This is a genomic window from Bradyrhizobium sp. CCGB12, from assembly GCF_024199845.1.
GTDB lineage: Bacteria > Pseudomonadota > Alphaproteobacteria > Rhizobiales > Xanthobacteraceae > Bradyrhizobium.
Genome location: NZ_JANADO010000001.1, coordinates 55,896 through 111,884, shown reverse-complemented (window position 1 = coordinate 111,884; position 55,989 = coordinate 55,896). Strand labels below are relative to the sequence as shown.

58 protein-coding genes (2 of these 58 running past the window's edge) are annotated in these 55,989 nt (G+C 64.1%); 14 read left to right on the top strand and 44 right to left on the bottom strand.

The annotated features are described in order from the left end of the window. The 4 genes in view from NLM27_RS00570 to NLM27_RS00555 are tightly spaced (at most 16 nt apart) and all read right to left on the bottom strand, a layout consistent with a single transcriptional unit that may run on beyond the window. A protein-coding gene (locus tag NLM27_RS00570; protein ID WP_254141480.1) for a thiamine pyrophosphate-binding protein crosses the window boundary here: on the bottom strand, positions 1–478 show its start. It extends 1,184 nt beyond the left edge of the window; 478 of the gene's 1,662 nt are visible here — the first part of the coding sequence; the start codon lies at positions 476–478; the stop codon falls past the left edge of the window. After that, on the bottom strand, positions 475–1,701 hold the full coding sequence (locus NLM27_RS00565) for a pyridoxal phosphate-dependent aminotransferase (protein ID WP_254141479.1): 1,227 nt from the start codon (positions 1,699–1,701) through the stop codon (positions 475–477). The genes NLM27_RS00570 and NLM27_RS00565 overlap by 4 nt, the downstream gene beginning before the upstream one ends. A gap of 10 nt (positions 1,702–1,711) precedes the next feature. Continuing rightward, positions 1,712–2,065, bottom strand: a complete 354-nt coding sequence (locus NLM27_RS00560; RefSeq protein ID WP_254141478.1) for a RidA family protein — start codon at positions 2,063–2,065, stop codon at positions 1,712–1,714. Positions 2,066–2,081: 16 nt separating this feature from the next. After that, positions 2,082–2,999, bottom strand: coding sequence for an NAD(P)-dependent oxidoreductase (locus NLM27_RS00555; protein ID WP_254141477.1), 918 nt, complete (start codon positions 2,997–2,999; stop codon positions 2,082–2,084). A 237-nt stretch (positions 3,000–3,236) separates the two neighbouring features. Here NLM27_RS00555 and NLM27_RS00550 point away from each other — a divergent pair, with 237 nt between their 5' ends. From NLM27_RS00550 to NLM27_RS00530, 5 genes are all read left to right on the top strand, one after another. Further along, positions 3,237–4,076 (top strand): transporter substrate-binding domain-containing protein, encoded by an 840-nt coding sequence (locus tag NLM27_RS00550; protein WP_254141476.1) that lies wholly within the window; start codon positions 3,237–3,239, stop codon positions 4,074–4,076. 13 nt (positions 4,077–4,089) lie between these two features. Then, positions 4,090–4,752, top strand: a complete 663-nt coding sequence (locus NLM27_RS00545; RefSeq protein WP_254141475.1) for an amino acid ABC transporter permease — start codon at positions 4,090–4,092, stop codon at positions 4,750–4,752. Beyond that, a complete protein-coding gene (locus NLM27_RS00540) occupies positions 4,749–5,519 on the top strand; it encodes an amino acid ABC transporter ATP-binding protein (protein WP_254141474.1) in 771 nt (256 codons plus the stop codon). The genes NLM27_RS00545 and NLM27_RS00540 overlap by 4 nt, the downstream gene beginning before the upstream one ends. A gap of 168 nt (positions 5,520–5,687) precedes the next feature. After that, on the top strand, positions 5,688–6,116 hold the full coding sequence (locus NLM27_RS00535; protein WP_254141473.1) for a universal stress protein: 429 nt from the start codon (positions 5,688–5,690) through the stop codon (positions 6,114–6,116). A gap of 75 nt (positions 6,117–6,191) precedes the next feature. Beyond that, complete coding sequence (locus NLM27_RS00530; protein ID WP_254141472.1) at positions 6,192–6,644, top strand: universal stress protein; 453 nt, start codon at positions 6,192–6,194, stop codon at positions 6,642–6,644. A gap of 666 nt (positions 6,645–7,310) precedes the next feature. Here NLM27_RS00530 and NLM27_RS00525 read toward each other — a convergent pair. Next, positions 7,311–7,481, bottom strand: coding sequence for a hypothetical protein (locus NLM27_RS00525; RefSeq protein WP_254141471.1), 171 nt, complete (start codon positions 7,479–7,481; stop codon positions 7,311–7,313). A gap of 242 nt (positions 7,482–7,723) precedes the next feature. On the opposite strand from NLM27_RS00525, the gene NLM27_RS00520 reads away from it, so the two are divergent. Then, entirely contained in the window at positions 7,724–8,770 is a 1,047-nt protein-coding gene (locus tag NLM27_RS00520) for an AraC family transcriptional regulator (RefSeq protein ID WP_256569911.1), read from the top strand. Positions 8,771–9,153: 383 nt separating this feature from the next. Here NLM27_RS00520 and NLM27_RS00515 read toward each other — a convergent pair whose 3' ends face one another. The 4 genes from NLM27_RS00515 to NLM27_RS00500 form a co-directional block, all read right to left on the bottom strand. Beyond that, complete coding sequence (locus NLM27_RS00515; protein ID WP_254141469.1) at positions 9,154–9,654, bottom strand: GrpB family protein; 501 nt, start codon at positions 9,652–9,654, stop codon at positions 9,154–9,156. Between the two features lie 123 nt (positions 9,655–9,777). Further along, the gene (locus tag NLM27_RS00510; protein ID WP_254141468.1) at positions 9,778–11,457 is read right to left on the bottom strand and encodes a carboxylesterase/lipase family protein; all 1,680 of its coding nucleotides are present in this window, start codon (positions 11,455–11,457) and stop codon (positions 9,778–9,780) included. Next, positions 11,454–12,950, bottom strand: a complete 1,497-nt coding sequence (locus tag NLM27_RS00505; RefSeq protein ID WP_254141467.1) for a carboxylesterase/lipase family protein — start codon at positions 12,948–12,950, stop codon at positions 11,454–11,456. The genes NLM27_RS00510 and NLM27_RS00505 overlap by 4 nt, the downstream gene beginning before the upstream one ends. 19 nt (positions 12,951–12,969) lie before the next feature. Then, a complete protein-coding gene (locus NLM27_RS00500) occupies positions 12,970–14,310 on the bottom strand; it encodes an MFS transporter (protein WP_254141466.1) in 1,341 nt (446 codons plus the stop codon). Between the two features lie 206 nt (positions 14,311–14,516). Here NLM27_RS00500 and NLM27_RS00495 point away from each other — a divergent pair, with 206 nt between their 5' ends. Continuing rightward, on the top strand, positions 14,517–15,164 hold the full coding sequence (locus NLM27_RS00495) for a TetR/AcrR family transcriptional regulator (RefSeq protein ID WP_254141465.1): 648 nt from the start codon (positions 14,517–14,519) through the stop codon (positions 15,162–15,164). A gap of 84 nt (positions 15,165–15,248) precedes the next feature. Here NLM27_RS00495 and NLM27_RS00490 read toward each other — a convergent pair whose 3' ends face one another. From NLM27_RS00490 to NLM27_RS00465, 6 genes are all read right to left on the bottom strand, one after another. Beyond that, on the bottom strand, positions 15,249–16,031 hold the full coding sequence (locus NLM27_RS00490; RefSeq protein ID WP_254141464.1) for an ABC transporter permease: 783 nt from the start codon (positions 16,029–16,031) through the stop codon (positions 15,249–15,251). After that, positions 16,028–16,840: an ABC transporter permease gene (locus NLM27_RS00485; RefSeq protein WP_254148721.1), complete on the bottom strand. Its 813-nt coding sequence runs from the start codon at positions 16,838–16,840 to the stop codon at positions 16,028–16,030. Before NLM27_RS00485 ends, NLM27_RS00490 begins: the two co-directional genes overlap by 4 nt. Before the next feature lie 253 nt (positions 16,841–17,093). After that, positions 17,094–18,140: an ABC transporter substrate-binding protein gene (locus NLM27_RS00480; RefSeq protein ID WP_254141463.1), complete on the bottom strand. Its 1,047-nt coding sequence runs from the start codon at positions 18,138–18,140 to the stop codon at positions 17,094–17,096. Between the two features lie 22 nt (positions 18,141–18,162). After that, the gene (locus NLM27_RS00475) at positions 18,163–19,470 is read right to left on the bottom strand and encodes an FAD-binding oxidoreductase (RefSeq protein WP_254141462.1); all 1,308 of its coding nucleotides are present in this window, start codon (positions 19,468–19,470) and stop codon (positions 18,163–18,165) included. Positions 19,471–19,486: 16 nt separating this feature from the next. Continuing rightward, positions 19,487–20,203, bottom strand: a complete 717-nt coding sequence (locus NLM27_RS00470; protein ID WP_254141461.1) for an HAD family hydrolase — start codon at positions 20,201–20,203, stop codon at positions 19,487–19,489. A gap of 36 nt (positions 20,204–20,239) precedes the next feature. Continuing rightward, positions 20,240–21,319, bottom strand: coding sequence for an ABC transporter ATP-binding protein (locus NLM27_RS00465; RefSeq protein ID WP_254141460.1), 1,080 nt, complete (start codon positions 21,317–21,319; stop codon positions 20,240–20,242). Positions 21,320–21,530: 211 nt separating this feature from the next. On the opposite strand from NLM27_RS00465, the gene NLM27_RS00460 reads away from it, so the two are divergent. Continuing rightward, positions 21,531–22,469: a LysR family transcriptional regulator gene (locus NLM27_RS00460; protein ID WP_254141459.1), complete on the top strand. Its 939-nt coding sequence runs from the start codon at positions 21,531–21,533 to the stop codon at positions 22,467–22,469. A 120-nt stretch (positions 22,470–22,589) separates the two neighbouring features. Here NLM27_RS00460 and uxuA read toward each other — a convergent pair whose 3' ends face one another. The 6 genes from uxuA to NLM27_RS00430 form a co-directional block, all read right to left on the bottom strand. Then, positions 22,590–23,780, bottom strand: coding sequence for a mannonate dehydratase (gene uxuA, locus NLM27_RS00455; protein WP_254141458.1), 1,191 nt, complete (start codon positions 23,778–23,780; stop codon positions 22,590–22,592). Positions 23,781–23,852: 72 nt separating this feature from the next. Beyond that, a complete protein-coding gene (locus NLM27_RS00450) occupies positions 23,853–24,902 on the bottom strand; it encodes an L-idonate 5-dehydrogenase (protein WP_254141457.1) in 1,050 nt (349 codons plus the stop codon). Then, a complete protein-coding gene (locus tag NLM27_RS00445; RefSeq protein WP_254141456.1) occupies positions 24,899–26,305 on the bottom strand; it encodes a TRAP transporter large permease in 1,407 nt (468 codons plus the stop codon). Before NLM27_RS00445 ends, NLM27_RS00450 begins: the two co-directional genes overlap by 4 nt. A 4-nt stretch (positions 26,306–26,309) precedes the next feature. Next, complete coding sequence (locus tag NLM27_RS00440; protein ID WP_254141455.1) at positions 26,310–26,888, bottom strand: TRAP transporter small permease; 579 nt, start codon at positions 26,886–26,888, stop codon at positions 26,310–26,312. Positions 26,889–27,000: 112 nt separating this feature from the next. Continuing rightward, positions 27,001–27,960: a sialic acid TRAP transporter substrate-binding protein SiaP gene (locus NLM27_RS00435; RefSeq protein WP_254148720.1), complete on the bottom strand. Its 960-nt coding sequence runs from the start codon at positions 27,958–27,960 to the stop codon at positions 27,001–27,003. A gap of 89 nt (positions 27,961–28,049) precedes the next feature. Then, positions 28,050–28,862 carry a FadR/GntR family transcriptional regulator gene (locus NLM27_RS00430; RefSeq protein WP_254141454.1) on the bottom strand — a complete coding sequence of 271 codons (813 nt, stop codon included), beginning with the start codon at positions 28,860–28,862 and terminating at the stop codon, positions 28,050–28,052. Between the two features lie 144 nt (positions 28,863–29,006). Here NLM27_RS00430 and NLM27_RS00425 point away from each other — a divergent pair, with 144 nt between their 5' ends. Both NLM27_RS00425 and NLM27_RS00420 read left to right on the top strand, forming a co-directional pair. Then, a complete protein-coding gene (locus NLM27_RS00425) occupies positions 29,007–30,491 on the top strand; it encodes a mannitol dehydrogenase family protein (protein WP_254141453.1) in 1,485 nt (494 codons plus the stop codon). 94 nt (positions 30,492–30,585) lie between these two features. Next, on the top strand, positions 30,586–30,993 hold the full coding sequence (locus tag NLM27_RS00420) for a nuclear transport factor 2 family protein (protein ID WP_254148719.1): 408 nt from the start codon (positions 30,586–30,588) through the stop codon (positions 30,991–30,993). A gap of 66 nt (positions 30,994–31,059) precedes the next feature. On the opposite strand, the gene NLM27_RS00415 is transcribed toward NLM27_RS00420, so the two are convergent. After that, positions 31,060–31,788 carry an HAD family hydrolase gene (locus NLM27_RS00415; protein WP_254141452.1) on the bottom strand — a complete coding sequence of 243 codons (729 nt, stop codon included), beginning with the start codon at positions 31,786–31,788 and terminating at the stop codon, positions 31,060–31,062. Positions 31,789–31,943: 155 nt separating this feature from the next. Between NLM27_RS00415 and NLM27_RS00410 the strand changes: the two genes are divergently transcribed. Both NLM27_RS00410 and NLM27_RS00405 read left to right on the top strand, forming a co-directional pair. Continuing rightward, complete coding sequence (locus NLM27_RS00410) at positions 31,944–32,792, top strand: SDR family oxidoreductase (protein WP_254141451.1); 849 nt, start codon at positions 31,944–31,946, stop codon at positions 32,790–32,792. Positions 32,793–32,915: 123 nt separating this feature from the next. After that, entirely contained in the window at positions 32,916–34,184 is a 1,269-nt protein-coding gene (locus tag NLM27_RS00405) for a serine hydrolase (RefSeq protein WP_254141450.1), read from the top strand. A gap of 56 nt (positions 34,185–34,240) precedes the next feature. On the opposite strand, the gene NLM27_RS00400 is transcribed toward NLM27_RS00405, so the two are convergent. After that, the gene (locus NLM27_RS00400; protein ID WP_254148718.1) at positions 34,241–35,128 is read right to left on the bottom strand and encodes a dienelactone hydrolase family protein; all 888 of its coding nucleotides are present in this window, start codon (positions 35,126–35,128) and stop codon (positions 34,241–34,243) included. Between the two features lie 101 nt (positions 35,129–35,229). Further along, positions 35,230–36,456 carry an MFS transporter gene (locus NLM27_RS00395; protein ID WP_254148717.1) on the bottom strand — a complete coding sequence of 409 codons (1,227 nt, stop codon included), beginning with the start codon at positions 36,454–36,456 and terminating at the stop codon, positions 35,230–35,232. A gap of 548 nt (positions 36,457–37,004) precedes the next feature. On the opposite strand from NLM27_RS00395, the gene NLM27_RS00390 reads away from it, so the two are divergent. Beyond that, on the top strand, positions 37,005–37,583 hold the full coding sequence (locus tag NLM27_RS00390) for a MarR family winged helix-turn-helix transcriptional regulator (protein ID WP_254141449.1): 579 nt from the start codon (positions 37,005–37,007) through the stop codon (positions 37,581–37,583). Between the two features lie 13 nt (positions 37,584–37,596). Here NLM27_RS00390 and NLM27_RS00385 read toward each other — a convergent pair whose 3' ends face one another. Beyond that, a complete protein-coding gene (locus tag NLM27_RS00385; RefSeq protein ID WP_254141448.1) occupies positions 37,597–38,535 on the bottom strand; it encodes a hypothetical protein in 939 nt (312 codons plus the stop codon). Between the two features lie 818 nt (positions 38,536–39,353). Here NLM27_RS00385 and NLM27_RS00380 point away from each other — a divergent pair. After that, on the top strand, positions 39,354–40,124 hold the full coding sequence (locus NLM27_RS00380; protein ID WP_254141447.1) for a response regulator transcription factor: 771 nt from the start codon (positions 39,354–39,356) through the stop codon (positions 40,122–40,124). Between the two features lie 120 nt (positions 40,125–40,244). On the opposite strand, the gene NLM27_RS00375 is transcribed toward NLM27_RS00380, so the two are convergent. From NLM27_RS00375 to fliF, 19 genes are all read right to left on the bottom strand, one after another. After that, a complete protein-coding gene (locus NLM27_RS00375; RefSeq protein WP_254141446.1) occupies positions 40,245–40,703 on the bottom strand; it encodes a hypothetical protein in 459 nt (152 codons plus the stop codon). Then, positions 40,700–41,209 (bottom strand): flagellar biosynthesis protein FlgN, encoded by a 510-nt coding sequence (locus tag NLM27_RS00370; protein ID WP_254141445.1) that lies wholly within the window; start codon positions 41,207–41,209, stop codon positions 40,700–40,702. The genes NLM27_RS00375 and NLM27_RS00370 overlap by 4 nt, the downstream gene beginning before the upstream one ends. Before the next feature lie 42 nt (positions 41,210–41,251). Then, on the bottom strand, positions 41,252–41,731 hold the full coding sequence (locus NLM27_RS00365) for a rod-binding protein (RefSeq protein WP_254141444.1): 480 nt from the start codon (positions 41,729–41,731) through the stop codon (positions 41,252–41,254). Then, complete coding sequence (locus NLM27_RS00360; protein ID WP_254141443.1) at positions 41,728–42,147, bottom strand: hypothetical protein; 420 nt, start codon at positions 42,145–42,147, stop codon at positions 41,728–41,730. The genes NLM27_RS00365 and NLM27_RS00360 overlap by 4 nt, the downstream gene beginning before the upstream one ends. Before the next feature lie 6 nt (positions 42,148–42,153). Beyond that, positions 42,154–42,906 carry a flagellar biosynthesis protein FliR gene (gene fliR, locus NLM27_RS00355; RefSeq protein ID WP_128943755.1) on the bottom strand — a complete coding sequence of 251 codons (753 nt, stop codon included), beginning with the start codon at positions 42,904–42,906 and terminating at the stop codon, positions 42,154–42,156. Beyond that, entirely contained in the window at positions 42,903–44,984 is a 2,082-nt protein-coding gene (flhA, locus tag NLM27_RS00350) for a flagellar biosynthesis protein FlhA (protein WP_254141442.1), read from the bottom strand. Before flhA ends, fliR begins: the two co-directional genes overlap by 4 nt. Positions 44,985–45,053: 69 nt before the next feature. Further along, entirely contained in the window at positions 45,054–45,320 is a 267-nt protein-coding gene (fliQ, locus tag NLM27_RS00345; protein ID WP_027572776.1) for a flagellar biosynthesis protein FliQ, read from the bottom strand. After that, on the bottom strand, positions 45,317–45,736 hold the full coding sequence (gene flgD, locus NLM27_RS00340; protein ID WP_254141441.1) for a flagellar hook assembly protein FlgD: 420 nt from the start codon (positions 45,734–45,736) through the stop codon (positions 45,317–45,319). The genes fliQ and flgD overlap by 4 nt, the downstream gene beginning before the upstream one ends. Before the next feature lie 15 nt (positions 45,737–45,751). Next, positions 45,752–46,162: a flagellar biosynthesis repressor FlbT gene (flbT, locus tag NLM27_RS00335; RefSeq protein WP_254141440.1), complete on the bottom strand. Its 411-nt coding sequence runs from the start codon at positions 46,160–46,162 to the stop codon at positions 45,752–45,754. After that, positions 46,162–46,506 carry a flagellar biosynthesis regulator FlaF gene (gene flaF / locus NLM27_RS00330; RefSeq protein WP_128956043.1) on the bottom strand — a complete coding sequence of 115 codons (345 nt, stop codon included), beginning with the start codon at positions 46,504–46,506 and terminating at the stop codon, positions 46,162–46,164. The genes flbT and flaF overlap by 1 nt, the downstream gene beginning before the upstream one ends. Before the next feature lie 78 nt (positions 46,507–46,584). Continuing rightward, positions 46,585–47,631 carry a flagellar hook-associated family protein gene (locus NLM27_RS00325; protein WP_254141439.1) on the bottom strand — a complete coding sequence of 349 codons (1,047 nt, stop codon included), beginning with the start codon at positions 47,629–47,631 and terminating at the stop codon, positions 46,585–46,587. Positions 47,632–47,634: 3 nt separating this feature from the next. Further along, positions 47,635–49,113, bottom strand: coding sequence for a flagellar hook-associated protein FlgK (gene flgK / locus NLM27_RS00320; RefSeq protein ID WP_254141438.1), 1,479 nt, complete (start codon positions 49,111–49,113; stop codon positions 47,635–47,637). A 34-nt stretch (positions 49,114–49,147) separates the two neighbouring features. Continuing rightward, the gene (locus NLM27_RS00315; RefSeq protein ID WP_254141437.1) at positions 49,148–50,380 is read right to left on the bottom strand and encodes a flagellar hook protein FlgE; all 1,233 of its coding nucleotides are present in this window, start codon (positions 50,378–50,380) and stop codon (positions 49,148–49,150) included. 103 nt (positions 50,381–50,483) lie between these two features. Then, positions 50,484–51,065 carry a transglycosylase SLT domain-containing protein gene (locus NLM27_RS00310; RefSeq protein WP_254141436.1) on the bottom strand — a complete coding sequence of 194 codons (582 nt, stop codon included), beginning with the start codon at positions 51,063–51,065 and terminating at the stop codon, positions 50,484–50,486. Beyond that, entirely contained in the window at positions 51,016–52,347 is a 1,332-nt protein-coding gene (locus tag NLM27_RS00305) for a flagellar hook-length control protein FliK (protein ID WP_254141435.1), read from the bottom strand. Before NLM27_RS00305 ends, NLM27_RS00310 begins: the two co-directional genes overlap by 50 nt. Continuing rightward, the gene (locus tag NLM27_RS00300) at positions 52,344–53,528 is read right to left on the bottom strand and encodes a chemotaxis protein (RefSeq protein WP_254141434.1); all 1,185 of its coding nucleotides are present in this window, start codon (positions 53,526–53,528) and stop codon (positions 52,344–52,346) included. The genes NLM27_RS00305 and NLM27_RS00300 overlap by 4 nt, the downstream gene beginning before the upstream one ends. Next, complete coding sequence (locus NLM27_RS00295; protein ID WP_254141433.1) at positions 53,525–54,835, bottom strand: MotB family protein; 1,311 nt, start codon at positions 54,833–54,835, stop codon at positions 53,525–53,527. Before NLM27_RS00295 ends, NLM27_RS00300 begins: the two co-directional genes overlap by 4 nt. Before the next feature lie 6 nt (positions 54,836–54,841). Continuing rightward, a complete protein-coding gene (locus NLM27_RS00290; protein ID WP_254141432.1) occupies positions 54,842–55,522 on the bottom strand; it encodes a hypothetical protein in 681 nt (226 codons plus the stop codon). Continuing rightward, positions 55,519–55,989, bottom strand: the 3' portion of a protein-coding gene (fliF, locus tag NLM27_RS00285) for a flagellar basal-body MS-ring/collar protein FliF (RefSeq protein ID WP_254141431.1). The gene runs 1,155 nt beyond the window's last position; 471 of the gene's 1,626 nt are visible here — the last part of the coding sequence; its start codon lies off the right edge, out of view; the stop codon is at positions 55,519–55,521. Before fliF ends, NLM27_RS00290 begins: the two co-directional genes overlap by 4 nt.

The window sequence follows — 55,989 nt, the reverse complement described above, 5'->3', positions numbered from 1 at the left end:
CCACCGGACCGGGGCGGCCCTGCATCGCGACACGGAAGGCGCGCGCCACCAGCTCCGGAATGCGGTCGGGGCGATCGATCTCGACCGCCCATTTCGCCATGGTACCGAACACCGCCTTGTAGTCGAGCTCCTGAAAGGCCTCGCGCTCGCGCATGCCGGTGTCGACCTGGCCGACGAACAGGATCATCGGCGTCGAATCCTGCATCGCGATGTGGACGCCATGGCTGGCATTGGTCGCGCCCGGGCCGCGGGTGACGAAGCAGACGCCAGGCCGGCCGGTGAGCTTGCCATAGGCTTCGGCCATCATCGCAGCACCACCTTCGGCGCGGCAGATCACGACGTCGATCGGGCTGTCATGCAGCGCATCGAGCGCGGCCAGATAGCTCTCACCGGGCACGCAGGTGACGCGCTCGACGCCTTGCGCGACGAGCTGATCGATCAGGATCTGGCCCCCGGTGCGGGTGTTGCGAATGGTCATGACAGCTCCCTGCAGGCTTTGGCGATGCGCATCACGGCCTCGCGCAAGTTTTGTTCCGAGGTGGCGTAGGACAGGCGGAAATAAGGTGCAAGGCCGAAACAGCTGCCCGGCACCACGGCCACGTCATGTCTCTCCAGCAGAAAGCGGCAGAACGCAGCATCGCTGTCGATGGCGGCACCATCCGGCGTGCGGCGTCCGATCAGGCCGGCGCAGCTCGCATAGGTATAGAACGCGCCTTCCGGCCGTCGGCAGGTGACGCCGTCGATGGCATTGAGCGCATCGACCACGATGTTCCGGCGCCGCTGGAACGCGGCGCGGCGCTCGACCAGCACGTCCTGCGGTCCGGTCAGCGCAGCGATCGCCGCGGCCTGGCTCACGGATGACGGATTGGTCGTGCTCTGGCTCTGGACCACGGCCATCGCCGCGATCAGCTCGCGCGGACCGCCGCCATAGCCGACGCGCCAGCCGGTCATGGCATAGGCCTTGGAGACCCCGTTGACGGTCAGCGTGCGCGATTTCAGGCTCGGTTCGAGCGCTGCGGCCGTGACGAACGGCATTCCGTCATAGATCAGGTGCTCGTAGATATCGTCAGCCATCAGCCAGACATGCGGATGCCGCGTCAGCACGTCCAGGATCGGGCGAAGCTGTGCCGCCGAATAGGCCGCACCGGTCGGGTTGGACGGTGAGTTCAAAAGCAGCCAGCGCGTCTTCGGCGTGATCGCGCGTTCGAGATCGGCTGCATCCAAGCGAAAGCCGTTCTCCTCACGGCAGAGCACGTCGACGGGCGTGCCGTCGGCAATGCGCACCATGTCGGCATAGCTGGTCCAGTAGGGCGCGGCGAGGATGACCTCGTCGCCGGGGCTGAGCGTCGCCATGAAGGCGTTGTGGATCACCTGCTTGGCGCCGGCGCCGGCGGTGATCTCGTCCGCGGCATAGACGAGATCGTTCTCGCGGCGGAATTTCTCGGCGACTGCCGCCTTCAATTCCGGCGTGCCGTCCAAGATCGTGTATTTGGTCTGGCCGGCGCGGATGGCGCGCTCGGCCGCGTCCTTGGCATGGTCAGGCGTGTCGAAATCAGGCTCGCCGGCGCCCAGCACGATCACCGGCCGTCCCTCGCGCTTCAGCCGCTGCGCGACCGCGCCGATCTTGAGGATCTCGGAGACGCCGATCGCGCTGATACGCTGTGCGGGGCGGAAGGTCGATGCGGGAGCCTGGACGGTCACGGCCGAGCCCTTACTTGCGCGCGGCGATCGCGATCACTTCGATGCGGAAGGCGGGATCGGCGAGCTCGACCTTGCCGCAGGCGCGGGTCGGCGTGTTATCAGGCACGACCCAGGCATCATAGACCGCGTTCATGGCGTCGAAATCGTCCATGGTCTTGAGCCAGACCTGCACGCTGAGCAGGCGCGACTTGTCGGTGCCGGCGCGCGCCAGCATGTCATCGACCTTGGCCAGCGCCTCTTTCGTCTGCTGGGTGATGTCGGCGGTCTTGGTGTCCGCCACCTGTCCCGCGAGGAAGACGAGATCGCCGAACACGGAAGCGCGGCTGCGGCGGGCGTTCTGGTCGATGCGGGTGATATCCGACATGGGATGTCCTTATGCTTTACTTGCCGGTGGCGATGATGCGGCGGCAGTGGTCGAGCGCGGCACCGATGAGGTTGTCGCTTGCCTCCGGCGTGCGGAACGCCGAATGCGCCGACAGCGTCACGTTCGGCAGTTTTGTCAGGGCATGGCCAGCCGGCAGTGGCTCGACGGTGAAGACGTCGAGGCCTGCGTGCGCAATGTGACCGGAGCGGAGCGCATCGAGCATCGCGTCCTCGTCGACGACGGCTCCGCGCGCGGTGTTGATCAAGATGCTGCCGGGTCGCATCTGCGCGATGCGCTCTCGCGATAGGAAGCCTTTGGTCTCGTCGTTGAGGAGCAGATGCAGCGAGATGACGTGGCTCTCGGCAAGCAGCTTCTCCAGCGAAACGAACTCGACGCCGGGATGGGTCTTCGGTGTCCTGTTCCAGGCGATCACCTTCATGCCGCAACCCGCCGCCATGCGGGCGGCTTCCGCGGCGATGCCGCCGAAGCCGATCAGGCCTAGGGTCTTGCCGGTGAGCTGCATCGCGTCGCGGCGCAACCAATTGCCCTCGCGCATGCCGCGGTCCATCTCGCCAAAGTTTCGCGCGGAGGCCCACATCAGCGCGATCGCGCATTCGGCGACGGCCGTGTCGCCATAACCCTTGATGGTGTGAACGGCGATACCGCGCTCAGCGAGCTCTTCCGGATTCATGTAGCTGCGCGCGCCGGTGCCGAGGAAGACGATGTGCTTCAGCTTGGCGCACTTTGCGGCAATCGCGGTCGGCACCGCCGTGTGATCGACGATCATGATCTCGGAATCGCCGAGCAGGCCGGGCAGATCGTCGGGCTTGATCGAGGGATCGCGGTTGATGGCAACAGGCAGATTGTCGATGCCCAGCAGCTTGTCGGTCACCGCCGCCAGGGTCTCGTTCGCATCGACGAATAGAGCGCGCACAGGCCTCTCCTTCAGATCAAGAAATAATTGCGTTCAGTCTTGTATTCAGACTTGCATGCCATTGACAACCCCTGCTGCCACCGAATTTTGCGCAATCCTGCCAAGATATTGGGCTCATCTTTGCCTTGCCGCACAAATGGTCAGCAGCGTGAAATACCGTATTGCATTTTATCCTGAATACAGGAATAGTCCAGCGGCCGGAGACGATCCGACCCAAATGCCAGGGAGACAGAGACCATGAATCGCAGGGACGCTCTCACCACCGTCGCGCTGGCAGGCGCAGCAATTGCCGCCGCGAGCAGCTCGGCCAAGGCCGACACCGCACCGACCTCCACGCTCGACCGCATCAAGAAGAATGGCGTGCTGCGGATCGCCGTGATCGTCGGCCAGGAGCCCTACTTCCACAAGGATCTCGCCACCAACGAGTGGTCGGGCGCCTGCATCGAGATGGCCAAGGACATCGCCGGCAAGCTCGGCGCCAAGGTCGAGACTCTGGAATCGACCTGGGGCAACCAGATCCTCGACCTCCAGGCGGACAAGGTCGACCTCGCTTTCGCCGTGAACCCGACGCCGGAGCGCGCGCTCGTCATCGACTTCTCGACGCCGATCCTAGTGCACTCCTTCACCGTCATCACCAAGAAGGGCTTTGCCAAGCCGCAGACCTGGGCCGAGCTCAACAAGCCCGAGGTCAAGATCGCCGTCGACATCGGCTCGACGCACGAGACGATCGCGCGCCGCTACTGTCCGAAGGCGAACATCCTCGGCTTCAAGAACCGCGACGAGGCGATCCTCGCGGTCGCGACCGGCCGCGCGGACTGCAATGTCTCGCTGGCGGTGCTCTCGGTCTCGACGTTGAAGAAGAATCCGAACCTCGGCGATCTCGCGATCCCGCGCCCGCTGCTGACGCTGCCGACCAACATGGGCATCCGCGCCGAGAGCGACCGCCGCTACAGGGATTTCCTGAGCGCCTGGGCCGACTACAATCGTTCGATGGGCCAGACCCGCGAATGGATGCTCAAGGGCTTCGAGGCGGTCGGCCTCACCGCGGACGACCTTCCGGGCGAAGTGCAGTTCTGACGGCCGTTCGACGATGTATGTCTGGGAGTTCGCGGCGCTCAAGCCGTATTGGGGCCTGATCTGGCAAGGGCTCCTGGTCACATTGTTCTACACGGTGATCACGGTAGCCGCGGGCCTCGTGATCGGACTGATCGTCGGCATCCTGCGCACGACGGCACCGCGCTGGGTCTCGGTGCCGCTGCGTCTCTACATCGAGGTGTTCCGCTGCACGCCGCTCCTGGTGCAGCTGGTCTGGATGTACTACGCCCTGCCCGTCCTGATCGGCGTCGACATGTCGCCGGCGATGGCCTGCTTCATCGCGCTGTCGCTCTATGCCGGCTCGTTCTACGCCGAAATCTTTCGCGGCGGCATCGAGGCCGTCGACACTGGCCAGTGGGAGGCCGGGCGTGCCATCGGCATGCGCCGCGGCAAGATCTTCCGCCGCATCGTGCTGCCGCAGGCAACCCAGGTGATGATTCCCTCCTTCATCAACCAGACCATCATGCAGCTCAAGAACACCTCGCTGGTGTCGGTGGTCGCGGTCGGCGATCTCCTTTACCAGGGCTCGGTGATCACGGCGACGAGCTACAAGCCGCTCGAGGTCTACACCACGATCGCCGTGCTCTATTTCGTCGTGCTGTTCCCGCTGACGCTGGTCGCGGACCGCGTCGAGCTGAAGATGGGAGCGCATCGATGAACGCGAACGGCGCGACGCTGGCCGCTGATAACATCCACAAGGCATTCGGCGATCACGAGGTCCTCAAGGGCGTATCGCTCTCGGTCGCACGCGGCGAGGTCGTCACCCTGATCGGCGCCTCCGGCTCGGGCAAGTCCACCTTCCTGCGCTGCCTGAATTTGCTGGAAATGCCGCAGCAGGGCGAGCTCGCGATCGGCGCGCACAAATTCGCCTTCGGCAAAGGCGTGCGCGCCGCGGGCGATGCGCAGCTGGCGCTACTTCGCCGCAGCGTCGGCATGGTGTTTCAGCATTTCAATCTGTTCCCGCATATGTCGGTGCTCGGCAATATCACCGAGGGTCCGGTGCAGGTGAAGGGCATGACGCAGAGCGAAGCCAACGAACTCGGCCGCGACCTGCTCGCCAAGGTCGGCCTCGCCGACAAGGCCGACGCCTTTCCGAGCCGCCTGTCCGGCGGCCAGAAGCAGCGCGTCGCGATCGCCCGCGCACTCGCGATGAAGCCCGGCGTGATGCTGTTCGATGAGCCGACCTCGGCGCTCGATCCCGAGCTCGTCGGCGAGGTGCTGTCCGTCATCCGCAGCCTCGCCGCCGAAGGCATGACCATGGTGCTGGTCACGCACGAGATGGCATTCGCTGCCGACGTCTCCACCCGCGTCGGCTTCATGAACGATGGCGTCATGGCCGAGATCGGGACGCCCGAGGAGACCATCCGCCAGCCGCGCAGCGAGCGGCTGAAGGCGTTCCTGAGCAGGTTTCACGAGCCGCATTAGGGGCGCGCGACCCGCGTCAGCCAAACCCGCACGCAGATCAAGGCAGCGCCGATCAGGCCGATTGCTGCCATCTATAGGGCTTGATCTATCTCAAGACTACATCCGAAAGGCGAGCCGAGCTTACCTCCGCAAGACAGCGATACGTCCGGACAATTCGGGAGGTAAAGCATGTATCGTCATATTCTCATTCCGACGGATGGATCTGAGCTCGCGGAGCGCGGGGTGGCGCACGGATTGACGCTGGCGAAATCTCTTGGAGCCACCGTATCCGTCATCTTCGTCGTGGAACCATTTTCTGAAGTGTCGAGCCGGTTCCTGGAAGCCGTCGTCGCCTATGTCGAGTTCCGCAAGCAGCAGGCTGCGAGCGTGCTCGATGCCGTGGCAAATGAGGCCAAGACAGCCGGTGTCTCCTGCCAGACGATTCAGGTGGAGAGCGGACACCCCCATCAGGCCATCATCGCCGCAGCCGCGGATAAGGGATGTGATCTCATCGTCATGTCGTCGCACGGACGCAGCGGAGTTGCCGCGCTTCTCATCGGCAGCGTGACGAGCAAGGTGCTGTCGCACGCGAAGATACCCGTGCTGGTCTGCCCCTAAACATATAGGCCCGCATCGAGACCAGACCTGCGCGCCGTGAGATAGAGACATTGTCGCCGAGAAGGGAGCTTGCAAATGTACGCCCATATTCTCTTGAGCACGGATGGATCGGATGTCGCGCGAAACGGTCTCAAGCATGGAATTGCATTGGCCAAGGCCCTAGGGGCGAGGGTGACAGTCATTGCCGTCACGGAATCGCTGCCGATCGACTACGGCAGCGGACATGCCTCAGGCTGGATACCCTCGCAGCAGGAAATCGATGCCTTCGATGCTGCCTCCAGGGAGCGTGCGGACAAATTCCTCGGTGAGGCCCGCGCGATGGCGGAGCAGACTGGGATATCTGTCGAGCTCATGCATGTTCCAAATGCGCATCCGGCCAGCACGATTATCGCAACAGCAAAGTCCGCGGCTTGCGACTTGATCGTCATGGGCTCTCACGGGCGCCGGGGTCTCAAGAAGCTATTCCTTGGGAGCCAAACATCAGAAGTCCTGGCGGACGGAAGCGTACCCGTGCTGGTCGTGCACTGAGAAACATTGCACTTTGAAACGCGCGACAATCCGGATCTCACAACAAGCATGGCCGGCCGCTGGCAGCGGCGCATGCTGCCGCGAATGGATGTTGAAGGGGTTTGAGGCCGTCGGTCTCAGCGCGGACGACATTCCCGGCGAAGTGCAATTCTGACGGGGCTCGCACTCATGAACGGCGCGGTTTCTCGCCGAGCCGGCGCCAGCGAGAATAATCATGCCTACCGTCCCATTGATGGACCGGCCAAAAACACACGGTACAGCGGAAGATCCCCTTAGCCGGAACGAGAAGCTGCATCGCCTCGTAGACGGCCTTGCAGGCTTCACAGGTGAACGCCACGGTCTTGGGGTAAGCGGCTCTTTCAGGCCCCAACTCTGGGTGACTACACCTCTCGCGTGCAAGCGGGATCGGTTCGAGGGAGGCATCCGGTTTCGCCACGACGTCAACAGGTGCTTCTCTTGACGCATCTCGCGCTAACGCGCGGTCGATCTTCATCTTGACGCGGCGTGCCGCCAGCAGCCCAAGGATAGCCTGCACCTTGCCCGAGAAGTCGCGAGTGCCGACACGAAAACGGTATCCCAGATCCCGTACTCCCCGGTTTCGGTGACCAGGAAATGAATTGACCGATGAATGCCGCTCTGTCGACCAGGTTGCTTGCCAGCCATGACCTAGCCTGTCTGGTCCTTCGCCTCGGCGGCGATCACCCGCTCCGCCCCACCAGCCAATGACTTGAGGGGTTCAGCAGGACGCGAGTACAGCTCGCGTTTCACCTTGTCGGAATACCTGGTCAGCGCGCATTCGGCTGCGTCAGCCCAAAGCTTTTCTTGATGCGCGATCATGTCCTTTATCTGCATTCGCCCCCGTGCGCCCAGCTGGAGACATCCGCTGTCGGCCAATGCGGAAAAGCGGCCGGCGCAAAGCAATCGGCTAGATGATTGCGTCCGTCATGTCTTGTGATCCTGGGCCAATTGATTGCGAATTATGCTCACACCGGCTTGCCTCGGCGCTTCAGGCTTTGACATAGGTCAAGATGCGGCCCTCTCAGCTGCCGACGTTTGCCGAGACCATAACTCGGTGTCGAATGAGAACCGCCAACCCCCCGACAAGCGGCTTGCCATTGATCCCGAGCTGTACCGGGGGGATAGCTCGCCTCGCATGTGCCCAACTTCGGGATGCGAGGGTTGACCCTGCTCCGATTCTCTCGGCCGCGGGCTTGGCGATCGAGGACATTGAGAACCCCAAGCGCCGCATTGTTGCGAGCGCGCAAATAACGCTCCTCGAGCTCGCCGCGAAGGAATTGCAAGACGACTGCTTCGGATTTCATCTGGCTCAAGGCTTCGAGCCGGGGGAGATTGGACTTCTGTACTACGTGATGGCGTCATCGGAGCGGCTCGTCGACGCACTGCGCACTGGAGAACGCTACTGCGCGATCAACAACGAGGGAGTACGGCTGCGGACGTCCCTGGAGCAGGGATTTGCGATTGGATTAGAGTATATCAACCTCGATCGACGAGCGGATCGGCACCATATGGAATTCTGGCTGATGGCGCTTGTTCGCATCTGTCGCGCATTGACCGACGCCAGGCTGGCGCCAAGGCAGATCAAATTGAAGCACGACAGACGCGAGACGCCTCCGGATGTCCGATCCCAGCTGGGATGCGACATCGAATTTTCGGCCGACCGAGACGAGGTGCTGTTTCCCTCGCAGATCGGCGTGTTGCCACTCGTTGGAGCTGATCTTCACCTCAACAAGATGCTACTTCACTACGCCGATGAAGCTTTGACCAATCGGCCCTCGCGACGGGCCAGCATACGATCTCGCGTCGAAGATCAGATTGCCCAACTGCTTCCGCATGGCCAAGTCAACGCCGCAGAGATCGCGCACCGTCTCGGCATGAGCCGGAGAACGCTCGCTCGGGCGTTATCGTCCGAAGGCGTTGGATTCTTGAACGTCCTCGAAGCATTCCGAAATGCGCTTGCGCGCCGTTACCTCATGGAAGAGGAATTGCCGATTTCCGAGATCGCATGGTTGCTGGGCTACAGTGAGGTCAGCTCCTTCACTCACGCTTTCGTTCGCTGGGCCGGCGTCACGCCAAAGACGTACCGCAGTTCGAACCGAGTTCGCTGAAACGCTGGCACAAAGCCTCAAATCCCTGGCACAGACGAGCAAGACCTCGCGGATCATAGTCCGCTAGACCTATGCCATGCGTTCAAACAAGCTTTTGGCTGAACTTGCATCTCGCTGTTGCGAATCCTGGGAATCGGCTTTCGGCACCATGACCAGGGACGACTGGCTGTTCCTGGTTCTGGCTGCCTGGTTCGTCAGTCTCTTCGCATCGCTGGCCTGGATTCTGTTGGCGACTTGAGCCGGTCTACCAACATAGATATTCGCGTCGAGGCCATCCCAAGCGAAGTGCTATTCTAGGGCGCGTACTCATAAAGCATGCCCGCTTGGCTCCGATACGACTACATTGTGCTGGGACAGCAAATGACGCGATGGGCCAGGAGCAATCAGTCAAGGTTGGCTAGAATGCCTCGGATAAACGGCTCTTTGGCTAACAGGTACTGCTGAATACCCGAGGTATTTTCGCGCTCCAGCCTTAGCTTCAACTCCTGATATCTCGAGCGGTCCCCTGCATGCTTGCGCAAGTGGTCTCGAAATTTCAGCATCCGCGCAATCTGTCCGTGGCCATCTAAGCACACATGAAGCTTGTGAGTGCGAACGCCGTTCACGTCCCGCTTGAAGAAATAGTGGCCTGAGGAGAGGTCGCCCCCGCGACGATAACCTAGCGCTACCAATGATCCGCTCCAATCCTCCAGCCCACCGTCTGACTTCACCACGGCGAGCACGTCGATTTCTCCTTTGGCCGCCAATTCGGGTACAGCGGTGCTCCCAACGTGATGAATGCCGATCAACGCGGAACCGAAAATCGGTTTTAGTCGCGCCGCTTCTATCGAGTACTGCTCCGGCCAAGTCGGATCATAAGGCTTGATGGGGCTGGTGAGAGACATGTCTCAATAATATGCCGAAACGCGAACTCAGCCAAGATCGCTGCGAACTATCTTGCCTTCGTCCAGCTTGCGTCAATCAGGCTTTGGCTGCGCGTTAATGAGTCCACGTCCTAGACCGGCCGTCTAGTCCCGCGAGACCCGCGGCGTCGATGGCGTGACGTTCGCCGGCGTGTGGAAGTCGAGGCGCGCGCGGTTCTCCTCGCGCACGCCGCTGTCGTCGCCGAACTCGACATAGTGCTGCGTCCCCTCGACCCATTGCGGCCACGGCGTTGCCGGCGTGGCGGGATTTCCCGTGCGCGCGAAGGTGACCAGCGTATCCATCATGCGATCGGACAGTGCGCGGTCGAACTCGGTCCAGACCCGCGTGGTACGGAATTTGTTGAAGACATCCTGCGTGCCGAACCAATAGGGCACGTCGGAGGTGTGATAGGCGCCGATCTTCTGCGGGCTGTCGAAGAACTCGACACCGGATGCGAACGGATGCACACGCGAGAACATATACATGTAGAACGGCGCCTTGCCGGTCTTGCTCTGCGCGACCGCCCAGTTGCGCGTGCCGACCTCGACCAGCCCCTCGCGCGCGGCGAGCAGGCCCATGACCTTCGCCTCGTCGTCGGTCCTGACAGGATAGAGCGCGAGGAAACGCTCGGCTTGATCACCATAGAGTTTTCGCGCAGCGGCGACATAGGCGTCAACCGTTCCGGCGGTGCGCAGGTCATTGGAGCTCTCGTCGCGCGTGAAGCCCGCGACGGTAGCGACATCGTTCTGCTTGCCGGCCGCAAAGATGTTCGGGACGGTGTCGGGCAGCACGTGCCCGTCGATATCGGGCGTGACGGAGATCGAGCCGGCGCAGCCGAGCTGGCAATCCTTCTGGATGGCGAGGATCTTGTCAGCCTGGATCAGGCGCATCTCTGCGAGCGAGGACGCACCGAGCGCCGTCTGCACCTCGAGGCCGATCTTCTCCGCCGCCGGCAGCACAGGGAATTTGAAGCGGTTGTCGAACATGCTCAGACTCATCGCAAAACCGCGATGGAACAGGCCCTTCGCCAACGGGCTCGCTTCGAGCGCCGACACCGACATGGCGCCGGCCGACTGCCCGGTGATGGTAACGTTATCAGGGTCGCCGCCGAACTGCGCGATGTTGCGCTTCACCCATTGCAGCGCCGCGACCTGGTCCATCAGGCCGTAATTGCCGGAGGCATGGTGCGGCGATTCCGCGGTCAGCTCGGGATGGGCGAGATTGCCCAAAATGCCGACACGGTAGTTGAAGCTGACGAAGATCGTACCCTTCCTCGCGACGTTCTCGCCGTCATACATCGCCATGCCGCTGGAGCCGAGTGTGAAGCCGCCGCCATAGATCCAGACCACCACCGGCAGCTTTGCGTCCGGATTCGAAACGGGGCTCGCCCAGATGTTCAGATAGAGGCAGTTCTCGCTGGTCGCCTCTTCGCCGAAATAGTGATTTAGATTGTGCCGGCGCAGCACCTGAATGCATTCCGGTGCCAGCCGGTCGGCATGATAGACGCCCCTCCAGGCCTCAACCTTCTGCGGCGCGCGCCAGCGCAGGTCACCGACCGGCGGCGCGGCAAAGGGAATGCCGAAATAGGCTTTGACGCCCGACGGCAGCACCTTGCCGGAGACGGCACCACTATCGATGCCGACAGGATCTCCGGGGACAGGCGTCGCGACGATCTGCGCCGGCGCGGATGAGGTCGCAAGCATCGCGAATGCGCCAACCAGCGAGATGATCGGAATCGCAGACCGCCACTGAATGCGCGCGGCGTTTCCATCCAAGATGCTCATCCGGCCTCCCTCATTTTTTTGTCGTTATTGCTCGCGCTCAATTCCGTCCACAGGCGGGAGCGCACGCCTTCATTGAGCGGCACAATATGGAACGGCTGGCCGAAGATGGCGAGAGGCTCCCTGGCCAGATCGAACTGCGGCCAGGCTTCCGCGACATCCGGCCTGCCCGACGTAACGAATCGCAGCAAGCTTGTTTGAAACCGCGCGGCGACATCAATATCGGCAGGCGCCATCGGCCCGCCCTTTCGTTTCAGGATCGGGCGATCAATGAAATCTGGCAGATGCGCCCAGAAGCAGGCATTGTCGGCGCCGTGGGTCGGTCCCTGCGACAAAAAAGGCTCCAGCGTGGGTCGATGGTCGAACCGGCTCAACCACACCGCGCCGCCCGCGGCTGCGTGGCTTCGCGCGAGATCGGCCATCGGGCGATGCCAGAACGCATCCGATAGCAGAGCCTCGTACGGATCCTCGTCAGGACGCGCCGTGCCGCGATAGCAGGACAGTAGGCGCTCCCAGCCGGCATCGCCGAAAGTCGCGCGTACCTGCCGTTCGGTGGTGCGGATCATCGCGGCCGGTGGCGTGCTCTTCAGGAACATCACCATCTCGTCGCGGCAGGAGCCGAGCCAGAGCGGAATGTCGCGCAAGGACCCGTCGGCGAAGACATCGCGCGGCTCACGCGCGATCACGGTGCCGTCGAGCACCGGGCCGAACACGGTGCCGGTATCAGTCTCGTCCGCGATCATGCGGCCGACGCGCTCCACCGCCGCGAAGAGCTTTGGCAACGGGACGGTTGTGATTGCGGCTGGATCGCGCGCCAGCTCGAGCTCGTCGAGTACACGGCGCGCGACCTCGTCGGCATGATCGGCGCTCATGATATTCCGCCCCGGCGCGCTGAGCGCGTGGACGCGAATGAACTTGCCCTTGGCCTGCGGCAGCGTTGCGAGCGCAATGACCATGGAGGCGCCGGCCGACTGGCCGGAGAGCGTAATCGCATTCGGATCGCCGCCGAAGTTTGCGATGTTGGCATGCACCCAGTCGAGCGCCGCGAACGCGTCCGAGATCGCGAGGTTGTTCGCCTCGCCCAAGCCATGACGATGCAGTTGCAGGAAGCCGAGCGGGCCGAGCCGGTAGTTGATGGTGACGATCACCGCCGGGCCGTGCTTGGCGAGGAATCCGCCGTCATAATCGGCGCCGCCGCCGGTGACGAAGGCGCCGCCGTGAATGAAGAACAGCACCGGCAGCGGGCGATCGATCGCTGCCGGCGCCCAGATGTTGAGGTTGAGACAGGCTGGCTCGTCCGCATGATCGAGATGACCGGGCTGCGGCGCGTAAGCGCCGTAGTCCGTGCATTGGCGCGGCTCCGTCCACGCTTTCGGCGGCACCGCCTTCGCGAAGCGCCGCGCGGTGGCATAAGGCACGCCCTTGAAGGCGGATATGCCGTTCTGCCCAACGCCGGTCACCGGCCCGCTCGTGGTCGAAACTGCTTTCGTCAACATGCCCAACTTGCCTCTGCTCTCAGCCGCGCCGCTTGCCGAGATCGGCGATGTCGACGGTGTGGGTTTCACGCGCGGTGGCCGCCGATGCCGCCGAGATCACGCAGCAACAGGCGACGAAGATCGCGACGGGAAGCCAGCCGTTCGGCCCCTCGCCGACCAGGCTCGCGCTCACCAGCGGCGTGAAGCCGGCGGCGAGGAAGCCGAGCTGGGTGCCGATCGCGGTGCCGGAATAGCGCACGCGCGCCTCGAACATCTCGGCATAGAAGGACGGCCAGATCGCGTTCGGCGCGGCGTAGATGATGCCCGAGAGGATCATCGCGGCGGCGAAGATCGCGAGCGTATTCCCAGAGGTCACCAGCATGAAATAGGGGAATACCAGCGCGGCGCAGCCGAGCACGCCGCCGATGAACACCGGCTTACGTCCGATCTTATCGGCGAGCAGGGCCCACAGCGGCTGGGTGATCAGCGCGGTGACATTGCCGAGCACGCCGGCCCACAGCATGGTCGGGCGCGCCACGCCGAACTTGCTGGTGGCATAGCCGAGCGCGAACACGGCGGTCATCGTGCTCACGGTGGCGATCAGCGCGCAGACGATCACGCGCAGCACGTCGGGCCAGTAGTCGCGCAGCAGCGCGATCACCGGGAAGCGCGCGACCTGCGCCTTGTCCTTGATGTCCTCAAACACAGGGGTCTCACGCATGGTCCGCCGGACGAGATAGGCGACGATCAGCACGAAGAATGAGAGCAGGAATGGAATGCGCCAGCCCCAGCTCAGGAGCTGGTCTTCCGGCAGGCTCGACACAGGGATGAACACCAGCGTCGCCAGGATTGCGCCGGCCTGGGTGCCGCTGAGGGTCCAGCTCGTGAAGAAGGCGCGGTTGGAATTGGCGGAGTGCTCCAGCGTCAGGGAGTTTGCTCCGCTCTGCTCACCGGCCGCCGAGAGACCCTGCAACAGGCGCAGCAGCGTCAGGATAACAGGCGCGGCGTTGCCGATCGTCCTGGCATCCGGCAACAGGCCGATCGCGAGCGTCGAGCCGCCCATCAGCACCAGCGTGAACAGCAGCACCGACTTGCGGCCGATACGGTCACCGAAATGACCGAGGATGACCGCACCGACGGGGCGCGCGATATAGCCGATGCCGAAGCTCAAGAGCGCAAGCAGCGTCGCGGTCGAGGGATCGACATTGGCGAAGAACACTTTTGGGAAGATCAGCGCCGCCGCGGTGCCGTAGATGAAGAAGTCGTAGTATTCGAGCATGCTGCCGACAAAGCTGACCAGCGCGGCGCGCTTCGGCAGCTTGTTCGGCGTGGCCTCTGTGCTGGATGAAGCGCGCAGTGGTGCGGTTGACGTCAACGTCATGAAATTCCTCCCCATGTGTCCGGTGCGGTTCGCGTCTGGCTGTCCGCCTCACGCGCGTTTTTTCGTTTTTGTTGCCGCGGCCTTGGTCTCGGCGCATAATGTACGAACTAGTACGTTTATGCAATACGCGTTGGATCATTGCAGCAACGGCTGAAATTTGCCTTCACCTTCAAGGTGATCCGTGGAATCTGGCGGGAGAAACAGCGATGCTCGAGCGCATGCCGCCTCCATCAAAGCGCACCAACGACCCCGAGCGCACCAAGCGCGACATCCTCGAAGTGGCGATGGCCGAATTCGCCTCGGAAGGCTATTCCGGCGCGCGCGTCGATGCGATCGCCGCCCGGACCCGCACATCGAAGCGGATGATCTATTACTATTTCGGCGGCAAGGAGCAGCTCTACCTCGCGGTGCTGGAGGAGGCCTATCGCAGCATCCGCGCGCTGGAGGACCAGCTCGACATCGAAAGCTGCGACACCCGCGAAGGATTGCGCCGGCTGATCGAGGCGACCTTCGACCATGACGAGCGCAACCCGAACTTCATCCGCCTCGTCAGCATCGAGAACATCCACCACGGCAAGCATCTGAAGCAGAATCTGCAGCTGCGCCAGCTCAACGCCAGCGTGATCGCAACCCTCGACGGCATCCTCAAGCGCGGCCGCGCGGAAGGCGTCTTCCGCGACGACATCGACGCCATCGACCTGCACCTGGCCATCTCCTCCTACTGCTTCTTCCGCGTCGCCAACCGCCACACCTTCGGCGCGCTGTTCGACCGCGACCTCAGCGAACCGAAGGTGCTGGCCAAGAGCCGCGCGCAGATCGTGGAGATGATTTTGGCGTGGCTGGCGAAGGAGTGAAGGAGCGGCGATTGCGCGCCGCAATCGAAAACGGTCGCTACATATTCAGTGTCGTCCTCGCGAAGGCCAGGACGACGATAATCCTCACCTGCCCTTCTGCCGTGCACTCGCCAGCAGCACCAGCATGAAGGAGGCCACCGTCATCAGCGTCGAGATCGCGGCGATGGTCGGGTCGATCTCGTCGCGGAGCGCGGTGAACATGCGCTTGGTCAGCGGCTGGTATTGGCCGCCGGAGATGAACAGCGCGACGATGGTCTCGTCCATCGCCGAGATGAAGGCGAAGATGCCGCCCGCGACCACGCTCGACTTGATCTGCGGCAGCGTCACCGCGAAGAAGCTGCGCAGGCGGTTCATGCCGAGGCTGCGCGCCACCATCTCCTGCGCCGGATCGAAGCTCTGCAGGCCCGCCAGTACCGAGATGACGACGTAAGGCAGGCCCAGCATCACGTTCGCCAGCACGAGGCCGGGCATGGTCGCGACCAGGCCGACTTTGGCGTAGACGAAGAAGATACCGACCGCGGTGATGATGATCGGCACCACCAGCGGCAGCAGCAACGCCATGTGGATGACGCGCATGATGCGCAGCTTCGACTGGCTGATGGCATAGGCGGCGGCAACGCCGAACGGCGTTGCGATCAGGACGGTCAGGAACGCAACCGTCAGCGTCACCCGCGTCGCCTGCATCCAGGCCGGATTGGCGAAATATTGCTGGTACCAGCGCAGCGAGAACGACGGCGGCGGGAAGGTCAAAAAGCGCGCGCTGGAGAACGAGATCGGCGCGATGATCAGCACGGGCAGGATCAGATAGATCAGCACCAGCGCGCTGATCACGTACAGGGCAATCCGTGCGGGCGAGGCGCGCATCATTTCTGCCCCAGCACACGGTCGAGCGAGATGAAGCGGCTGACGACGAAGAAGATCGCGAGCACGCTGGCAAGCAGAACGACGGCGACGGCGCTCGCGGCGCCAAACTGGTTGTAGAGCTCGACATTGCGGCTCACCAGCATCGACACCATCACCGTGCGGCCGCCGCCGAGCAATTCCGGCGTGATGTAGAAGCCGAGGCAGAGCACGAACACCATGGTGCAGCCGGCGAGCACGCCCGGCAGCGACAGCGGCAGGAACACGCGGACGAAGGTGAGCGATGGGCTGGCGCCGAGACTGGCGCCGGCCTGCATCAAATCGCCGGGGATCTTCTGCATGGTGGCATAGAGCGGCAGCACCATGAACGGCAGCAGGATGTGCACCGTCGCGACCACCGTGCCGAACGTGTTGTGGACCAGCGCGAGCGGCTCCGAGATCACATCGAGATAACGCAGAAACTGGTTGATCACGCCGCTGCGTTGCAGCAGCGCCAGCCAGGCATAGGCGCGGACCAGCACGCTGGTCCAGAACGGCAGCACCACCAGCGCGAGGATGAGGATGCTCCAGCCTTTCGGCAACGAATTGGCGAGGTAGGCCACGGGATAGCCGAGCAGCAGCGCGATCAGCGTGACCGCGAGGCTGATCTCGAATGTCAGCGCAAAGCTGCGCCAGTAGATGTCTTCCGTGAAGACGCGGCGGTAGTTCTCCAGCGTGAAGCCGTCATGATAGATCGATTGCCAGGCCAGCCAGCCGACCGGCAGCACGATCAGGAGCAGAATGACGAGCAGCGCCGGCGACACCAGCGCCAGCATCAGGCCGTGCTCGCGGCGCTGATGCCTTTGCGATGGATCGGACACGGATGTCGTCAACGCCGCCTCGCCGGTCTCAGTTGCTGCACCTCTCCCGCTTGCGGGAGAGGTCGGATCGCGAAAGCGATCCGGGTGAGGGTTCTGTCCTCTTGGGGAGTCCTCGTTGTCGAGACACCCTCTCCCCAGCCCTCCCCCGCAAGCGGGGGAGGGAGCGCAGCGTCGGCCGTGGTACGATCTGAGTTCAACGCCGCCTCGCTCACTTCTGCATGAAGGACGCCCAGCGCTTCTCGGCGGCCTCGCCGGCCGGCGAGGACCACCAGGCATAGGACATCAGGGCCTGTTTGGCCGCATTGGACGGCTCGCTCGGCAATTGCGCGGCGCGCTCGGGCTTGATCACATTGGTCTCGAACGCCTTCGGATTGCCCGGGCCGTAGTCGATGTGCAGCGGCAGATTGGCCTGGTGCACGGGATCGACGGCCTCGTTGATGAATTTGACCGCCGTCGCGAGATTCGGCGCGCCCTTGAGGATGCAGAGCGAGGTGCTTTGCAGGATGCCTTGGTTGTAGGTGAAAGCGACCTTGGCGCCTTCCTTGGCCACCGCGCTGACGCGGCCGTTCCAGGCCATCTCCATGTCGACCTCGCCGTCGTTGAGCAGCTGCGCCGATTGCGCGCCCGAGGTCCACCACACCGTGATGTGCGGCTTGATCTCCTCCAGCTTCTTGAAGGCACGGTCGACGTCGAGCGGATAGAGCTTGTCGGGCGCAACGCCGTCCGCCATCAGCGCCGCCTCTAACGTTGCAAACGGATGGTTGCGCAGCGCGCGGCGGCCAGGGAATTTCTTGACGTCCCAGAAATCGGCCCAGCTGTTCGGCGCATCCTTCGGGAAGGTCTTCTGGCTGTAGGCCAGCACGCTGGAATAGAACTCATAGGAGACAGAATAGGGACTGCGATAGGACTCCGGCATCGCTGCTCCGTTTGGAATCTTCGAGAAGTCGAGCTTCTCGATCAGCCCCTGCTCGCCGCCGCGCAGGCAGTTGCCGGTCGGGGTGTCCACGACGTCCCAGATCGGCTTGCCGCTACCGACCTGGGTCTTGATCGCCGGCCAGGCATCTGGAATGGAGTCCTGGTTGATGGTGATGCCGAGCTTCTTGGCGGAGGGATCGAGGATCGCGACCGTCTGCGCCTGCTGATAGGCGCCGCCTTGCGAGACGAACGTGATCTGTTCTGCGGCGTTCGCCGCGGTGCTCAATCCGATTGCGCCCAGCAGCGCGCAGCCCAATCCAAAATTCTGCTTCATCGTCATCCTCACCTCCTCCAAATAGATCTCACTGACCGATCGCATCGAGAAACTGGTACCAGCCGGCGACCATGCGCACCGCGGGCTCGCGCAGCGGATAGAACGGAATCGTCTTCATGCGCTTAGCATCGAGCAGGCCGACATCAGGCGTCTCGCCGCGCACGAAGGCGGCGAGATAGCGGCCCATCAGGCTCGACATCGCAACGCCGGCGCCGTTGTAGCCCATCGAGAACAACGTGCGGTCGTCGAGCCGGCCAATATGCGGCACCGAATCCAAGGTCATCGCCACAAGGCCCGACCATTTGTAGGCGAGCGGCACATCGGCAAGATCGGGGAAGATGCCGACCATCGCCTTGCGCAAGGCATCGAAGGCGGCTTCGGAGTCCTGCTTGCCGAAGGCGCCGCGGCCGCCGAAGATGACGCGGTTGTCGACCATGCGGAACCAGCGCATCATGCGCTTGGTCTCGGTGTAGGTGCGCCCGGTTGGCATCAGCTTTCCCGCGAGATTGCGCGGCAATTGTTCGGTGGCAACCATGGCACTGCGGAACGGGATCAGCGTGCGCTGCATGTGGGCGGTCGCATCGGTCAGATCGGAATAGCTGTTGGTGGCGATGATCGCCTGCTTTGCGCGCACCGCACCTCGCGGCGTCTCCGCGACGATGCCGCCGTTCTCGCGCCGCAGCTTTATCACCGGCGATTCCTGGAAGATGGCAACACCGCGGCGCGCGACGCCATCGGCGAGGCCCCGCAGGTAGTTCAGCGGATGGATACCGCCCGAACCGGGATTGAGCACGCCGCCGACGAAGATGTCGGAGCCGGTCTCCTCCCGCACGCCGCGCTTGTCGAGGATGCGGACCTCGGCAGAGCCCATCTCGCGCGTCATCCAGTTGGCTTCGTCGATCGCAGCCTTAAGCGTCGTCTCGTTATGCGCGGCCTTGACCTGGCCGGTGCGCGTCAGATTCGCGCTGGTGATGCCGAACTCCGACACCAGTTCCTCGACCATGTTGGTCGATTCATGTGCGATCTCGTACATACGCTGCGCCATGGCGCGGCCATGCGCGGCGTCGATCTCGCGGAACGAGAGGCGGAACTTTGCGGTGATCACGCCGCCATTGCGCCCACTCGCGCCCCAACCGGGGCGGTTGGCTTCCAGCACGACCGGCGCGAGGCCACTCTTGGCAATGTGGTGCGCGGCGGACAGACCGGTGTAGCCCGCGCCGATGATCACCACATCCGCCTGGCGCTCGCCCGACAGCACGGGAAAGTCGCGCGCCGGCTCGGCCGTGGCAGCCCACAGCGAGTTGGCCGATGGCAGCGCGCTCCAGTCCCGTGTCATGCCCGCGCTCACGAAATTACGCCGCCGGCCCGATGGCTGCGTCGGCAAGCGCCTTCAGCGTCGGATAGTGGAAGTCCGGCTTGGTCAGCGTCTCCACCGCGGGCGTGCCGCCAAAGCCGGCGATGCCCTGGCGGCGCTCGATCCAGCACACCTTGTAGCCGAGTTTCCGCGCGATCCCGATGTCGTGATACTGGCTCTGCGCGACGTGCAGGATGTCGGATTGCTTGTAGCCGAATGCGGACTGGCGGCCCTTGTTGTAGGCGAAGAACTCCGGATTGGGTTTGGCGACACCGGTATCGTCGGCGCAGACTGTGTCGTCGAAGGGATTGCCGAGCGCGTGCGCGTAGCAGGACAACGCGACACGGTCGGCATTGGTCATCGCCACGAGCCGAAACTTCGTGCGCAGGCGCTTCAGCGCCTCGACCGAATCCGCGAACGGCCCCCAGCGCAGCACCGAAAGCTGGAACATTTCGCAGGCCGCATCATCGGCGGGCAGTCCCAGCTCCGTCGCGAGATGGCGATAGACGTGGAACATCACCTCGCTCGAGCGCTCGTAATGCTTGTCGCGGCCGCGCTTGTAGGGCTCGAAAATCTGCTCGTCACTGAGCTCGGCCGGCGTCTTGCCCGAGATCTTGCGCACCGCGGAGAGCACGCCGGTCTCGAAATCGATCAAGGTGCCGACGACGTCGAAGGTGAGAACCTTGAAATTGCTGAACGAGGCTGCTGACGACATTTTTGGCTTCTTCTCTCGGTTGAACAAGGCTTGAGTTCAGTCCACCCTGGGCACGACGATGGTGTCCTCGGGGTGAAGGGTGACGGTGAGGCTGCCGCCGAGCGGCGGGATGCGGCTGTAGGCCTGGTGGTAGCTCGGCTGCCGCAGGCTGAGCGAGACGCCGTCAGTGAGCGCCATAAAGATGCGCAGGCTCTCGCCCTGATAGACGATGTCGGTAACGGTGCCGGTCAGGCGGTTGCAAGCGGCATCCTGCGCGCCGTCGTCGATCAGAAGCTTCTCGCTGTGCACGGCGAGCATCAGCGCATCGCCAGTGGGAATGGCGCGGGCGCTGCGCAGCAACGCATTGCCGAGCGCGACGCTGGAGGCATCGACGCGGCGGACCGGCAGCATCGTCGCCTCGCCGATGAAGCTCGCCACGAAGGAATCGGCGGGATGATCGTGCAGCCGCTCGGGCGCGTCGATCTGGATCAGCCGGCCGTCCTTCATCACCGCGACGCGGTCGCTCATGGTCAGCGCCTCGCGCTGGTCGTGGGTGACGTAGATGATGGTGGCGCCGATGCGCCGGTGCAGTGCGCGCAGCTCGATCTGCATGGATTCGCGCAGCTGCTTGTCGAGCGCGGAGAGCGGCTCGTCCATCAGGATCAGGCGCGGCTCGAAGATCATGGCGCGCGCCAGCGCCACACGCTGGCGCTGGCCGCCGGAAAGCTGCGCGATGCCGCGCTCTTCATATCCGGCAAGGCCGACCATGCTGAGCGCCGCGCGCACCTTGTCGGGCCAGCTCGCTTTCGGCAGGCGCCGCGCGCGCAAGGGGAAGGCGACGTTCTCGCCGACGCTCATATGCGGGAACAGCGCGTAGTTCTGGAACACCACGCCGATGTCACGCTGGTGCGGCGGCATCCAGGTGACGTCGCGGCCGCCGAACAGGATCGTGCCCGACGATGGCAGGATGAAGCCGCCGAGGATGCCGAGCAGCGTGGTCTTGCCGGAGCCGGAGGGCCCGAGCAGCGAGACGAACTCACCGGCGCTGACATTGAGGGAGACGTCGTCAAGAGCACGAACGGCGCCATACGCCTTGCTCGCGGACCTGATCTCGACGCTTTCCGCTCGTTTATCCAACGATCGACCTCGCCTCTCCCTGGAATGGCGTGCCTCACTGCGCGCCATAAGCCTGCTTTATAGACAGGAAAGCTGACGCAATCGCGATCGAAGCGTGCACCGCACCATCTCTTCTCTCGCAAGCCCTGTCTTTAGGCTGTCATGCCAATGACAACAGACTTGGCAAAACTCGGCAATTGCCAAATTCTCACCGCACTCATAACATGGCGTTATGCCCGAGCTACGCCGGATGCTGCCTTCCAGTAACGCCCTGTTCGTCTTCGACGCAGCGGCGCGCAATGGCAGCTTCACCGCGGCAGCCGCTGAACTGAACGTCACGCAGCCGGCCGTGAGCCGCATGCTCGGCCAATTCGAGGAGCATCTCGGCGTCCGCCTGTTCGACCGCAAGGCCGGCCGCGCCGTGCTCACCGAGGAAGGCGAATTACTCTATCGCCGCGTGCTCGAAGGCTTTCGCAGCATCGAGAACGGTCTCATCGAGATCGAGCGGCGCCGCAAGGGCACCGAGACGGTAACGTTGTCGGTCTCCTCCGCCTTCACCACGCACTGGCTGATGCCGCGCATCGACAAGCTCCAGAAACAGTTTCCGCAGGTCGATCTGCGCTTCCAGCTCATCTCCGGCGCGCTGCGCGGGCCGGTGGAGAATGTCGACCTCGGCATGCGCTTCCGCGACCGCGACGAGCCGTCGTCCGGCGGCACGCTGGTGATGAAGGAAGTGATGCTGCCGATGTGCAGCCCCGGCTATCTCGGCGAGACCGATCCCGGCGAAGGCAACACCATCATCCGCCTTGCCGAAACGCCGGGCGACTGGGCCGCGGATTATGCATCGCTTCTCACCGGGCGCCGCGGCGCGGCCAAGGGGCTGAGCTTCACCGATTACGCCGTGGTGATGCAGGCCGCGCTGCTCGGCCAGGGCATCGCGCTCGGCTGGCTGACGGTCGCCTCGCACTGGCTCCTCACCGGCGCACTGGTCCCGGCCTCCGACAGGCTCACCACCACGCGCCGCATCTGCGAGTTCCTGCCGCCACGCAACCGGCCGATGCGCCCCATCGCGGCCGAGATCCGCGACTGGATCATCGCGCAGATGAAAAGCGAGATCGCCGCGATCGACCGGCTCTACCCGAAGCTCGGCGCGATGGCGGCATGCTATTGAGGGGGCGTTGCTCTCTCCACGTCATTGCGAGCGCAGCGAAGCAATCCAGGGTCTTTCCGCGGAAAGATTCTGGATTGCTTCGCTGCGCTCGCAATGACGGTGTGGAGAGACGAAACCACCCTACCCGTGCTCGATCGCCCTGATCGCGCCACGGAGCTCGGCGAGACCGCGCAGGCGGCCGATGGCGGTGTAGCCGGGATTGGTGCGCTTGGTCGCGGCGAGATCGTCGAGCATGCGATGGCCGTGATCGGGACGGAACACGATCCTCTTGTCGGGCGCACGCCGCGCGTTCTCCTTCAACAGCGCCTTGAGCACCGCGACCATGTCGACGTCGCCGTCGAGATGATCCGATTCGTAGAACGACAGTCCATCGGCCTCGCGCTTGGTGGCGCGCAGATGGGCAAAGGCGATACGGGGACCGAAGCGTTCAGCCATCGCCGGAAGATCGTTCTCCGCGCGCACGCCGAGCGAGCCCGTGCACAGGCAGATGCCGTTCGCTTTCGACGGCACCGCGTCGAACAGTGCCTGATAATCGTCCGCGCTGGAGGCAATCCGCGGCAGGCCGAATAGCGGCCGCGGCGGATCGTCCGGGTGCAGCGTCAGGGACACGCCTAACTGCTCTGCCACGGGCGCGACACGCGCGAGGAATTCAGCGAGATGCTGCCGCAGGATTTTTGGCGTGATGTCGCGATAGGTCTCGAGCCGGTCGCGGAACTGCGGGATGGTCATCGGCTCGGTGGTCGAACCGGGCAGCGCGCTGGCGATGACCATGACGAGATAGTCGATATCGGCCTGGCTCATCTGCTCGAACAGCACTTTCGCGCGCGCCTGCGTTTCCGGCGAATAGTCCTGCACGGCGGCCGGGCGTTTGAGGATATGCAGCTCGAACGCGGCAAAGCGGTCCTGGTCGAAGCGCATGGCGCGGGCGCCGTTCGGCAGCTCCCACTCGAGGTCCGTGCGGCACCAGTCCACGACAGGCATGAAATTGTAGCAGATGATCTTGATACCGGACGCGGCGACTGCTTCCAGGCTCGCGATCCACGCCTCGATGGATTTCGTCGCCTTGGCCCCGAGACGCTTGACGTCGTCGGGGATCGGAATCGATTCCACCACCGACCAGGTCAGTTGCGAGCGGCCCGGCTGGCCGTTCTCGATGAAATTCTTGCGTTCCTCGACGGCCTTGCGCGTCCAGGCCTCCCCGATCGGCACCTGATGCAGCGCCGAGACGATATCGCTCGCCCCGGCCTGCCTGACATCATCGAGCGAGACGGGATCATCCGGCCCGTACCAGCGCCATCCCTCGAGCATCATGCGCGTTCTCCTAAAGCGTTTTCGAGCGAAGTGGGTACCGGTTCGCGTAAAGAAAACGCGTCAAAACAAGAATCAGTTGGCAGTCAACACGACCTTGACGCTCTGCGAGCGGTCGAGCGCCAGCCGCAGCGCGTCCGGCGCGGTCGACAGCGGCCGCTCGGCGGTCACCAGCGACAGCACGTCGACGCTGCCGTCGGCAATCAGTTCCACCGCCGTCATGAACTCCAGGCCGAAGCGGAACGAGCCGCGCAGGTCGATCTCCTTGGCCATCACCGCATTCGACGGCGTCGGGATCTGCCCGCCCGGCAGATTGCCGATCTGCACCACGATGCCGCCGCGCCTGACGATGCCGATCGCGCTGGCAAGGCCCGCCGCCGTACCGGAGACCTCAAACGCGACGTCGTAGGGGCGCGACGCCGCCTGCGCCTTCAGCCCGTCTTCACCGGCCGAAACGTTCTCGACATGCGAGGCGCCGAGCCGGGTCGCAAAGGCGAGCGGCGCCGGAGCGATGTCGGCCACCGTAATGTTAGCCATACCGGCACGGTGCGCGGCCAGCATGGTCAGGAGCCCGATCGGGCCGGCGCCGAAAATGATGCCGCGCTTGCCCTCGATGTTGCCGGCGCGCGCGACCGCGTGCAGGCAGACCGCGAGCGGCTCGGCCAGCGCTGCGGCTTGATACGACACGTGGTCCGGGATCTTCACGCACTGCGCCGGGATCGCGTCAAAATAATTGGCGAAGCCGCCCTGCATGTGCGGGGTCTTCGAGGCCGAGCCCATGAAATAGATGTTCTCGCAGAGGTTCGGCCGGCCCTCGCGGCAGGCAACGCAATGACCACACCAGCGCGACGGGTTGACAGCGACGCGGTCGCCGACCTTCAGGTTCGCAGCGGACCCTGCGATCTCCACCACCTCGCCCGAGATCTCGTGACCGAGCACCAGCGGCGACTTCACCACGAAATCGCCGGTGCGGGCATGGCGGAAGTAGTGCATGTCCGAGCCGCAGATGCCGCCCGCGCCGAAGCGGACGCGCACCATGCCGTGTGCGAGCTTGTCGAGCGGATGCTCGATCATGCGCAGATCTTCAGGGCCGAACAGCGTTGCGGCCAGAGCTTTGGAGGTCATTTGGAAAGTCCCATGTATTTCGGCAGCCAGAGGGTCAGGTCGGGAATGTAGGTGATCGCGATCAGCGCGAGCAGCAGCGGTACCAGCCAGGGCAGGATCGCCACCGTCGTGCGCTCGACCGAGAGTTTTGCCACGCGCGCGAGCACGAACAACACCATGCCGAGCGGTGGATGCAACAGGCCGATCATCAGATTCAGCGTCATGATGAGGCCGAAATGAATGGGATCGATGCCGAGCTTGAGCACGATCGGCAGCAGGATCGGCACCAGGATGGTGATCGCGGCCGTAGTGTCGATGAAGCAGCCGACGAACAGGATCAGGATGTTGGCGAGTGCCAGGAACACCCATTTGTTGTGGGTGATGCTGAGCATCCAGTCCGACAACATCTGGGCCGCCTGCGACACAGTGAGCAGCCAGGCGAAGATCGAGGCTGCCGTGACGATGAACAGCACCGAAGCCGTGGTCTCGATGGTGTCGAAGGTCGCCTTCGCCACCGTCTTCAGCGTCATGGTGCGGTAACGGACGAGGCCGAGGAACAGCGACCAGATCACGGCGGCGACCGCGGCTTCCGTCGGCGTGAACCAGCCGAGCGTCATGCCGCCGATCAGGATCACCGGCGCCATCAGCGCCATCACCGCCGAGAAATCGAAGTACCAGTCGATGATCAGCAGCGTGCCGAGGCCGATGACGACGGCCATGTTGGTCGACATGCCGGCCATCACCATCAGCCAGATCGCGAGCGGGAACGCGAGCACGACGGCGATCTCGAGGCCGGCCGAACCGAGCTGCGGCCACGAGAACGGCGTGTCGCTGCCCCATTTGTTCTTGTGCGCGAAGTAGGTGACGGTGGCCATCATGAACAGTGTCAGGACGATGCCCGGAATGACGCCGCCGAGGAACAGCGCGCCGATCGAGACGTTCGCCATCATGCCGTAGATCACGAAGGGCAGCGACGGCGGGATGATCGGTCCGAGCGTAGCCGAGGCCGCGGTGACGCCGACCGAGAACTCGGTGGAGTAGCCGTGGTCCTTCATCGCCTTGATCTCGATGGTGCCGAGACCGGCAGCGTCTGCAATGGCGGTGCCGGACATGCCGGAGAAGATCACCGAGCCGATGATGTTGACGTGGCCGAGGCCGCCGCGCATCCAGCCGACCAGCGCGACGGCGAACTTGTAGATGCGGCCGGTCACGCCGGCGATGTTCATGAGATTGCCGGCCAGGATGAAAAAGGGAACGGCGAGCAGCGGAAAGCTCTCGACGCCGGCGATCATGCGCTGCGCCAGCGTGACGTCGGGCGTCACGCCGCTGACCAGGATGTAGAGCAGCGACGACGCGGCCATGGCAATCGCCACGGGAACGCCGAGCAGCATGAGAACGAGAAAGCCTCCGAGCAACAGCAGCATGGTCCTATCCTTCCGATCCGTCGTAGGCGCCGGGACGTTCGAGGACCGAGTAGCCTTGCCGCCAGTTCTGCACCGCCACCTGCACCGAGCGTGCGAACATCAGCACGAAGCCGAGCAGCACGGCGTAATAGACGTAGTCCTTGGGAAGATTGATCGTGGTCATGGATTCGTCGCCGATGATCTGGATGTAGACCCAGACCAGCTTGATGGCGTAGCCGAAGAAGGCGACCCGGATCAGGTCGATTGCAGTCGACAGCGTGCGGGCTACGATACGCGGCAGATAGCGATAGATCAGATCGACCTGGATGTGCCGCGACAGCCGCACGCACATCGAGGAGCCGATGAAGACCACGCCGATCAGGCAGTAAGTCGCGATCTCCTCGGTCCAGGCGTAGCTGTCGTTGAGCACGTAACGGGTGAAGAACTGGAGGAAGACGGCGAGCGCCATCACCCAGAAGATCACCAGCGCCAGCCAGTCTTCGAAAGCGTAGACGCCGAGATCGACCTTCGGTGCCGCCTCTTCCTCGAAAGTATGGGCGATCTCATCCGCGGTGATCTGCCGGTGTATTTCGGCGGTCGACATGGGTGTACCTCTCTCCAAATCGTCGTTCCGGGGCGACGCGTCAGCGTCGAACCCGGAACCTCGAGATCCCGGGTTCGGTCCTACGGACCGCCCCGGGATGACGACTACGTCGTCACTTCACCGCCTGGATCCGCTCCCAGTCGGCCTTGCGGTAACCGAACGTCTCGAACGCGACGTTCTTCAGCACGGTGTCGCGGAACTCGTTCTTGTCGACCTCGGTCACCGACAGGCCTTTCTCCCTAAAGAAGGCGACCAGCTTGGCCTCGTTCTGCTTGATCTCCCCGGTGGCCTTGGCGGCGGCCTCCTGGGCGACGTCGGTGAAGATCTTCTTGTCCTCGTCGCTGAGCTTCTTCCACAGCGCGCCGGCGATCACGGTGTTGAGGTGATCGACGATATGGCCGGTCAACACGATGTGCTTCTGCACCTCGTAGAACTTCTTGGCCTCGATCGTGGTCAGCGGGTTCTCCTGCGCCTCGACGGTGCCGTTCTGGAGCGCGAGGTAGACCTCGGCGAAGGCGATCGGCGCGGTGTTGGCGCCGCAGGCGCGCGGCATCGCGAGGTAAGCCGGCACGTCCGGCACGCGCATCTTCAGGCCCTTCATGTCGGCGCAGGTCTTGATCGGCTTGTTCGACGAGGTCTGGCGCACGCCGTAATAGGTCACCGCGACGATGTGGTGGCCGCTCTTGTCCTCATAGCCCTTGGCGAGCTCCTTGAAGATGTCGCTCTTGGTGTAGGCGAGCAGATGATCGGCGTCGCGGAAAGTGTACGGATAGTAGGTGACGCCGATCGGCGGGAAGCTCTTGGCCGCGAAGCTCGAGCCGGAGATGATGATGTCGACCGAGCCGAGCGCAAGGCCCTGGTTGATGTCGGCTTCCTTGCCGAGCTGGGAGGCCGGATAGACCTCGATCTGGTAGCGCCCGTTGGTACGCTTGCCGATCTCCTGCGCGGCCCAGACCGAGGCGGTGTGGAACGGCTCCGAGGTCTCGTAGACGTGGGCCCATTTGAGCTTGGTCTGCGCCATGCCGGGATTGGTCGCCGCGAACATTGCCGCGACCGAAGTCGCCAGCACCATGGTCATCTTCTTCAACACTGACTTATCCTCCACTGACTAAAGTCTGCTTCTTGTTCGCCCGTCCCAAAGCCGGGACAAGCCGTCCAATCTCATCGGCGCCGCGCGCTGCCATTCTTGGCCAGCGTCTTTGGTGCTCTCTTGGTTTTTGCCGGCTTGGCCGGAGATCGCGCGACCCGGCCCCGCCCGACTGGTGATGCAGTCGCGCCCTCGGCGCCAAAATTCTGCGCAAAGCGCTCCTGGGAGCGCGCCAGATGCTCGCGCATCGCATCGCGCGCGGCGTCCGGATCATGCGCCACGATCGCGTCGCGCACGGCGCGATGCTCGTCCAGCGCCGTGCGCCACGTGCCCGGGCTCTCGAAATAATGCGCAAGCTGCGCAAAATAGGGATTGAGACGCTGGTCGAATAGCTCGCCGACCACGCGCACCAGAACGGCGTTGCCGAGGCTTCCGGCGATCGCGACGTGGAACGCGCGGTCGTGGACCATCGAGGCTTCGCCGGGATGTTCAACATTCCCCATCGCGACAAGGGACGCATCGATGCGGGCGACATCGTTCCTGGTCGCCACGCGCGCGGCCTCTTCGGCGATGGCGCCTTCCAGGAATTCGCGGGCGCGCAGCAGCTCGAACGGCCCCTCGATGACGGACGCAGGCGCGGGCGCGGCAACGACGGCGGGCTCGATCACATAGATTCCGGAACCGACGCGGATGCGGAGGCGGCCCTCGACCTCGAGCGCGATCAGGGCTTCGCGCACCGTCGGCCGCGACACCTTGAGCTGCTCGGCGAGCTCGCGCTCGGTCGGCAGGCGGCTGCCGACCGCGTACTCGCCGCCGTCGATCAGGCCTCGCAATTGATCGGCGACCTGGCGATAAAGCCGTCTCGCCTCCACAGCTTCCAGCGGCACGCTGGTTCCTCCTGAAAGGGTCGTCCAGGCGCCTCGAGCACCCGCGACCGGCCAATTTTGGAAAATTGGTCTTACCAATTGACCGGAGCATTGACCTGATACGGGCGCCATGTCAAGCAGCGGCAAAGCAAAGGGGAGACGTCCATGCGCCCAGGTTCAGTGCGTCTTGCCAGCGCCAATCTCGACCGGTTGCCGCCGGCAATCCGCCGCCCGGCCTATGACCGTTCGCGCGTCACGCCCGGCGTCGTGCATCTGGGCCTGGGGGCGTTTCATCGCGCGCATCAGGCCGTGATCATCGACGATTGCCTTTCCGCCGGCAGCTCGTCCTGGGGCATCGTCGGCGCGAGCCTGCGCAGCCCGGATACGCGCGATGCCCTCGCCCCGCAGGACCATCTCTACACCGTTGCCATACGTTCGGCCGAAGGCACCGAGCACCGCGTCATCGGCGCGCTGCTCGACAGCGTCGTCGCGCGTGAGAAGCCGGCAGCGCTGGTCGAACGGATGGCCGATCCCGCCATTCGCATCGTCTCCCTGACCGTCACCGAGAAGGGCTATTGCCACACGCCGCAGACCGGCGACCTCGACGAGCGGCACCCTGATATCGTGCACGACCTCAACAATTTTGACGCGCCGCGCTCGGCGCCCGGCTTCATCGTGGCTGCGCTGGCACGCCGGCGTGCGCAGGGGCTTTCGCCCTTTACCGTGGTGTGCTGCGACAATCTCGCCGCCAACGGCCACACCGTGCAGCGGATCGTGACGCAATTCGCCGCGCTACGATCCAAGGATCTCGGCAAGTGGATTGCGGATACGGCCGCCTTCCCCTCGACCATGGTCGACCGCATCGTACCGGAGACCACGGATGCCGACCGGGATGCGGTGTCATCGGCGCTGGGCATGCGCGACGTATGGCCCGTGATGACCGAGCCCTTCACGCAATGGGTGGTCGAGGACCGCTTCACGGCGGACCGGCCCGATCTTGCCGCCGCAGGCGTCGAGCTCGTCAGCGACGTCAAGCCTTTCGAGCTGATGAAGCTGCGGCTGCTCAACGCCAGCCATTCCGCCCTCGCCTATCTCGGTTATCTCTCGGGCTATGAGACCATCGCCAACACCATGCAGGATCCGCATTTCGCGCGCCTCGCCGCGCAGGTGATGGAGGAGGCCGCGGTGACGCTGACAATGCCTGTTGGCACGGACCTCGCCGCTTACCGCGCCTCGCTGCTGACGCGCTTCGCCAATCCGGCGCTGCATCACCGCACCTGGCAGATCGCGATGGACGGCTCGCAAAAGCTTCCGCAGCGCCTGCTCGGTGCGATGCAGGATCGCCTGCGCAAGGATTTGCCGATCGCCACCCATGCACTCGCGGTGGCCGGCTGGATGCGCTACGTCACCGCAACAGATGAGCAGGGTCGCGCGATCGACGTGCGCGATCCGCTCGCCGCTGAATTCGCCACGCTGGCGCGCGAGGCGGGTCCCGTCGCCGAGCGGCTCGCGCCCGCACTGCTCGGAGTCGCGAAGGTGTTCGGGCCGCTTGGTGCCGAGCCGCGGCTGCGCGAAGCCGTCACCACAGCGCTCGGCCGTCTCTACAAGGATGGCGCGCGGCGGGCGGTGGCGACGCACGTCTCGGCGTGACCACAAAGCGGGCAGCATCTTGAATGCTGCATTGCGGTCAAAGTCGACGGAAGTCGCGCTTGATTTTTGCCTGTCATTGCCGCACCCGAGAGGCATGGCAAAGGACAGCAAGGTCATCGCCGCGAACGCGGCCTTCTACGCCGCCTTTTCGACCGGCAATTTCGACGAAATGGAACGGATGTGGGCGGATGACGACACCATTTCCTGCATCCATCCCGGCTGGCCAGCCATTATCGGGCGGGCCACGGTGATCGGAAGCTGGCGCGACATCCTGCAGAACCCGGAACGGCCGCAGATCGTGTGTGCCGAGCCGCAGGCGATCGTCGACGGCGACAGCGCGCGCGTGCTCTGCATCGAGATCGTCGACGGCACTGCTTTGGCCGCGGCGAACCATTTCCGTCGCGTCGGCGACGACTGGCGCCTGGTGCATCACCAGTCGAGTCCGATCGCGCAGATTGTCGAGCAATCAGAGGACGATAGAACAAGTCACCGCGTTCACTGAAGATGGCGGTCACGCCGGCGTGATCTACTGTGCATGGGGTTGTTTTTTCATTTTTTGTTGGGCACCTCACCCAAGCCCCGACAAATCCTCCAGCACGACCCGCGCATCGCTGAAATCATCATCCCGGAAGAACATGCTGCGCGTGATGAGAACCGGAATGTTCGCCCGCGAGGCCGCGATCAGCCCGTTGGCGGAATCCTCGATCGCAACGCAGTCGGACGCGTCAAGCCTCAGGCGCGCCAGCACTTCGAGATAGACGTCCGGCGCGGGCTTCTTGTGCCTGATATCGTCGCCGGCGACGATCGCATCGAAATCTTTAGCCCAGCGCGTCCCGAGCGTCTGCGAGAGCAGCGCATCGATATTGCCGTGCGAGGTGGTGGTTGCGATCGCAAGTCGCTGGCCGCGCGCCTTTGCGGCGGCCAGCAGTTCCGCCACGCCCGGCCGTAAGGAACAGCAGCCGGTCTCGATCAGCCCGGCATAATGCGCGGTCTTGATGCGGTGAAGCTCCGCGATGTCCTCGTCCGTCAATGGCCGGGCGATCAGCTGCCTTGCATGGTAGGCGCGCATGCGTTCCTTGCCCCCGGTCACCCGCAGCAGGTCCTTGTAGACGGCGCGGTCCCACTCCCAGCCGAGACCATGGCGCGAGAAGGCATGATTGAAGGCCAGCCGGTGCAGTTCCTCCGTCTCCGCAAGGGTGCCGTCGACGTCGAAGATGAGCGCGGCGGCCTGCCGGATCAGGTCGGCGGCCTCAGCCTCCAACGGCACGGCCGACGCGGTCGGTAACGACGTCTGCAATGGATGCTCCCGGCGGCATGGCTTTCTCGACGGGCAACCATCGCCCGAGGCCGCGGGCGAGACAAATCGCAATATCTTTTGCCGGACCCAAAAATCTCTTATGAGCGGGGACGCGCAGCCAGCGCGACGGGAACTCCGACCAGCACGGCAGAGGCATGCGGCTCTTCATTCTTGGCTTCGGCTATAGTGCCAGGCACTTCGTCCGCAGATTCGGCGGCGCTTTCTCGCACGTCGCCGGCACCGTGCGCGATCCCGCGCAGCGGGATGATCTTGCCGGCATCGAGGTGCATCCCTTTTCCGGGAGTGATCCGCATCGCACGACTGTCGAACGTGTCAGCGACGCCGATGTCCTTCTCATCTCGATCCCGCCCGGCAGCGCCGGCGACCCCGCGCTTGCGACGTTCGGCAACGTGCTCGCAGCAGGCCGACGCAAGGTCGTCTATCTCTCGACCATCGGCGTCTATGGCGACCACGGCGGCGGATGGGTGGACGAGAGCACGCCGCCGCAGGCTGCGCTCGCGCGCACGCAAATGCGGATCGCGGCGGAGCAAGCCTGGGCGGATGCGACAGGCGGCGATGCCGCGATCCTCAGGCTTGCGGGCATCTACGGACCCGGCCGCAACGCGCTGGCGACGCTGCGCGCTGGAACGGCCCGGCGCATCGTCAAGCCCGGACAGGTCTTCAATCGCATCCACGTCGACGACATCGCGAGCGCGATCATGGCCGCGGTTCGTCATCGAGGCGGCGGCACCTGGAACGTGTGCGACGACGAGCCCGCGCCGCCGCAGGACGTGATCGCCTATGCCGCGCAGCTGATGGGCGTTGCACCGCCGCCCGAAGAACCGTTCGCGACCGCCAAGATGTCGGCGATGGCCCGCAGCTTCTATGCCAGCAGCGCCCGCGTCTCCAACGCGAAACTGAGGCGCGAGCTCGGCGTCACGCTGTCCTGCCCGACCTATCGGCACGGTCTGGATGCGCTGTGGCGCGCGGGCGAAGGACGATAGGGCTCAGCCGCGCCCGGCACTTCCCAGACATGTCCTACCCGCGCTTGACTTCGCAGCGGTGCGATCGTGATCTAGGTGGTCAGCGAGCCACTGCACAACGAGCTCGCGCCTTGGGAGGACTTAATGAAGAAGACGATCACCATGATCGCTGCGGCGGTTGCCGTCATCGCATTTGGTGCGGCCAGCGCCGCGCCGCTGCCCGAAGCCAATCCCGACGACGCCGGATTCTCCAAGCAGGGGCTCGCGCGCCTCGACAATTTCTTTGCTCGCGAGATCGCCGCCAAGCGCGTGCCCGGCGCGGTCGTCGCGGTCGCGCGCGACGGCAAGCTCGTGCACTACAAGGCTTATGGCATGCTCGATCCGGACAAGGGCACGCCGATGCCAATCGACGCGATCTTCGCGCTGGCCTCAATGACCAAGCCGATGGCGGCGGTCGCTGGCCTGACGCTGATGGAGCAGGGCCGGCTGCCTCTGCAGGCCAAGCTGTCCGACTATTATCCCGCCTTTGCGAACATGAAGGTCGGCGTGCCCCAGGCAGACGGATCACTCAAGCTCGAACCGCAGGCCTCGCCGATCTTCATCCACGATCTCTATCGCCACACGTCCGGCCTGATGTATGGCGGCCGCCCCGACAGCTCTAGCCCGGTGGCGCGGCAATATCCTGACGGCATTGCACCGGCGATCGAAGGCGACACCGAGGCCTTCATCGATCGCATCACCAAACTGCCGCTGGCCCACCAGCCCTCGACCGAGTTCGAATACGGCTTTTCGATCGACGTGCTTGGTGCTGTGATCGAGAAGGTGAGCGAGCATAAGCTCGGCGACTATCTCGCCGCCAATGTGTGGCAGCCGCTCGGCATGAAGGATGCAACCTTTCACCCGACCGACGCGCAGCGCCCTCGCCTCGCCCGTCCCTTTGCCAATGATCCGCTGACCGGCAAGCCGCAGGCGATCAAGCTGCTGGACACGCCGACCAAGTTCGACTGCGGCGGCGCCTGCTCGTTCGCGACGATCGGCGACTACCTCCGCTTCGGACAGATGCTGCTCAATGGCGGCGAGCTCGACGGCCAGCGCATTCTCGGACCGAAGACCGTGCACCACATGACGACCAACCATCTCGGTCCCGAGATCAAGAACAACGTGGCCAATGTCGAGCCGCATCGCGGCGGCTTCGGCTTTGGCCTTGCGGTTGCGGTCCGCACCAGCGAGGGCCTGTCATCGGTCCCCGGCAATCCCGGCGAGTTCACCTGGAACGGCGCCTACGGCACGCAATTCTTCTGCGATCCCAAGGAGCGTCTCGTCGTGGTGGTGGGAACGGCGGCGCCGGGCGAACTCAGGAAATACTATCGCGAGCAGGTCCAGGACATCGTCTATGGCGCGATGGTGAGGTGAGTTCGTTGCGCCGACATCAAAAGGGCGGCCGATCGGGCCGCCCTTTGGAATTTGCGTCAGCTCAGGACGCCGTATTTCCTGAACCAGGCCTGCCCCTGCTTCCAGGCATCTTCCGCGGCGTCCTTGCGGTAGCTACCGCGATAGTCGGCATGGAAGCCATGCGGCGCTTCGGGATAGATCTTGAACTCGTCGGTCTTCTTGTTCTGCGCGAGTGCGGCCTTCATCTGCTCGACCTGCGCGACGGAGATGCCGGTATCGGCGCCGCCATAGAGGCCGAGCACCGGCGCCTTCATTTCGGGTGCGAGCTGCATCGGGCTCTTCGGCCACAGCGGATTGGCGGGATCGACCAGAGTACCGTAGAAGGCAACGCCCGCCTTGAGGGTGCCGCTATGGGCGGCATATTCCCAGACGGTGCGGCCGCCGCGGCAGAAGCCGATGATGCCGAGCCTCGTGGTATCGCCGCCTTGCGATCCAGCCCATGCCGCCGTCGCGTCGAGGTCGGAGAATAGCTCGGCGTCCGGCTTGGCATTGACGACCTGCAGCAGGTCCTTGATCTCGGTGACCTTGGTCAGATCGACGCCCTTGCGGAAGTAATAGTCGGGCGCGACGGCAAATGCACCAAGCTTGGCAAGGCGTCGCGTCACGTCCTTGATGTACTCGTGCAGGCCAAAAATCTCCATCGCCACGATGATCACCGGTGCCTTGGTGTTGCCGGCGGGGCGGGCAAAATAGGCAGGCATCTCTTCGGAGCCGACCTTGATCTTGGCGTCGCCGGCCTGGAGGCCGTTGGTGTCGGTCGTGATCACCTCGGCGCGCACGGGCCCGGCTGCAAGCGTGTAGCCGGCAGCCACGGCCGCGGTGGCGCTCATGAATCCGCGGCGCGAGACCGGCGCGACTTTCGTCAGCCCGACGACGTCGGATGTCATGGTGGTTTCGAAACTCATCATCTATCCCTTCCTGCTGCCTATGTCGTGCCCCCAGGGGCGCCGCATTCGCCAATAATTGCGGGCGAAACGCAAATCACCAGCCTGCGAGCACGCCGCCTTCAGGCCCGCCGCTGGCGCTGTTTCACCGGTGCCGTCTCGGGCATCAGGTTCATCGCGACAAGTCCGACGATTGCCGCCAGCAGGAGATACCAGGCCGGCGCCAGCGGATTGCCGGTGACGTGGAGGAGCCAGGTGACCACGAGCTGCGCCGTGCCGCCGAAGCTCGCGATCGCCACCGCATAGACGGTCGCAAACACGCCGCCGCGGATGTTCTGTGGCAGCGCCTCGGTGAAGGTCGCATAGAACGCCGTAAACGGCAGCGAACCGATGATCGATAGCACGCCGAAGCCGACCAGAAGCGACAGGGCACCCGGTGCGTGGACGATCCACAGGAAGGTTGGATAGGTGAGCAGGAGCGTTGCGAGCTGCGGCCAGATCATGATCGGGTTGCGACCCACGCGATCGGCGAGCCATCCGCCGACAAGTGCGCCGACGAACTGAATGCCGTTGCTGACCAGCGACACCGCAAAGGCAAGCGTCGACGACACATGCAGAGTGCTCTGCGCGTAGGTCGTCATGTATTGCGTGACATAAGTCGAGATCGTGCCGCTCGCCAGAATCATCAACGCCAGCGCGATGAGGCCGAGGTGACGCCTGGCCTGCGAGAGGTGGCCCCCGCTTTCCTTGGCCGCGGTGCCGGCTTTGGCGTGCGGGATCGTCTCCGGCAGCGTCCGCCGCATCCAGAGCCCGAACGGCAGGCAGACGGCCCCGATCAGGAACGCCACGCGCCAGCCATAGGAGTCCAGCATCTCCGGCGCCATGGCTTTACTCAGGATGACGCCGACCAGCGCGCCCGCGGTCGCCGCGATCTCCTGGCTCGCTGGCTGCCAGGCCACGACCAGCGCCCGATGCGCGGGCGGGGCGATCTCGATGAGATAGGCAGTCGTCGGCCCGACTTCCCCGCCGAGCGCGAAACCCTGCGCCATGCGCGCCGCGATCACGATGATGGGCGCGGCAAGGCCGATCGATCGATAGGATGGCGTGAGTGCGATCGTCAGAATCGATAGCCCCATCAGGGCAAAACTGAGCAGCATGGCGGGCCGCCGGCCGATCCGGTCGGAGTAGATGCCGAGCACGATCCCGCCAATCGGCCGCGTCACGAAGCCGGCGCCGAAAGTCGCCAGAGACAGCATCAGGCTGCCGTACTCGCTTCCAGTCGGAAAGAAAGTGTGGCCGATCTGGATGGCGAAGAAGCTGTAGGTGATGAAGTCGTAGAACTCGAGCATATTGCCGATGGTGGCTGCGAGCGCTGCGCGTTTGATGTTGAACGGCGCGGCTTGCTCGATTCCCAACGACACTCTGACATTCCCCGCAAGCGCTCGTGCGCCGGACTTAACCGTCTAGCTGCACTGCATCGCAACATCCATTAACCGAGAAAGACGGTTCTCTCCCGGCCGGTCATGCCCCTCGGCGTTGCCGGCGATGCGCCGGTTCGCGCTTTCGGACGCTTCGACCGCAACAAATGGGCACCGCAGTGGCGACAATGACACATCATGTTGCTCTGTCATCGCACATCATCGTCAATCCGCACGGAAGCCATCGGCATTTGATTGAACTTTTCAGAGAAGTTGAGCCGGGCGATTTACTCGAACTTTCTTCGTGACGCCCTAGTTCCACGGCCGGAAGTTCCATCTCCGGAAACCGAGACGCGTTCTTCCCGGCGCGATCTGCCGTCCGGCCAGGGCGAAGGGTTGCCCGAGTGCTTCATTCTCGTCCCTAGATTGCGCTTGCTCATGGCTCAATTGAATAAAGCTTTATCCGACCTGGAATTGAAATGAACTTGGCTCGCGAATCGATTGAACTGCTGGAGCAGGTCGCGCGCATCCTGTGGTTCGAAGGCACCAAGCACGGATTGCGCGACCGCGAGTGGATGGCGCTGCGATTCCTCTCCCGGGCCAACCCGTTCTCCCGGACACCTTCGGCGCTGGCGAGTTACGTTGGCACCACGCGCGGCACCGCCTCTTTCATCATCGGCGAACTCGAGCGGCACGGTTATCTCGAGCGAAAGCGCTCGACCAAGGACAAGCGCTCGGTGACGCTGAGCGTGACGCAGCAGGGCAAGAAGTTCCTGGTGCGCGACCCCGTCAACGTTCTCGTCGAGGCGATTGCCGTCCTCGACGACGACGTCAAGATCCGCTTTCGCGATACGTTCCGGCACGTGCTGAAGCAGTCTGACGCGGCCGAGCAGCGGCACCACACCGACGTTTGCAGGCGATGCATCTTCCTCCGGGAGGATCGCACCACCACGGACAGCAAGACAACGGTGGAGTTCAGCTGCCGCCTGTTTCGCGCACCGATCGCGGAGACGGAAGTCGATCTGCTATGCACCAGCTTCGAACATCACCGTCAATAGAAGGCCGTCTCGATCACGGCGCCGCCCTGCGCGACGAATAGACGACGCCTCCGCTCGACTCCACCACCAGACGCCCGTCTTCGTTCCTGATGTCCTCGATACGGCCGAGCCCGGGCACCTGCTGTCCCAGCACGGCTTCGATGACGCCGTTCGGGCTTTGCAGGATCGCAATTCCTTCATAGGCTTGGCGGACCGACCAACCCTTGATCACCTTGCGCGGCGCCGACGGAGGAACCGAGCCCGTGACCTCGGGTGCAGCGACCGAGGCCAGCATCGGCATTGCCTGCGACGACGACGGCTGCGATGCGACGCTTGCCGGCGCCGGAGCCTGCACCTGAGCCTGGGCGAGCTTGTCGAGCTTCACTGTGGAGGACGAACTCACCCGCTCGATGCGGTCCAGGTTCTCGGCAAACCTGCCGAAGCGGTCATTGGTCGCCTTGCTCGATTGATCGACCGCGGTGCGCAGGCCGTCGAGATTCTCGGACACGCCCGACACCTGCTTGCGGAGCTGCGCGACCGTCTCGCGCAGATTCCTGATCTCGGTGTTGGCCGCAACGTTGCTCTGGACGGGTTGCGTCGTGGTGAGATAGGCGATCACGCCGGTGCAGGCGCAGACCACCAGGATGACGGCGACCGCCAGTGTTGCGAGCGGCACGACCCAATTCGGGCGCGGCGGCGGCGGCTTGGCCACGATCACGGCCGGCTTGATCACGGCCGGCGCGGGCTTGGGTATTGCCATCTTGTCGAGGCGCGCCTTGGCGCGAATACGCTTCAGCCCCTCGAGCGCCTCTTTCGCCAGAGCCTCGTCACTCGCCGCAACACGCTTTGCGCTCGCAGCGGGCTTGGTCGCTCGTGCCGCATTGTCCCTTGTATCGCGCGCCTCCGGAGCCGGCTTCGCCGCCGCCGAAGCATCCGCGGTCGCGTTGGGACGAGCTTGTCCATCGGACAACATGTGGCAATGCTCCGTTCGGTTCGATCCGTCGAACGGCAACGTTATTCGTCGAAGCTTGCCTGAAACGTGCGCATCGAAAACTTTTCACCGCGCACGATGCGACGTCACACGAGTCGAACGCGTCACAGACGTGGCGAGAGTGCGACTCGAAAGACACACACTCGCCAAGATTTCACCACGCCGGAGACTCGCGGCCACACATGAGTCGAATTGTCGCACGTGGAGACAGCATGGCAGGAGTCAATCCCGGGTTGAAAATCCCTCGACTTGCATGACGAGCGGCACCACCCAAAATGGCTGTAATTGTACGGGGATGCGGAATTTTAGAATCGCTACGATGCAGAACTAGTTCAATTTCCAAATCAACTGATGCGATTGGATATACAAAGAAACAACTCGAAACAAACCAACAGCATCAAGCACACGTAGCAATCGCTTTGTGGCGCACGCTTGATCGGAAATCGGCAATCGTTACGGTCCTAATCAAGTGATTCTCGCCAGTTGGCGAGGAGATCGACAGAGCTTCAGTAGTGTTCGGACGCGATGAGCAACTTGGCGCAACTGTTCTAGGTCGTTTCTCAATCCGCTCCGCGAGGTGATCCGTAAGACACCCGCCGGGCCACGCAGTAAGCGTTCAGTATCGAGTCGAAGTAGCAGGCCTGCGAGACGCAGGCACTGAATGCGTAGGGCTGCCCGCGAATATCGAAACCATAACAACGGTTCGCGGGAAGGAATGTCGTCAAACAGCATCGTTGCCGAGCCGGGGCATCACAACAACCAACCGGCCGCAACAAGTGCGAAACAGGGGCGAAAGACTGATGTATATTATCGTTGATGATCGCGAGAGCGTCGCGAACAGCTACGTCGGAGGGCTCGTTCGCGAAGGCATATCGTCGATCGGCTTCTCCTCGGGAGAATTCTGGGACTGGCTGCAATCTGCGAGTGAATCGGATCTGGCGGCGGTGGACGCCTTCCTGCTCGGGGACTGCGATGCCCGCGGAAGCCTGCCGCGGGCGATGCGCAAGCGCTCCTCGGCTCCCATCATCGCCATGAGCGGCCAGAAGATGCTCAAGAACACGCTGGAGCTGTTCGAATCGGGCGTCGACGACGTCGTGCACGTGCCGATTCACCTGCGCGAAATTCTCGCCCGAACGGCCGCGATCGCGCGCCGCCGGGTCGGCGAACTGCCGAGGCCCTGCGAGACCAGGATCCAGGTCTTCTTCAACGGTCGTGACCCCGAGATTGCGGGCCACGCCCTCACCCTGCCCCGCCGTGAGCTGCGCATTCTCGAATATATGGTGAGCAACCACGGCAAGTGGATCACCAAGACGCAGATCTTCAACGCGGTCTACGGCATCTTCGAGTCGACCTTCGACGAGAGCGTGATCGAGAGCCACGTCAGCAAGCTGCGCAAGAAACTCCGCGACCGCCTCGGCTTCGACGCGATCGTGGCCCGGCGCTACGTCGGATATCGTCTCAACATCCCGGCCGGCGAGACCCTCGACGTTCCGATGCAGGAGCTCGACGAGGTCGGCATCCTCCTGAACAGGGCGCACGCCGCTCCGGCGGCGTATCCGGCAGGTAACTAGCGCGGCAACGATACGAGTCCGGCCTCTGCGGAGATACCCGCAGAGGCCGGCGTGTTTTTAAGGGTCACGGAAGCGGCAGGGATGGCGGCGAAGCGCCGCAACGCGGCGGCAAAGACCGAGCTATGGCTTCTGTAGGAATTCTTCCTTCGACACGTAGTTGAAGTCCTCGATCAGGACGTCCTGGACCACATCGGCCTGCATCCGCTCGTTGACGCGCTGCTTGATGGCCGTCGTGAGCACGGAGAGGTCGTAGCGGGCGAGCTTCCTGAAATCGAGCCGGTCGTCAGCGTAGATCCTGCGGAAGGCCTCGTCGACGACGAACGGCTCCGGCGGAACGTTGAGCTGGTGCATGGTCCGCGCCTCAACCGTATAGACGAAGCGCGCGACGATGTAGCCCTGCACGTTGCCGTTCTCGACCATGGGCACGCTCAGCGCCCGCGTCTTCTGATATTGTAGCCCGTCGAGATATTCGTCCTTCGCCGGCAGCAGGCTGCCGTTTTCCTTCCAATAGGCCACGGCATAGCTCGTGCCCGCGGTGAGAATGCATACCCAGAGCCCGGCCAGCACCAGCCTGATCATTTTCCATCCTGTGCTGCGCGGCCGGTATAGGTGCCGTCCGACTCGGCATCCCTGACCGCCTTGACGATGATGGCCGCGACCTCGCGCACCGCGTCATAGTGCATTTCGAGGACGGAGCGATTTCGCTCCAGCTTCTCGCGCAACCGCTGGATCTCCGCGGTGATCTCGATCTCGCCACCGAGATGCATCCGTGCCCGCATCAGGCGAACGAATTCGAGCATGCTCCGGCTCTTCCGGGCGCTGAAATCGTCGAAATCGATCTTCTTTCCGGTCGTAAGCGCAACCGTCTCCTCCTCGACGATGCTTTCGAGCCGGCGGATCGCCGCCAGCAGGCCGCGCATCTCGTCCGATCTCGCCGCGTCGGTGCCCTCGATCACCGCCTCGACGCCGGGATTCGGCAGGAGCGCGGGCAACAGCGCATTGCCTGCTGCTGCTTCCGTCATCGCCCCGATGTCCGCGACCGGCTGTTCCATCACCACGGCCGCTGCGCCTTCTTGTGCCTGCATAGGAGATTCACCCTTCAACGTCTGTCACCCATTCCCGGATCGTCATCCGGCTTTTCCCGTAGCGTCCGGTCCTGCCGGCTGCGCGGCGGCGAGCTGCCTGGCAATGCCAATGCCCTTGCCCTTGGCCAGCTGGCTACCGAGCTGCTCCGCCAGCATCGACTTCCAGACGCCGCCGGCGGTGCCTTTGCCAAAGACCTCCTCGGACTCCTTCGGCAGCATGGTCTCGACGAAGGTCTGGAGGATGAAGGCCTCGAACTTCCGGTACACCTCGCCGGAGGCCGGCGCCTTGATCACCTGCACCGGTGCGCCGTTCACCGCACCCGACTGCGCGTCGAAAACCTTCGCCGCGGATTGGTCGGCAGTCGACGCCTTGGCCTTGCCGACCTCCGCCTCCATCGTGGCGGCGAAATCGACGTCCGCCGATTTCAGCGCATCGAGCTTCGCGGTCGCCGCGCGCTGCGCCACGGGATCGGCGGCTTCGAGGACGTCGAGGACGAGGTCGGGTGTCGCGGTCACGATCATGTCTTGTTCCGGCTGGCTGACCGCGGCGTCCACTCGCGCACGGCTGGGCTTGTACCCGTCATTTCCTCGAGCGATCGCTTTTCAGCGTCACGAAGCTTGTCCGCAAGCGCCGCCTTGGCCACTTCCTCGAGCTGTTTCACACGGCGGGTCTCGACGCGAACCTGGTCGAGCTGCCGCGAGGCCTGCTCCTCCACGGCGCGGGCGCCGACGCTCGTCCTGTTGAGGCGTCGCGAGATCGATTCACTCGACGACCCCACTGGCGGCTTTCCTTCGTTCAGGGCCCCGATCAGCCATTGCTGCTCGTCCTGCAAGCTGCGCTCCTGCTGTCGCAGTTGCGCGAGCTGCCATTCGGACAGCCGGAGCTGGAGCTTCACCAGCGAGACCATCCGGCCGAGCTTGTCAGCGCGCGACGTCATGGCCGATCACTCCGCGAGCCACGACGAGACACCGAGCATGAACTGCGTCAGGAGCTCGTCGCTGGTGAGATAGAGCAGCAGGAAGCCGCCGAACAGCACGAAGGGCACCGAGATGAAATAGACCGGAATTGCCGGCGTCAGCTTGTTGATCAGGCCGACCGCAAGGTTGACGATAACCGAATAGACGATGAAGGGGCTCGTGATCCGCAGCGTCAGCACGAATGCCTCCGAGAGGCGGCCGACGAGCTGGTCGAGCGCCATGCTGCCGCCGAGCCTGTTGCCGGGGTGCCAAACGTCGTAGGAGTTCATCAGGCCGCGCAGGACCTGCCAGTGTTGGTCGGTCATGAAGAACAGCGTGGTGACGGCCGCCATGATCAGCGGCACCAGGGCCGGCGCCGGGTCGGTGTCGCCGACCGGAGTACCCGGGATGTTGCTCAGCCCGATCGCACTCGCCATCACCGTCGCCATGGTCTGGAGTGCGAGAAAGAACACGCGCCCGCCGAGCCCGATGACGCTGCCGACCACGAGCTCGGAGCAAATCAAGAGCGCCAGCGTCAGCGGCGCTGCGTTGTCCGTGAGCGGTTTCAGGACGGCGATCAGGATCGGCGTCAGCGCAAACGTCGTGACCAGCGCGACGAAGAGGCGGACCTGGGCCGGAACGTTGACGCTGGAGTAGCCGGGCACCAGCATCAGGCAGGCACCGATGCGGCAGAACACGATGAACGTCACCAGCACGCTGTCGGCGAGACCAGAGATCACGATACGGCTCCGAGCGCCCTGATCTCGGCGCTGCGCGCGACCTCGACATGCGACAGGATCGGCAAGGTCGGAAACACCCGCTCCAGGATCATCCGGACATAGGGACGAGCCTCGGGAGTCACCGCCAGCACCACGCTGGTGCCGTTCTCGGTGAACTTGCGGATTGCGGCGCTGGCCTCGGTCGCGAACTGCTCGATCAGGCGCGGATCGGCGTCGAACTCGACGACGTCGCCCTTGGCATCGCGCTTCAGGCTCTGATGGAAAGCGAGGTCCCAGCGATTACCGAGCCTGACGACGTTGAGCACGCCGTTGTCGGAGAGGTCGCCACAGATCTGCTGGGCAAGACGCGTCCGCACATGCTCTGCGACCTGCTCGGAGCGCCGCACATGCGGCGCGATCTCGGCGATCGCCTCCAGGATGAGGTGAAGGTTGCGAATGGAGACTCGTTCGGCCAGCAGGATCTTCAGGATCGCCAGCAGGCCCGAATAGGAGATCTGGGAGGGACAGAGATCCTCGACCAGGCGCTTGTATTCGGGATCGAGCCGGTCGAGCAGTCCGCGCATGTCCTTGTAGGACAACAGCTGGGCGAGGTTCGCCCGGATCACCTCGCTGAGATGCGTGAGCAGCACCGACAGATTGTCGACCGGCTTGCAGCCCTGACGCTTGACTTCGTCGGTGAAGGCTTCTGTCACCCATAGCGCCTTCATACCGAAGGCGGGCTCGATCACCTCTTCGCCGGGGACGTCGGGCTTGCCGTCCTTGTCGACCAGCACCAGTACCTCGCCGAGCCTGAGCTCGCCATGGGCGACGCGGGTATCGTGGATCCGGATCTGGTAGCCCTTGAGGCCGATCGACAGATTGTCGCTGAGCTTGATCTCAGGGATCACGAAGCCGTACTGCTTGGCGAACTTCTTGCGGATCTTGGCGACGCGGTGCGCAAGCTCGTTGCGCGAGCCCAGCAGATGGACCGAAAGATGGCCGCCGAGCGCCAGCTCGATTTCCGCAGTCTTGAGCTGTTCCTTGACCGATTCCTTGGCCTCGGCCTGGGCACGCTCGTCGGCCTTGCGCGCATCCTCCTTCTGCTTCAGCGCCGCCTGCCGCTTCGGCAGCGAGTAGCCGACGAAAGCCATGACGCCGCCGAGCAGCAGGAACGGCGCCATCGGCAATCCCGGCATCAAGGCGAGCACGAACATCATCAGCGCGGCGGCCGACACCGCGCGCGGATAGCCGCCGAGCTGTCGCAGCACCGCCTGCTCCGCCGAGCCCCTGGTGCCGCCCTTGGAGACCAGCAGGCCCGCCGACAGCGACACGATCAGCGCCGGCATCTGCGACACCAGACCGTCGCCGACGGAGAGCTTCGTGTAGACGTCGGCGGCACGCGACAAAGTCAGCCCGTGATGGGTGACGCCGATGATGATGCCGCCGAAAATGTTGATCGCGGTGATGAGCAGGCCGGCGATGGCATCGCCCCGAACGAATTTCGATGCACCGTCCATGGCACCGAAGAACGCGCTCTCCTCTTCGAGCTCGCGGCGACGGCGCTGGGCTTCCTTGTCGTCGATCAGGCCGGCGGACAGATCCGCGTCGATCGCCATCTGCTTGCCGGGGATGGCGTCGAGGGTGAAACGGGCGCCGACTTCCGCGATACGCGTCGCACCCTTGGTGATCACGACGAAATTCACCGTGACCAGGATCGCGAAGATGATCAGGCCGATGACGAAGTCGCCGCCCATGACGAATTTGGAGAAGCCGGCAACGACGTAGCCCGCGGCCTGTTCGCCCTCCCCGCCCCGCGACAGGATCAGGCGTGTTGTCGCAATGTTCAGCGCAAGGCGCAGGATGGTCGCGATCAGCAGCACGGTCGGGAAGGCCGAGAAGTCGAGCGGCCGCTGGATCCACAGCGCGACCATCAGGATCAGTGCCGACAGCGCGATGGAGAAGGCAAGGCCGAGGTCGATCAGGATCGGCGGTATCGGCAGGAACAGGATCGTGAGCATGGTCACGATACCGGCTGCAAAGAAGGCGTCCGCCCCGAGGCGGCGCGGGCTGGGCAGGCTAGCAGCTAACGTATCGGCCATGGGTCACCGGCAGAGGTCCGGGTCGCAATCTGCCGCGCAAAGCTTACGCGAGGGTGGTGGCCGCGGCGATCAGAAGCCGTGCTCGATCCGCGAATAGACCATCTCGGTGAAGGTGGAGAGATGGGCGCCGATGAACGAGCCTGAAACGGCGACGACCAGGAGAATGACGATGATCTTGGGAACGAAGGTCAGCGTCACCTCCTGAATCTGGGTCAGGGCCTGGATCAGCGCAATGACGGTGCCGACCAGCATCGCGGCCCCGACCGCGGGCCCGGAAGCGACGATGATGGTCCAGATCGCGGCCTGGACGATGTCGAGGGCGTCCCGCTCGTTCATGACTGGCTGATCGTGAGTCCGGGGCCGACCGCGACTTTCGTGCCGTTTTCGAGGGTCGCGATGGAGCCGTCGCTGTTGATGGAGACGGAGACGACCTTGCCGCTGAAGTTCGCGCCGGTCGAATCGGTGAAGCTGACGGTCTTCCCGATCAGCCCGTTGGCCTGCGACAGCGACTGCGAGGACAGCAGCGCGTCGAGCTTCGAATTGGTCTGCATGGCCTGCTCGACCGTCGAGAGCTGCGCGAACTGGCTCATGTATTGCGAGGTATCCATCGGATTGGTCGGATCCTGGTTCTTCATCTCGGCGACGAGGAGCTGAAGAAACGTGTTGTAATCGACACTGTTGCTCGACGTGGTCGTCGTGGAACTGGTCGAACTGGAATTGCCGGTCGTGTCGGTCGCGCTGGTGACGTTCATGTGGCCTCTCCGCTGTCAGGCAGCCTCGAATGGGGAAACGGTGGCGGCGCCGGCCAGGATGGCCTGCTCCACCGGGAACAGCGCCCGGATCCGCTTGAGCGCCTCGAAGTAGCGGGTCGTCTCGACCAGCTCGTCGATCGCGGCAAGCCCGTCGATCATCTCGCGGTTCTCGCACACCACCAGCAGGGCGGCGTGATGCTGGGCGTAGAGCACTGATGCGTCCTTGACGTCGGTCGGGTTCATCAGCATCAGCTGCACGATGAAATAGAGCTGCCGCATCGCCGTGGTGGCGTCAGGTGCCTGCATGACCTGCCCTTCGAGCAGGAACATCACGTCGTTGACGAGCTCGACGGAGACTTTGCGGTCCACGCGCAGCACCGCACCGTTGATGTAGATCCGTTCACCCGCCCGCAAGGAGATTTTCATCAAAGAGCGTCTCGGATCAAACGGTTGATTTCGATGAGCTGCATCACGTCGTTCGATTTCTCTTCGCGAAGGCGGTCGGCTTCCTTGACGACCCACAAGCCGATCGAGATGATGTCGGCTCGCAGCTTGTCCGGAAGTCCGTTCTCCGGGTGCGAGAGATCTTCGATAAAGATCGTCCACAGCCGCCGCACATAGAGCAGGCTCTCGACCAGATCCTCGAGGCGGAATCCACCTCGCTGAATCCGCTCGAGCCGGTCGATGCCGAGGCTGAGCGCCTGCCGCTCGCGGCCCCGCGCCTCATGACCGCTCTCGTCGACGACCGCTTCATAGGCTTCAAACGTCATCTGAATCACTCACAGGAGACCGAATAACAAGACGAAGGTTGCGAGCCTTGCCAGCGAGCCTTGCCGGCGAGCTTTGGCTCAGAGATAGTTGATGAGGCTGATCTTCTGGAGCTGCGAGGTGAGCGCGAGCGCCGTCTGGATCTGGGTCTGCAAGGTGTTGACCCGGACCGAGGCCTCGGTCGGGTCGACCGCTTCCATCTTGACGATCTGGTCGTTGAGGATGTCCTTCTGGATCTTCAGCTTCTCGGTTGCGCCGGTGACCCGTTGCTGGATCGATCCGACGGTGCCTCCGAGCACGGCGAGATCGTTGATCGCACCGCTGACGAGGCTGATGGCCTTGTCGACGACGACCTGGAACGTATCCTTGCTCAGGCTCGTGTTGCCGAGATCGGTCAGCATGGTGTAGGCCTCGGCCAGCTTGCGGAAGCCGGGCTGGTTGGCGCTGACGGAGCTGTCGACGACCTCGGTCGTGGAGATGCGGCTCGACAGCGTCTGGTCGGTGGCCGACGACCAGTTGGTGTTCCAGGCCGGGCTCGCGAACTCGCTATCGAGGGTGTTGTCGAGGAAATTCTGCATTTGCGCCGGCGTGATTGTGCTCACGCTGGCCGACGACTGCGAGAAGCCGAAGCTCGCCAGGAAGTCGGCATCGACCTGGTTCTTGCTGGCCGAGCCGGCCGTGTAGTTCGTGACCGGCACGGTCTGCGTATTGATGCCGCCGAACAGGTACGCCCCATTGTAGGAGACGTTGAGCGCACCGATCAGATCCTGAAGGTTCGCTGAAGCGCTCGGCAGGATGATCTTTGCACCGCTGTCGGCATCGCGGGCCGCGATCAGGTTCTTGAGGAATTCCGACGCGGTCGTGCCGAGCTGGGTGATCCGGTTCTGCGTCACGTCGAGCCGGCCCGCGACGAGCTCGTTGGTATCGACGAGCTGGTCGGCGAAGTTGAATTCGGCGCGCAGGCTCACGTCGCGGCCCGTGCCCGTGCCGAGCTCGAGGCCGACATCGGCGAAACGGCCGGTGGTCGCCTCCTTCGAGGCCTTGCTCAGGGCGGCCTGGTTGTTCGTGATCGAGGACCTCAAGGCCGAGGACAGCATCAGGGTCGAGATGTAGTTCGCGCTCATCATGACTTAGTTCCCCACGGCAGCCAGCAGGCTCTGCAACATCTCGTCGACGGTGGAAATGATCTTCGACGATGCCGAATAGGTGCGCTCGACCTGGAGCATCAACGACATCTCGTCGTCCATGTTGACGCCGTTGACGTTGGACAGCGCCGCGGTGCTGCGGTCGAGCAGCGTGTTCTGGTACTGGACGCTGTCGTCCGCGGTCTTGCGCTGGCTTTCGATCCAACTCGCCGAGGAGGAGGCAAACTCGATCACGCTGCCGCTCGGCTTGGCCTGCGCCGCGACGGCGAATGGCTGCGGCGCGTCCATCTCGATGATGAGCTGCTGGAGCCGCGCGGAGAAGCCGGCATTGCCGGTGGTGTTGTAGTTGAAGGCAGCGTTGCCGCTGATTGCGCCATCACGCAGCAGGTTCGGGTTGCCGCCCGCCGCAGGATCGACCGAGGCTGCGATGCTGATCGTTCCGGCGAGACCCACCGAAATGGTGGCGCTCGCGGGCATCGCCGGCGCACCGGGATAGGTGAAGAGGCCCGGCCTGTCGGCCAGCGTGGGGGTAGCTGACTGATCGCTCTCCTTGAAGGCGTCGATCAGGCCGCGCGCAATTTCGTCGAGCTGGCTCTGGTATGTAACCGTGGCGTTGTCGCGCAATTCGGCGAGACCCGCGAGCTTGCCCGTCTTGATCGGCATCACCGAATTTGCGCCAGTCACCGGGACACCGTCGATATAGACTGCATTGCCGGTGGTGCCGGGCGTATAGACGTTGGTCGCCGCGAAGCTCACCGTCCGCGCCGTCTTGTCGAACAGCACGACACCGCTGTCGGTGTAGAGCGCCGCATCGCCGTTGGCGCGGAGCGACATCGAAACGCCGACCTCCTGCGACAGCTTCGAGACGATCGTGTCGCGCTGGTCGAGATAGTCGGTGACGTCGTCACCGGAGATCGTCCCCTTCACGATCGCGGTGTTGACCTTGTCGAACTGGGCGAGCAGCTGATTGATGTTGGCGACAGACGTCGCCATGTCGGCGTCCGCGCCCTCGCGGACGGACTGCACGGTCTTGGTCGCCTGGTTGAGGTTCGCCACCATGTCCTTGGCGGACGTCACCGCGGCCTGCGCCAGGGTCGCGTTGTCGGTGGAGTTCGCATATTGCTGGAGCGCCTGCTTCAGCTTGGTGAGCTGGGCGGTCGGCGACTGCTCGAGCTCGGGATCGTCCACCGTCGAGGCCGCGATCTTCTGGAGGCCGTCATAGATCACGCCCTGCTTGGCGGACGCCGACGTCGCGGTGAGAACGTTCGTGAAAAGGCCTCCGCTCGCGGCGCGCTGGATCGCCGCGACATAGACGCCGGTGCCGGGGAGATTGTCCAGCACGGCGATCTTGCGCGAATAGCCGGTCGCGTTGGCACCGGCGATGTTGCGCGAGATCGTCGAGGACTGGATGCCCGACGCCATGAGCGAGGCGCGAGCGGAGTCGAGAGCGGCGGTAAGGGACATGATCTGCTCTTGCCCGGGATGAGCGCTCGAGGATTCAGCGCTTCAGGTTGACGACGACGTCGAGCAGGTCGGCACCCGTCTGGAACGATTTCGAGTTCGCGGTGAAGCCGCGCTGCGCTTCGATCATTCCGGTGAGCTCGTCGGCAAGATCGACATTGGAGTCTTCCAAGGCGCCGGACTGGATCGTGCCGAGCCCGCCGGCGCCGGCGTTCCCGGCCTGCGCATTGCCGGAGTTCATGTTGGTCGAATAGACGTTACCCGGCTCGGGCGTCAGATTGTCGGGGCTCGCGACGTCGGCAAGCATGATCGTGTAGAGCGTCAACTGCTGCCCGTTCTTGAGAATGGCCGTCACGTGGCCGGCCTCGTTGACATCGACCTTGTCGATGGCCGCGGGGACGCTGCCATTGACGGTGGCCTTGAAGCTGAAGTCGGTTCCGACCTGCGTCATGTTCGACAGGTCCATGGTCAGCGCCGCACCGCCCGGGACGGTCACGGTGAGGCCCGTCGGACTCGCCGCCGCCAGCGCGCCCTTGCCGGCCGCCGTGGTGTCGAAGGTGAACGTGGTGGCAGCGCCGAGCGACGTACCTGTCGCGGAGTCATAGACCTGGACCTGCCAGGTGTCCGAGCCGGCGGCCGTCGCGGTGTGGGACATATAGACGTCAAGCGTCACGGCCTGGCCGATATTGTTGTAGGCCACGATCGAGCTCTTCGACGAATAGGACGCCGGGCCGGGTGGACCGGCAATGACGGCCGCCGTCGGATCCAGATTGCCGGTGGTGAGCGTCCCCGCCGTCGACGGCACGGGCACCTGCGAGACCTGCGCGATGTTGACGATCTGCATTCCCGCCAGGCTGTTCTGCGAAAAGTTGGTCACGAGGCCTGGCTGGCCGAGGAGATAGTAGCCGGCAGCGTTGACGAGGTTGCCCTGGCTGTCAGGCACGAAGGAGCCGGCGCGCGTCAGATATTGCTGCGTGTTGTCGGCGTTCGACACCACGAAGAAGCCGTTGCCTTGAACGGCAAGGTCCGTCGTTGACGTGGTGAACTGGGTATGTCCGGCGTCGCTGATGGCGTAACGAACGGTCGTCTCGACGGCACCGGAGTCATAATTGCCCGAGCCACTCTTCAGGATCAGCGAGGAGAATTCGGTGGAAGCCCGCTTGTAACCGGTGGTGTTGACGTTCGCGATGTTGTCAGAGACCGTCGACAGCTTGTTGGACTGCGCAGACATCCCGGAAACGCCGGTGCGCATAATGCCGTAGAGGCTCATGGATTGGGCTCCTGTGGTAGGTTGCAATTACAATGAGGGTTGTTGCTTGCGCGGGGCTGATGGTAAGGAACCGTGCACAACTTCACGTGGTCGCATCGCCCCGTCAGGTCGTTTTCGGCTGACAGAGCGACCGCGCCTTGTCGGTCCACGCGCCGAAGCCGCTCGACACGAGATGGGCAACGATGTGACAGACGTAGCGCTTCTGCGCCGGCTGGTTGTTGGGCCCTGCATTGTAGCGGGCGACCGCCATGGTCCAGCTGCCCTCGCGCTGCTTCAGCTCCTTCAGGAAGCGCGCGGCGTATTCGACGTTCCGGGCCGGATCGAACATCGCGCGCACCGAGCCGAACTTGTCGCCGTGATAATAGTGGTTGATCTGCATGCAGCCGAGGTCGATCAGCTTGATGCCCTTAGCTCGCATCGCTTCGAAGTTCGCGATCGCATCGTTGATGTCCTTGGCGAACACGGTCTGGCCGTCGGCGCCGAGCGCGAAAGGATGGAGCGCGCCGCGACGTCCGGTCTCGGTGAGGCCGACCGCATAGAGAATGCCGAGCGGAATCCCGTGCTGCTGGGCCGCACGCGCCATCTCGCGTTCGCAGGGGCGCGCGCCGTCGGCAGCCGCCTCCGCCGCGCCCGCGTTACAGATAAACAGGGCCGCGACGATTCTGCGGCGCCACGTCCTGGTCATGACGCGTCTCCTGATTGGACTGGCGCTCCTGCCGGGCCTGCTTCGCGCCGCCGTCCGACTGCCCCGACGACATGGCGCCGCCGGACGAGCCTTGCGACTGCGATGGTGGCTGGTGCTGGCTCGAAAGCTGCGGCTGCGACTGGCCGGAGCCGCTCTGGAATCCGTCCAGCGAGCCGTGCTGAACCGGCGCAACGTCGGCGACATAGCCGGCCGACTGCATGAGATCGCGAATCGAGTCGCGCTGCTGGTCCAGCATCTGGCTGGTATCCTTGCGTTCGGCCGCGAGGTGGACGGACACTTCGGTGCCGACGAGACGCAGGCGCACTGTGACGTTGCCCAGCGCCGGCGGCTCGAGATTGATGGTCAGGATCTTGAGCGGCTGATCCGGCGCGTTGGCCTGGGACGCCGCGGGATCGGGGACCGCAGCGGACGTCGGAGATTCCTTCAGCTCGGCAACGACCGCATTGGCGACCTGTTGCGGCGCGTTGAACTGTGCCGGCGGCAGATGGGTCTCCTGCTGTACCACGGTGACCTTGGTCGCCTCGGGCAATGCATCCCGCGCCGAGGCTTTGACGGCGCGCTCCACATTGGCCGTGACAGCCTCGAAGCCGGATGCCGCCGGCATTGCCTTCGGCGTAGTCTCGCTACCTTGCTGTGCGGTCGCGGCCACTTGCGCAGCCGCAGTCTGTGGCCGCGTGCCTGTCGAAGCGGCAGCGGGCGGCGCTGAATCGACTGCGTCGATTTTAGCCATGCTCGCAGCCTGAGCTTCACGCCTGGTCGTGGATGCGCGCTCGTCGCGCGCGACCGCGTCCTTCCTGTCGCCCACCGACGATTGCATCTGCGATTTCACCGCTGGTGCGACAGCGAATTCCTGTCCGACCATCGCAACAACGATCGGCCGATCCGAGACGTTCGTCTTCGCGCCGTGGTCGACCGGGCTGTCCGACGATTTATCGGCCTTCTCGTCGGAAGACTTCCGAGTGGACTTGGCCTCGTCGGCTGCCGCGGGGCGTTCATGGACCGTCTCGCCCTTCGTCTTGTCCTCTTCGCCCGGCTGCGTCAGACGCGTCCGCAACGATGCCGCCTTCACGCTGGCGTCGCCGCCCTCATCGTTGAGCGCCTTCTTCGCAAGATTCGAGACATTGCGGAGCAGATCGTTGAACGACGAGTCCGCCGACGATTTCGCCCCTGCGTTCTTGCCGGAGCGCGACGTCCCGCGCATGTTGAGGCTTTCGGCGAGGCCCGAGAACGGCTGTCCGGAGGTTCCGCTGAGTTTGGTCATGGACGGCGATCCCTGGTGAGAAGCTCGAGTTCGCCGAGCTGCTTCTGTGCGCGCGCGATGGTCGCGGTCGATGACGCCAGATCGAGACGCGCCGGCGTTGCGGGAGACTTGTCGGCGGATCCGCCCATGAACGGCTTGCGGATGTCGAGCGCGAGCTGCATCGCCACATTCAGGAGGGGAACGTCGCGCTCGGGCAGCTTCGATCGGTCGAGTGCCTTCAGCTCGGCGAGACCGCCGTCATACTCGTCGGTGAGCGCCCGCGAGGCGCCACGGAAGAGATGGGCACGCTCGCGGTCCGCCGACGCATCAGCACTGAGCGTCAACGCGCGCTCGCTGGCGAGCCGCGTCACGGTCAGCCGTCCGCGCAGCATCGCGGCGCGTGCGATCACGAGATGGAGCTTGAGGCGGCTCGCGCGGTCGATCTGCTCCAGCAGCGCCGTGATCCGCGCAAATCGGCTCTCGTCGAGCGCGAGGCTCGATTGCGTCAGGCCCGTGGAGAAGCGCTGCCAGAAATCGCCGGCATAGATCGAATTGCGATAATGGCGGATATAGGCCAGCGTCAGGAACTCGAACTTGTCGAAATCCTCGGCCTGCCCAACCAGCAGGATCTCGCGCCGCAGCGCCGCCTCCTCCACCAGCGTGCCGGGCAGGAGCAGGCGCGCGTCGTCGAGGCGCTCGATCGCGAATGAGGCCTCGGAGCGTGCGAACAGCGCGCCCTGGACCAGCGCGACCTGCCCGCCGAGGCCCGAGGGAATCGCGCGCGGCTTGACGTCCTTGAGCAACTCGCGAGCCTCGTCCTGGCGACCCTCGACATAAGCGAGCGCACCATTGAACAGCCGCTCATCGATGTTCATCTTGTCGCGCGGCAGCTTGCGGACGATTTGCGGCGCGCCGCCGCTGAGGAGATAGATGACGACGGCCTGGCCGTTCTGCGGATTGCTCCACACGCCCGCATCGGCGGCGAGAAATTTCTCGCCGACCTGCCGGATCAGCGCGAGGTGGTTGCCATGGGCCGCAGTGTCACCGTTGGCGATGCCGTCCTGCACGGCCTGCAACGCGCGCACGAGCTCGTACGGCTCGCCCGATGTCGATGCCGGGATCGGTGCCGGCTCGGCCAATGCAGCCGGCGCCGTGAACGGCAGCAGCATCAGGAGCGCGACGCATAGGAGTGGCCTGGTCAAGGGCGCTTCTCCCGGATCAGGATCTCGATCCGGCGATTCTGCGCGGCCGCCGGGTCGTTCGGAAGTTTCGGCCGCCGGTCGGCGTAGCCTTCGACATGCTCGATCCGCTGCGCATCGACGCCGGCGCGGACCAGCATGTAATAGGCCATCTGCGCGCGGGCGGTCGACAGCCGCCAATTGTCGTAGGTGTCCGACTTGTAGGGCCGATTGTCGGTGTGACCGCGGACGATGATCATGCCGGACTGCTTCGTCAGCAGCGGGCCGATCTTGTCGATCACGCGAATGAGTTCGGGCCGCGGTTCGGCCGAGCCGACCGCGAACATGCCGAAGCTCGCATCGTCGGTAAGGCTGACCAGAAGGCCTTCCTCGACCTGACGAACCTCGGCCACAGGTCCCGCGCCGGCCTTGACGTCCGACAGCGCGTCCGCGATCGCGGACTGAAGCTGCTTGACCGTCGGCTGCTGGGCTTGCGCGGCATCGCGCGGTTCGGAATCCTTCATCGTGGTGTTGGGGCGTGCCTGCGCAGCGGCATTGCTTTGAACGGGGGCTTGAGCACTCCCCTCGCGCGATGCTTGCGAGGGCGCAGGCCCCGGCGGCAGCAGCGGCGACAGGCTCGCGGACGGGCTATCTGCGTTCGGCGCCACGCTTCCGCCGGCGTCCTCCACCTTGGCACGGCGAGCCTGCGGCTCGCCCTGCCCCGCGCCGGACACCTCGCGCGCGGAGGCATTCGGCTTCGGCTCGCTCTCGATGATGCGATCCGCGTCCTTGGCGGCCTGCGGCGCCAGCCTCCAATAGCCGGGATCGAAGGGATCACGGTAGGCATCGCCGCCCTTGAGTCCGTCCTCTTCGGCAGAGGCCAGTGCGCCGGCGCGCCGCTGGCCGGTGGCCTGGTTCGCACTATTGGCGATCTCGGCAAGCGTCGCATAGGGATCGCGGAACAGGACCTTCTCTTCGTAGGAGGCGGGTTTCTCGGCGGTCGGAGAATCGCCGCGACGCTCTTCATTGGGCCCGGCCGGCTGACGCTTGCCGTCCTGGCCTTCGAACGACGACGGCTCCTTCTTCGAGAGATCCTTCAGACCCTTCGGAGCAGGTGCGTTCTCCGCGAGCTTGATCGGATTGAAATAGCTCGCAACCACCTGCTTCTGGTCCTGGTTGAGGGCGTTGAGCAGCCACATGACCAGGAAGAACGCCATCATCGCGGTCATGAAATCCGCATAGGCGATCTTCCAAACGCCACCATGATGCGGCTCTTCGGCGAAGGCGCTCCGCCGACGGATGATCACGAGCTCTGGCTTGACCTCGTTCATGGCGAACTACCGGCGCGCCTCTTTCAGGCGTTCACTCCATGCCGAGATCTGTGTCTCGATCACGGTCTGGTCGGCCACGGCGCGGACCTCGAAGGTGTCGGCGGTTTCGTACGCGATGCCCGTCCGCCGGGTCTTCTCGAGCTGCACCTTCACGAGGTCGAGCAGTTCGCTCGGGCCGGTGACCTTGAACACCGGCATCGGTGAATTGCCGGTCAGCGCCGCGATCTGCTCGACCAGCGACCCGATCGCCTTGTCGCGGACCGCCTCGTTGAGGAACGGCAGCAATATCCGCGCCACTGAGCTTGCGATATTGGTCTCGATCTCGCGGCAAGCCGCCTCGAAACCGTTGACGATGGTGGCCGCCTGCTGGTCGGACCATTTGGCCCGCTCCTCGCCGAGCCGGATCGCGCTGCGGACGCGTTCCTCCGCAAGCCTGGCGTCGCCTTCAGAAACGCCGGCTGCATGGCCGCGCCGATAGGCATCGTCCAGAAGATTGGCCGGCGTGGCTTCCGGTGCCGGAGGCGGCGGCTGAAGCTGCGGCTGCGAATGGGTCTGCGGCTGAGGCTCGCGCCGGACCTCCTTCGGCCTTGTCAGCACGTCCTGGATTTTGGGCGGCGGAGGCGCTGGCAATTTTGCCCGGCCGTTCGCGTCGAACTGCGTCAGGAGCTTTCCGATTGCCGCGTTCATGCCGCCTCCTCGCGTCGCATCCAGTCTTTAAGGATCGCGGCCGCCTGCATCTGGTCGAGCCGGACGATCTGCTCCAGCCGCTTTTGTGGCGTTCGCTGCATCTTGCCTTCGAGGTCTTCGACGAGGTTGAGCTCGGGGTCCTGACTCTCGGCCAACGCAAGGGCCGTGGCAGCTTCAAGCTCAGCGGCCTCCGCCGCCTCGGTCTGCTCCTGCTGCGCGCGATGGGTCAGAATGCCGTTGACCGCGGGCCGGAGACCGAACCAGACCAGCATCGACGCCACGGCGAGGATGGTCACCGCGTTGATGACGCTGCCGAGCTGCTTGTTGAGCATCTCGACGAAACTGATCGGCGGCACCGGGGCCAGTTCGCGCGAGCCCTCGATGAAGTCGACAGCGGTCACCTGGATCTGGTCGCCGCGCGCCTTGTCCAGCCCACCGGCCGTGGCCGCGAGCTGGCTGATCTCGGC

Coding starts and splice junctions, on each gene's coding strand:
- NLM27_RS00560 (WP_254141478.1), bottom strand. CDS start 2,065: ATGTCGGATATCACCCGCATCGACCAGAACGCCCGCCGCAGCCGCGCT.
- NLM27_RS00550 (WP_254141476.1), top strand. CDS start 3,237: ATGAATCGCAGGGACGCTCTCACCACCGTCGCGCTGGCAGGCGCAGCA.
- NLM27_RS00545 (WP_254141475.1), top strand. CDS start 4,090: ATGTATGTCTGGGAGTTCGCGGCGCTCAAGCCGTATTGGGGCCTGATC.
- NLM27_RS00540 (WP_254141474.1), top strand. CDS start 4,749: ATGAACGCGAACGGCGCGACGCTGGCCGCTGATAACATCCACAAGGCA.
- NLM27_RS00535 (WP_254141473.1), top strand. CDS start 5,688: ATGTATCGTCATATTCTCATTCCGACGGATGGATCTGAGCTCGCGGAG.
- NLM27_RS00530 (WP_254141472.1), top strand. CDS start 6,192: ATGTACGCCCATATTCTCTTGAGCACGGATGGATCGGATGTCGCGCGA.
- NLM27_RS00525 (WP_254141471.1), bottom strand. CDS start 7,481: ATGATCGCGCATCAAGAAAAGCTTTGGGCTGACGCAGCCGAATGCGCG.
- NLM27_RS00520 (WP_256569911.1), top strand. CDS start 7,724: ATGAGAACCGCCAACCCCCCGACAAGCGGCTTGCCATTGATCCCGAGC.
- NLM27_RS00515 (WP_254141469.1), bottom strand. CDS start 9,654: ATGTCTCTCACCAGCCCCATCAAGCCTTATGATCCGACTTGGCCGGAG.
- NLM27_RS00510 (WP_254141468.1), bottom strand. CDS start 11,457: ATGAGCATCTTGGATGGAAACGCCGCGCGCATTCAGTGGCGGTCTGCG.
- NLM27_RS00505 (WP_254141467.1), bottom strand. CDS start 12,950: ATGTTGACGAAAGCAGTTTCGACCACGAGCGGGCCGGTGACCGGCGTT.
- NLM27_RS00500 (WP_254141466.1), bottom strand. CDS start 14,310: ATGACGTTGACGTCAACCGCACCACTGCGCGCTTCATCCAGCACAGAG.
- NLM27_RS00495 (WP_254141465.1), top strand. CDS start 14,517: ATGCTCGAGCGCATGCCGCCTCCATCAAAGCGCACCAACGACCCCGAG.
- NLM27_RS00490 (WP_254141464.1), bottom strand. CDS start 16,031: ATGATGCGCGCCTCGCCCGCACGGATTGCCCTGTACGTGATCAGCGCG.
- NLM27_RS00485 (WP_254148721.1), bottom strand. CDS start 16,840: ATGCTGGCGCTGGTGTCGCCGGCGCTGCTCGTCATTCTGCTCCTGATC.
- NLM27_RS00480 (WP_254141463.1), bottom strand. CDS start 18,140: ATGACGATGAAGCAGAATTTTGGATTGGGCTGCGCGCTGCTGGGCGCA.
- NLM27_RS00475 (WP_254141462.1), bottom strand. CDS start 19,470: ATGACACGGGACTGGAGCGCGCTGCCATCGGCCAACTCGCTGTGGGCT.
- NLM27_RS00470 (WP_254141461.1), bottom strand. CDS start 20,203: ATGTCGTCAGCAGCCTCGTTCAGCAATTTCAAGGTTCTCACCTTCGAC.
- NLM27_RS00460 (WP_254141459.1), top strand. CDS start 21,531: ATGCCCGAGCTACGCCGGATGCTGCCTTCCAGTAACGCCCTGTTCGTC.
- uxuA (WP_254141458.1), bottom strand. CDS start 23,780: ATGATGCTCGAGGGATGGCGCTGGTACGGGCCGGATGATCCCGTCTCG.
- NLM27_RS00450 (WP_254141457.1), bottom strand. CDS start 24,902: ATGACCTCCAAAGCTCTGGCCGCAACGCTGTTCGGCCCTGAAGATCTG.
- NLM27_RS00445 (WP_254141456.1), bottom strand. CDS start 26,305: ATGCTGCTGTTGCTCGGAGGCTTTCTCGTTCTCATGCTGCTCGGCGTT.
- NLM27_RS00440 (WP_254141455.1), bottom strand. CDS start 26,888: ATGTCGACCGCCGAAATACACCGGCAGATCACCGCGGATGAGATCGCC.
- NLM27_RS00435 (WP_254148720.1), bottom strand. CDS start 27,960: ATGGTGCTGGCGACTTCGGTCGCGGCAATGTTCGCGGCGACCAATCCC.
- NLM27_RS00425 (WP_254141453.1), top strand. CDS start 29,007: ATGCGCCCAGGTTCAGTGCGTCTTGCCAGCGCCAATCTCGACCGGTTG.
- NLM27_RS00420 (WP_254148719.1), top strand. CDS start 30,586: ATGGCAAAGGACAGCAAGGTCATCGCCGCGAACGCGGCCTTCTACGCC.
- NLM27_RS00410 (WP_254141451.1), top strand. CDS start 31,944: ATGCGGCTCTTCATTCTTGGCTTCGGCTATAGTGCCAGGCACTTCGTC.
- NLM27_RS00405 (WP_254141450.1), top strand. CDS start 32,916: ATGAAGAAGACGATCACCATGATCGCTGCGGCGGTTGCCGTCATCGCA.
- NLM27_RS00400 (WP_254148718.1), bottom strand. CDS start 35,128: ATGAGTTTCGAAACCACCATGACATCCGACGTCGTCGGGCTGACGAAA.
- NLM27_RS00395 (WP_254148717.1), bottom strand. CDS start 36,456: ATGCTCGAGTTCTACGACTTCATCACCTACAGCTTCTTCGCCATCCAG.
- NLM27_RS00390 (WP_254141449.1), top strand. CDS start 37,005: ATGAACTTGGCTCGCGAATCGATTGAACTGCTGGAGCAGGTCGCGCGC.
- NLM27_RS00385 (WP_254141448.1), bottom strand. CDS start 38,535: ATGTTGTCCGATGGACAAGCTCGTCCCAACGCGACCGCGGATGCTTCG.
- NLM27_RS00380 (WP_254141447.1), top strand. CDS start 39,354: ATGTATATTATCGTTGATGATCGCGAGAGCGTCGCGAACAGCTACGTC.
- NLM27_RS00375 (WP_254141446.1), bottom strand. CDS start 40,703: ATGATCAGGCTGGTGCTGGCCGGGCTCTGGGTATGCATTCTCACCGCG.
- NLM27_RS00370 (WP_254141445.1), bottom strand. CDS start 41,209: ATGCAGGCACAAGAAGGCGCAGCGGCCGTGGTGATGGAACAGCCGGTC.
- NLM27_RS00365 (WP_254141444.1), bottom strand. CDS start 41,731: ATGATCGTGACCGCGACACCCGACCTCGTCCTCGACGTCCTCGAAGCC.
- NLM27_RS00360 (WP_254141443.1), bottom strand. CDS start 42,147: ATGACGTCGCGCGCTGACAAGCTCGGCCGGATGGTCTCGCTGGTGAAG.
- flhA (WP_254141442.1), bottom strand. CDS start 44,984: ATGGCCGATACGTTAGCTGCTAGCCTGCCCAGCCCGCGCCGCCTCGGG.
- fliQ (WP_027572776.1), bottom strand. CDS start 45,320: ATGAACGAGCGGGACGCCCTCGACATCGTCCAGGCCGCGATCTGGACC.
- flgD (WP_254141441.1), bottom strand. CDS start 45,736: ATGAACGTCACCAGCGCGACCGACACGACCGGCAATTCCAGTTCGACC.
- flbT (WP_254141440.1), bottom strand. CDS start 46,162: ATGAAAATCTCCTTGCGGGCGGGTGAACGGATCTACATCAACGGTGCG.
- flaF (WP_128956043.1), bottom strand. CDS start 46,506: ATGACGTTTGAAGCCTATGAAGCGGTCGTCGACGAGAGCGGTCATGAG.
- NLM27_RS00325 (WP_254141439.1), bottom strand. CDS start 47,631: ATGATGAGCGCGAACTACATCTCGACCCTGATGCTGTCCTCGGCCTTG.
- flgK (WP_254141438.1), bottom strand. CDS start 49,113: ATGTCCCTTACCGCCGCTCTCGACTCCGCTCGCGCCTCGCTCATGGCG.
- NLM27_RS00315 (WP_254141437.1), bottom strand. CDS start 50,380: ATGAGCCTCTACGGCATTATGCGCACCGGCGTTTCCGGGATGTCTGCG.
- NLM27_RS00310 (WP_254141436.1), bottom strand. CDS start 51,065: ATGACCAGGACGTGGCGCCGCAGAATCGTCGCGGCCCTGTTTATCTGT.
- NLM27_RS00305 (WP_254141435.1), bottom strand. CDS start 52,347: ATGACCAAACTCAGCGGAACCTCCGGACAGCCGTTCTCGGGCCTCGCC.
- NLM27_RS00295 (WP_254141433.1), bottom strand. CDS start 54,835: ATGAACGAGGTCAAGCCAGAGCTCGTGATCATCCGTCGGCGGAGCGCC.
- NLM27_RS00290 (WP_254141432.1), bottom strand. CDS start 55,522: ATGAACGCGGCAATCGGAAAGCTCCTGACGCAGTTCGACGCGAACGGC.